Origin of the sequence: Pseudomonas sp. GV085 (assembly GCF_003050925.1) — a bacterium.
GTDB lineage: Bacteria > Pseudomonadota > Gammaproteobacteria > Pseudomonadales > Pseudomonadaceae > Aquipseudomonas.
Genome location: NZ_QAOV01000010.1, coordinates 56282 through 113952, shown reverse-complemented (window position 1 = coordinate 113952; position 57671 = coordinate 56282). Strand labels below are relative to the sequence as shown.

Sequence of the window (57671 nt, the reverse complement as noted above, 5' to 3'; positions counted from 1 at the left end):
TTGATGTTGACCCGGTAGCTCGACTCCAGCTCGGTGCTGGCGAACAAGTGCTGCATCAAGGCATCGTGGTCGAAGTTTTTCCGAGCCCCCGGAATGATCACGATCCGGCACGGATTTTCGTGGTCGGATTCGTCACGCAGGTCGGCAATTTGCGGCGCCTTGGACGGCTTGGCCTGCATCATCGCGGCGATCTGCTCCAGCACCTTGGCACCCGAGACTTGATGCGGCAGCGCGGTGACGATGATGTCGCCGTCTTCGATGTGATACACGGCGCGCATGCGCACCGAACCGCGACCGGTTTCGTAGATTTTCAGCAGGTCGGCGCGCGGGGTGATGATTTCCGCTTCGGTCGGGTAGTCCGGGCCCTGGATGTGTTCACAGAGCTGTTCGACCGTGGCCTTGGGCTCGTCGAGCAAGCGCACGCAGGCGGTGGCGACTTCGCGCAGGTTATGCGGCGGAACGTCGGTGGCCATGCCCACGGCAATGCCAGTGGTACCGTTGAGCAGAATGTTCGGCAGACGGGCCGGCAAGACCAGTGGCTCGTCCAGCGTGCCGTCGAAGTTCGGCCCCCAGTCCGCCGTGCCCTGGCCCAACTCACTGAGCAGCACTTCGGAATAACGCGAAAGCCGCGCTTCGGTGTAACGCATGGCGGCGAAGGACTTGGGATCATCCGGCGCACCCCAGTTGCCCTGGCCGTCGACCAGCGTGTAGCGATAGCTGAACGGCTGGGCCATCAGCACCATGGCTTCGTAGCAGGCCGAATCGCCGTGAGGGTGGAACTTACCGAGCACATCACCGACGGTACGCGCCGACTTCTTGTGCTTGGAATCGGCGTCCAGCCCCAACTCGCTCATCGCATAAATAATGCGGCGCTGTACCGGTTTCAGGCCGTCGCCGATATGCGGCAAGGCACGGTCCATGATCACGTACATGGAGTAGTTGAGGTAGGCATTTTCGGTGAAGTCAGCCAGCGAGCGGCGTTCTACACCGTCCAGGCTGAGATCAAGGGAGTCGCTCATGCGGGCCTCATCGGTTCGTTGTCTGGCGCAGCAGCATGGTGCCACCGCGCTGGGTAAATTCAAGTCTGTTCAGTGCGCTCATGCCGAGCAACACCTGATCGCCATGCAGCCCCGGGGCCACCAGTGCGCGTACGTCACGCAGCACGATGTCGCCCAGTTGCAGGCGTTCGATACGGGTGCGATAGCCCTGGCTCAGGCCATTGGCCGTGCTCAGGGTCACGCCAAATCCTTCTTCGAGCTTCAAGCGCCTGGCCAGGTCCGCCGGAACCGACACATCGGTCGCCCCGGTGTCGAGCATGAAGTCCACCGGCTGGCCGTTGATCTGGCCGCTGGCGACGAAATGCCCCTGCACATTGCTCACCAGTTTCACCTCGATGAAACCTTCACCCTGCTCCGAGCTGACCACCACATTCGGATTTTGCTGACGCGCTTCCCACTGGCCGAAAAAACGCGTGGCCAGAAACAGCGCCGCACACCAGGCCAGCACCATGAATACCCGGCCTATGCGCTGCCCCGGGCTTTGTTGTCTCATGGCTTGGCACTCCAGCCACCTTCCGGTGCAGCGAAGCGCCAGACCACCGGACGGACTTCGCCATCGGCGCGCGCGCCGAAGTTATTGTCGACACCGATCCAGGCGCCATCGGCATCCACGATCAACGCCTCTTCCAACCCGTAGTCCTGTGGATAACGACGGTTTGGTTGTAACAACTCGGCGGCGTACGACCAGCAGCGCTCGACCTTGGCCGTCTGCGGATCCCGGCGGCAGATCTGGTAGGCGTTGCGTTCAAGGGTGAACAGCTTGCCGTTGAATAGCGACAGGTCAGAAAAATCCCGCAGTACAGCTTTGGCGTCAGGAAATTGCTCGGGCTGCATTTCCACGCCCGCCTCGCTCAGCAGCACGCAGCCACCGTCGCAATCCCACAACGTCTGCTTGCGTTTGATCATCAGCAATCCGCGGCCTTGACGCTCGGCGGCGAACCACATCTGATCACCCGCCGGATTGACCGCCAGCCCTTCGAGCAACGCATTGAACTGCAATAGCAGGCCTCTGGCCCGTGCCTCGCGAACCAGCATCGGCGAAATTTTCAGCCAGGCGGCAGGTCCCGCTGGCGGCACTTGCAAGACAGCGGCATGGCCTTCGCTGACGATGTAGCGATTGCCGGCGCTGTCGCAGGTGATGCTTTCAAAGTCCAGATCGCCGCCACGCACGAACGAAGCCCCCCAGACGCGAGACTTCAGCCCCCAGGGCAAACCGCTGTCAGGCACCGGCGGTACGTCGATGTGCACCGTTTGTGCCTGCCAGGCAGATTCGCGGGTATCCAGGCGGTAGATCTGATTATCGTCGCGGTCGGAAACCGCCCACAGATCATTGCCGCACTGCGCCAGCCCGGACAGGTTGCCGCCGCGCATGCCGTCGACGACATGTTCGGACAACAGGCGCAGCTGTGGCGCCGGCTCGGCGGATACCGTGATCGACGTCAGCAACCCACAGGCCAGGGCAAAGCCCAGACGCATCAGCCCAGCACCTCGGCCAGGTTGCCCTTGGACTCCAGCCAGGTCTTGCGGTCGCCGGCGCGTTTCTTCGCCAGCAGCATGTCCATCATTTCCGAGGTCGCCTCGAAATCTTCCAGGGTCAACTGCACCAGACGCCGGGTGTTCGGGTCCATGGTGGTCTCACGCAGCTGCGGCGGGTTCATTTCACCCAGGCCCTTGAATCGGGTGACCTGCGGCTTGCCGCGCTTCTTCTCGGCCACCAGACGATCGAGGATGCCATCGCGTTCGGCTTCATCGAGGGCGTAGTAGATCTCTTTGCCCAGATCGATGCGGTACAACGGCGGCATCGCGACGTAGACGTGACCGGCATCCACCAACGGGCGGAAATGCTGGACGAACAAGGCGCACAGCAAGGTTGCGATGTGCAGACCGTCGGAGTCGGCGTCGGCGAGGATGCAGATCTTGCCATAGCGCAGTTGGCTCATGTCGGCCGCGCCCGGATCGACACCGATGGCCACCGCGATGTTGTGCACTTCCTGGCTGGCCAGCACTTCGCTGCCGTCGACTTCCCAAGTGTTGAGGATCTTGCCGCGCAACGGCAGGATCGCCTGGAACTCTTTGTCCCGCGCTTGCTTGGCCGAGCCGCCAGCGGAATCACCTTCCACCAGGAACAGTTCGGAACGCATCGGGTCCTGGCCGGCGCAGTCGGCCAGTTTGCCCGGCAGCGCCGGGCCTTGGGTAATGCGTTTGCGCTCGACCTTCTTGCTGGCCTTGAGGCGACGACCGGCGTTGTTGATCGCCAGTTCCGCCAACAGCATGCCGGTTTCCGGGTTGGCGTTGAGCCACAGGCTGAACGCATCCTTGACTACACCGGAGACGAACGCCGCCGCCTCACGGGACGACAGGCGCTCCTTGGTCTGACCGGAGAATTGCGGTTCCTGCATCTTCATCGACAGTACGAAGGCGATGCGTTCCCAGACGTCTTCCGGCGCCAGCTTCACACCACGTGGCAACAGGCTGCGGAATTCGCAGAACTCGCGCATGGCGTCGAGCAGGCCTTGACGCAAACCGTTGACGTGAGTACCGCCCTGGGCTGTCGGGATCAGGTTGACGTAGCTTTCCTGGACCGCGTCGCCACCTTCGGGCAGCCACAGCAGCGCCCAATCCACCGCTTCTTTATTACCGGCCAGGCTGCCGCAAAACGGCTCGTCCGGCAGGCGCTCGAATTCGCTGACCGCATCCACCAGGTAGGAACGCAGGCCGTCTTCGTAATGCCATTCGACTTTCTCGCCGGTGGCCTTGTCTTCAAAACTGACCAGCAGCCCCGGGCACAACACAGCCTTGGCCTTGAGCACGTGCTTGAGGCGGCTGATGGAGAATTTCGGAGAGTCGAAGTATTTCGGATCCGGCGCGAAGAACACGCTGGTGCCGGTGTTGCGCTTGCCGACAGTGCCGATGATTTCCAGCTCGGTGGCCTTGTAGCCATCCTTGAAGGTCATCTGGTATTCGTTGCCGTCACGTTTTACACGCACCCGCACTTCGGTGGACAAGGCGTTGACCACGGAAATACCCACCCCGTGCAAGCCGCCGGAGAACTGGTAGTTCTTGTTGGAAAACTTGCCACCGGCATGAAGTTTGGTGAGGATCAGCTCGACGCCCGAAACACCTTCCTCAGGGTGAATATCCACCGGCATGCCACGGCCGTCATCGCTGACTTCCAGGGAATGGTCGGCATGCAGGATCACCTGTACCGATGAGGCATGCCCGGCCAAGGCTTCGTCGACACTGTTGTCGATGACTTCCTGGGCAAGGTGGTTCGGCCGACTGGTGTCGGTGTACATGCCGGGGCGTTTGCGCACCGGGTCGAGGCCCGAGAGGACTTCGATGGCGTCTGCGTTATAAGAGCTAGCGCTGGGAGTGGCCATGGGGTCTCGTCGTCAGTCATTCATTGAAAATAAGAGCGAGATTTCACAATGCCGTGAAATCAATCGCTTGATACAAATCTGCGCCAATGCCGGCAAAGCTCAACATGGCCGGAAGCTGTGCGGCAAACCCCTGGTAACCATGGTCGCCGCCGGCCTGGATGCGCAAGGCACAAGCCCGGTAATACTGCTGGGCGAGGCGATAGTCCAGCGTTTCGTCCCCGGTCTGCAGCCATACCTGATAGCGCTGTGGATCCCGGGGCGCCGCTACTTCCAGTTCGGCCAGGGCCGTCACGTGGTCGTGGGTCATTTCCCAGGTCTCATCGGTATACAGGTTTTTCTGCGTTCCCAGAAATCCGTCGAACATCCGGTGCGGACCGACGGCAGGGTTGATCAACAGGGCTTTCAGGCCAAGGCGCTCGGCCAGGTGAGTGGCATAGTAGCCGCCGAGCGAGCTGCCGACCAGCAGTGGCCGACCGAGCTCGGAAATAGCCTGTTCCAGTTGTGCGATAGCCTGGCGTGGGTGATGGTGCAATGCTGGAACGCGCACCTGTTCGCTCAGGCCCAGGCGTTCCATCACCTCGACCAACTGACAGGCCTTCTTCGACAACGGCGAGCTGTTGAAACCGTGGACATAAAGGATCGAACCGGACATTTGAGCTCCCTGTGCGTCGGCTAAAGAGGCGGAGTTTACAGGGACCCGGGGGGTGTTGGGCCAGCATCCTTGGAAATGAACGCCACCCTGTAGGAGCTGGCTTGCCAGCGAAGGCGGACTGTCAAATAACATATATGTTGAATGTGATGCCCTCTTCGCTGGCAAGCCAGCTCCTACGGGGGAATGGGGACATCAGTAGCCGTTGGAGCCGTAATCCACAGTGAACTCAAACCCGGTGACCCGCTCCACACCGGTTTCCAGCCGCCCGTCGGGCAGCAGCCGCAACCAGCGATAGCCTGGCGCCTGTTCCCCGACCTTGAAATCCTCGCTGCCCGGCTCGAACTGGATGCAGGTCGACGGCGAGGCAATCAGACGCACGCCGTTACGTAATTGATCGATTTCCTGGTGCACATGTCCCCACAGCACGGCACGCACCTGCGGAAAACGATCCAGCACTTCAAAAAACGCCTCGGGATTACGCAGGCCGATAGGCTCCATCCATACGCAACCGATGGACACCGGGTGATGGTGGAAGCACACCAGATGATGGCGATCCGGCGCTTCGCTCAACGAGCGGGCGAGCAACTGCAACTGATCGTCCTGCAAATACCCCGGCACCGAGCCCGGCACGGCGGAATCGAGCAATGTGACCCGCCAGTTGCCGATATCCACCACCGGTTCGAGCAAGGCGCTCTGCACCGCCGCCTCGGCCATGAACTGCGGCTCATCGTGATTGCCGGGAATCCAGCGCGCCGGCGCATCGAGCTGACGCGTCATGTCGCGAAATTGCCGGTAGGATTCCAGCGTCCCGTCCTGGGACAGATCACCCGTGGCCAGGATCAAGTCAATCCGCGGCTGTTGCGCGCGCACCAGTTCGATGACCTTTTGCAGGCTGTCGCGGGTGTTCATGCCCAGCAACGCGGCGTCCGCCTCGGCAAACAGATGGCTGTCGGAGAGTTGCACCAGCAACGCCGGATCGGCGGTGGTCAATGTGGATACGCTCGGCAAGGCGTTCTCCCAGGACGTGATCACGGGGATGGGTAAGTGCCGCAATTATGCTGGGGGACGATCGAAAGGGGAAACCTGTGAACCTGACATGGTTCACAACTGCGCTTCACAACTAACGTACTACTTCGTATTCATGCCCCAGCGCCAGGCAATGGCTCAACCATTCGCCCAGAAACATGTTCAACTGGGCTTTTTCGTCCGGCTGGTGCATCGCAGCGTTCGGGTAAGGATAGATGCCACGAAAGCGTCGCGCATGTTCGGCGCTGACCACTTCGGCCATGCGCGCATCGTGATAGACCTGCACTTCCAGTTGCGGCACCGGCAGCCAGGGCAGGCTGTGTTCCTGACGCACTTGCAGGGTCGTGGTGTAAGGACAAGTCAGCAGCACTTCCAGGGCCAGCACACCCAGCATCTGGTCGCCATGGGTCACGGCGATGCGCCGCGCGGCAGGCTCGCTGCGCATGTCCGGCAGCAGTCGCATCAGGCGCGCGTAGTTCGCTTCGCAGGATGCTTGCAGCCCCACCAGGTCCACCCGATAGCGATCGCGCAGCTTGTTTACGACCATAACCCCCTCACTTCAACGCGGTTCAAAGCCAGCCATTGCAAGGCAATGATGCTCGCCGCGTTGGCAATACGTCCGTCGCGTACGGCTTGCAGGGCATCTTCGAAAGCCCAGACCGTGACGCGGATGTCTTCTGCCTCTTCCTCCAGCCCATGCAGGCCGCCAACCCCGGTACTGTCGCAACGCCCCAGATACAGATGCACGAATTCGTTGCTGCCGCCCGGCGATGGAAAGTAATTGAGCATCGGCCAGAGCGCTCCGATTTCCAGCCCAGCTTCCTCCTGCGCTTCGCGGTGAGCAACTGCTTCCGGCACTTCATCCTTGTCGATCAGACCAGCGACCAGTTCGATCAGCCACGGATTGTCGGTCTTGCCCATGGCACCGACGCGAAACTGCTCGATCAGTACCACTTCATCGCGCTGCGGGTCGTAAGGCAGCATGCAGACCGCGTCATGACGAACGAACACTTCGCGATTGATCTCGCGGCTCATGCCCCCGGCGAACAATTCGTGACGCAAGTGCACACGCTCGAGTTTGTAGAAGCCCTCGTAGCACTTTTCGCGCCGCACGATATCAACGGCGGTCGGAATGGCGTTGGTAAAATCCGTCATGACTATCCTCTTTTACTGCAAACCCTGTTCGAGGCTGCTTTTTTTCCTGGGCCTCGACTTCGCGCCATCCTAACGCGCCCGTGATGTTTGATGCAGCCCTTTCCAGTCAGCGGGATGGACGGTGAGGGCGAAACCCACTCTAATTAGCTTAGTGGCGAACTGACTGCTTTGTTGAGAGTCGAAGCCGGTAACTTTTTGCCTTCCCCTGTTTCAGAAAGGACGCACATGTCGTTTTTCAAAATCGCCTCCGTGGCCGCTATCGCCCTGACCCTGGGCGCTTGCGCGAGTCTGTTCCAGCCCAACTACCGGACGCCGCTGGAAACCACCCGCGATGCCTCCGAGCAACTCAAACCCGGTTGCAGCAACCCGGATTGCCCGCTGGTCAACATCGACACCCTGCACTTCCCGGCCGAGCCGCAATTGGACGGCATCATTGAAAAACGCCTGCTGCAAATGACCCGCACCTCGCCCGATTCCCCGGTGGCACCGACCCTGGCGGCCTATCGCGAAGAGTTTTTGCACACTGCCGGCCCACACAACAGCAGTTATCTGCAGGCGAAGGTACGTGAGCAGCATGACGGCTTGGTGATCGTCGAATTGTCCAGCTACCTGGACACCGGCGGTGACCATGGCACGCCGGGGCGAGGCTTTATCAACTACTCGCGCCAGCAGCATAAAGTGCTGACGTTGTCGGACATGCTGGTGCCAGGGCAGGAGGACGCGTTCTGGAAAGCGGCGCAAGTTGCGCACAACAGCTGGCTGATCAGCACCAAGCTCGATCAGGAACCGGAGTTCGTGAAGAGCTGGCCGTTCCAGAAAACCCGGAACGTGGCGCTGACCTACGGCGGAGTGATCCTCAAGTACGAAACCAGCAGCATCGCGCCTTACGCGCTGGGCCATGTCGAACTGAAGATCCCCTACCCTCGCCTGAACGGCATCATCAAACCCGAGCTGTTTCCCGGCCGTAACTGAAGGCCCGGTCCAGCACAAGCTGCAGCAGCCCTGCCACTACCAGTGCCGGCAGGGTGGCGCCGACATCCGGATACAGGTTGGCCAGCAAATGATAGGTGCTGACCCCGCCCAGCCAGGCGAGCAGCGCCGGCCAGCGCAATGCGGCCGAGGCCACCTGGCCGCTACGCTTGCGCAGGATGAAGTGGTCCACCAGCACCACGCCGAACAACGGCGCAAACACCGAACCGATCAGCAGCAGGAAGTTCTGGTACTGGGCCAACGGCGCCAGCAGGGCAATCAGCGTGCAGATGACGCCGATGGCCAGGGCCAGGTGCTCGACTTTGGCGCGCAACAGAATCCCGCTGGACACCGCCGCCGAGTGAATATCGGCAAAGGCATTTTCCGATTCATCCAGCAGAATCAGCAGTAGCGGAATCCCCAAGCCGGCACCGGCCAGCGCCAGCAGCAAGGCATTGACTTCACCGCTCGGCGCGAACGCCAGGGTGTAGGCCACGCCCAGGCTCATCAGCCAGAAATTACCGATAAAGAAACCGATGGCGGTGCCACCGAAGACGTTTTTCGCCCGCTTGCCGAAGCGCGAGTAGTCGGCGATCAGCGGCAACCACGACAGCGGCATGGCAATGGCGATGTCGAAACCCACAGCGAACGGCATCGAACCGTCACCGGCCTGGGCCCACAATGCGGCCAGGTCAGCCTTGGCGAACAGGTTCCAGGTCAGCCAGGCGCAGGCGGCCAGCAGCAGCCAGATACCCCATTTGCGCAGGATCTGCCGGACGAACGTCAGCGGACCACTGACCGCCAACAGGGTCGCCAGGGCGCCGAAGAACAGCGTCCAGAGCAATGGATTGGACAGCAGACTGCCTTCGCTGAACGCTTTGGCGCCCAACAGGCTGGCGGCATCGCGCATGACGATGATTTCGAACGAGCCCCAGCCGATCAGTTGCAGCAGGTTCAGCACCGCCGGCAGGCTCGCGCCTTTGGTACCGAGGCTGAGCTTGAGCGCGGCCATCGACGACAGGCCGGTGTCGCTGCCAATCACTCCGACCGCCGCCAGCAGTAGAACGCCGACCAGGGTGCCGAGAAAAATCGCCAGCAACGAACCGGACAGACCCAGGCCTGGCGCGAGCAATGCACCGGTTTGCAACACCATCAGGCCGATGCCGAGGGAGAACCACAACGAAAACAGGTCGCGGCCACCGAAGACACGTTTGTCGGTCGGCACCGCGATGTCAGGGGAATAAGTGCTGGGTTGAATGCTCAAGGGTGTTATCTCAGAGGGGCATTTGTTGTTGTGTAGATCGCTATCGCCAGCAGGCTGGCTCCCACAGGGGACATGTGAACGCCACAGATCCAATGTGGGAGCCAGCCTGCTGGCGATGGGGCCTGTGCAGGCCCCACCCTTTCAGGTCAGATCAAACTTTCTGATACAGCTGACTGCCTTCCTGCTTGAAGCGTTCAGCCTGTTCGGCCATGCCCTGGGCGACATCCACGTCGACCGCTTCGATCCGTTGGTTAGCCGCGTACTCGCGGACTTCCTGAGTGATCTTCATCGAGCAGAATTTCGGCCCGCACATCGAGCAGAAATGCGCGACCTTGGCCGAGTCCTTCGGCAGGGTTTCATCGTGATACGAGCGGGCAGTGTCCGGATCGAGGCCCAGGTTGAACTGGTCTTCCCAACGGAATTCGAAACGCGCCTTGCTCAAGGCATTGTCGCGGATCTGTGCGCCCGGGTGCCCCTTCGCCAGATCAGCGGCATGCGCGGCGATCTTGTACGTGATGATCCCGGTCTTCACGTCATCCTTGTTCGGCAGGCCCAGGTGCTCTTTCGGCGTCACGTAGCAGAGCATGGCGCAACCGAACCAGCCGATCATCGCCGCACCGATGCCGGAGGTGATGTGGTCGTAGCCCGGCGCGATGTCGGTGGTCAGCGGGCCGAGGGTGTAGAACGGTGCCTCGTCGCAGCACTCAAGCTGCTTGTCCATGTTCTCTTTGATCAACTGCATCGGCACGTGGCCCGGACCTTCGATCATGCACTGCACGTCGTGTTTCCAGGCAATCTTGGTCAGCTCGCCGAGGGTTTCCAGCTCGCCGAACTGCGCTTCGTCGTTGGCGTCGGCAATCGAGCCCGGACGCAGGCCGTCGCCCAGCGAGAAGCTGACGTCGTAGGCCTTCATGATTTCGCAGATGTCTTCGAAATGGGTATAGAGGAAGTTCTCTTTGTGGTGCGCCAGGCACCACTTGGCCATGATCGAACCGCCGCGGGAGACGATGCCGGTCACGCGCTTGGCGGTCATCGGCACGTAGCGCAACAGCACGCCAGCGTGGATGGTGAAGTAGTCGACGCCCTGCTCGGCCTGCTCGATCAGCGTGTCGCGGAACAGCTCCCAGGTCAGGTCTTCAGCGGCGCCGCCGACTTTTTCCAGGGCCTGGTAGATCGGCACGGTACCGATCGGCACCGGCGAGTTACGGATGATCCACTCGCGGGTTTCGTGGATGTGCTTGCCGGTGGACAGGTCCATGACCGTGTCCGAACCCCAGCGAATGCCCCAGGTCAGTTTCGCCACTTCTTCTTCGATGGACGAACCCAGGGCACTGTTGCCGATGTTGCCGTTGATCTTCACCAGGAAGTTACGGCCGATGATCATCGGTTCCAGTTCGGTGTGGTTGATGTTGGCCGGAATGATCGCGCGGCCGCGGGCGATTTCGTCACGGACGAATTCAGGGGTGATGATTTTCGGTACGCTGGCGCCGAAGCTATGGCCGGCGTGTTGCTGGTCCAGCAGGCCGGCGGCGCGGGCCACTTCCAGCTTCATGTTTTCGCGGATGGCGACGTATTCCATCTCGGCGGTGATGATGCCTTTGCGCGCGTAGTGCATCTGGCTGACGTTGGCACCCGGCTTGGCGCGGCGCGGGTTGTTGACGTGGGCGAAACGCAGTTTGGTCAGCTCCGGATCGGCAAGGCGCTCCTGGCCGAAGTTGGAGCTCAAGCCGGACAGACGTTCGGTGTCGCCACGGGATTCGATCCACGGCGAACGCACGTCGGCCAAGCCTTTGCGCACGTCGATGATGACATTGGGGTCGGTGTAGGGGCCCGAGGTGTCGTACACCACTACCGGCGCGTTGATTTCGCCGCCGAAGTCGGTCGGGGTCACGTCCAGGCTGATTTCGCGCATCGGCACGAGGATGTCCGGGCGAGTGCCCTGGACATAAATTTTTTGCGAGCGGGTAAACGGCTGAACCGATTGCTGATCGACCTTGGCCGAGTCACTCAGATTGGTTGCGATTTTTGATTTTGTAGTCATCACGGGCTCTCCAGACACACATCCAGGCAGTGGATTTTTTGTCGGAGCGAACCTGTAAACGAATGGGCGCACGGATGCTGGAAAACCAGCTGTGCTGTGCTCAATGCTCGAGGGGTGTTCGATTGTCGAACAACATCCCGGACGAAGCACAAGAGGACTCGCCGGGTGACGAGAAATCTTGTTCCCTACGCAGGCGCTAACCTGATCAGGTTCAACGGGATCCGAAATTATTCGATCTCAGCCTCATAGCAAGGCACCCCGACAAGAACCCGACCAGTCTAGACACAACTGGCAAAGAACGCCAACCCCGCGGCAAACACCATGATGAATGGCGTTATTACACGCAGTATCAGGATTGTTGCCGCCCCAATGCACAACTACACTCGCTACGCTGAGCCGGCATTGACGCTGTCAAAGCAGGGCCTTAGCCTTGGTGCTCAAATTACCTTCGTAATATCAATTCTAGGGATCGTCTATGCTGCGCAAACTCTCACTGGCCCTTGCCGTGTCTTGTGCGTCCAACGGAATGGCCTGGGCAGCAGATGCGCCCTTATCGAACAAGACGGACCTGGTCAGCGTTTATCAGGAAGCCGTCAACAACAACGCCGATCTGGCGGCTGCCATCGCCCAATATGGCGCGCAGAAGGAAGTCGTACCCCAGGCCCGCGCCGGGCTGCTGCCGAACCTCTCGGCCGGCGCGAATATTTCCGAGGTGCGTACGGATCTCGATCAGCCGTCCGCCACGCTCAACCGCGACGCTCATTCTTACCAGGCCACTTTGGCGCAGCCGCTGTTCCGGGCTGATCGCTGGTTCCAGTTCCAGGCCGCCAAGGAAGTCAACGAACAGGCCGCCCTGCAACTCTCGGCGACCGAGCAAAACCTGATCCTGCAAACCGCCGACAGCTATTTCAACGTGCTGCGCACCCAGGACAACCTGGCCTCGACCAAGGCTGAAGAAGCGGCGTTCAAACGCCAGCTCGATCAATCCAACGAGCGTTTCGATGTCGGTCTCTCGGACAAGACCGACGTATTGAACTCACAAGCCAGCTACGACACCGCACGTGCCAACCGGATCGTTGCGCAGCGCCAGGTGGACGACGCCTTTGAAGCATTGATCACCCTGACCAACCGTCAGTACAACTCGATCTGGGGCATCAGCCATAACTTGCCGATCCTGCCGCCAATACCGAACGACGCCAAGGCCTGGGTCGAAACGGCGGGCAGGCAGAACCTCAATCTGTTGGCCAGCAACTATGCCGTCAGCGCCGCCGAGCAAACCCTCAAGCAGCGCAAGTCCGGGCACTTGCCAACGGTTGATGCGATAGCCAAGTACGAGAAAGGCGACAACGACGCATTGGGCTTCAGCAACCCGAACAACCAGGCCGTGCCGTTCGGTGGCAACGCCGAGCAAACGACCGTTGGCCTGCAACTGAACATCCCGATCTACAGTGGTGGCTTGATCAACTCCCAAGTGCGTCAATCGTATGCACAGCTGGACCAGACCGAGCAGCAACGCGAATCCCTGCGCCGCAGCATCGTGGAAAACACCCGCGACCTGCACCGCGCGGTGAACACCGATGTCGAGCAGGTACAGGCGCGCAAGCAATCGATCATTTCCAACCAGAGCGCGGTGGAAGCGACTGAAATCGGCTATCAGGTGGGTACGCGAAACATCGTCGACGTGCTGGATGCGCAGCGCCAGCTCTACACCTCGGTGCGCGACTACAACAACACCCGCTACGACTACATCCTCGACAACCTGCGCTTGAAGCAACAGGCCGGCACGTTGAATCCGGGGGATCTGCAAACCCTGGCACGCTGGCTCAATCCGAACTACAACCCGGACAAGGATTTCCTGCCACCGGATCTGGCCAAGGCTGCGGCTGAGCAATTGAAAGCGCGACCGGAGCAGTAAAAGCAAAAGCTTCGCGAGCAGGCTCGCTCCCACAGTGTTTCGAGTGTGGGAGCGAGCCTGCTCGCGAATGAATACAACTCGGTCTAACGCTCGATCAACCGCCCCAACCCGTCCAGCAACCGCTGCAACGCACCTTGATTAGTGCGCATCACGTTCAACCCGGCCTCTGCCATGCGCTGCGCATCTCGCGGCAGTTCGAACAGCCGCTGCACCGCCACCGCCAGCCCTTCGGCATCCTCCACTTCCTGCAACGCCCCGGCACTGCGCAACTGCGCGGCGATTTCGAGGAAGTTGAAAAGATGCGGCCCGCTCAATACCGGCTTAGCGAGGGCCGCCGGCTCCAGCAGGTTATGCCCGCCGTTGGGTACCAGGCTGCCACCGACGAATGCACTGTCCGCCAGGGCATAGAGAAACAGCAACTCGCCCATGGTGTCGCCCAGCAGCACTGAAGTATTCGCGCCGACCGCATCGCCGCTGGAACGCCGGACCGTGGCAAACCCTTGTTGCAGGCACAACCCGTACACCGAATTGAAGCGCTCCGGATGACGCGGTACCAGAATCAGCAAGGCATCGGGATGAGTGGCCAGCAACTGACGATGGGCCGCCAGCACCACCTCGTCTTCGCCGTCATGGGTACTGGCCGCGATCCACACCGGCCGTTCCAGCGCCTGCCATTGCCCGCGCAATTGGCTGGCGCGCTCCAGCAGTTGCGGGTCGATGGTCAGGTCGAACTTGATCGAGCCCGTGACCTGGACTGTTTCGGTCCGGGCGCCCAGGTTACGCAAGCGTTGCGCCTCGGCTTCGGTCTGCACTGCGAACAGGCTCATCTCCGCCAGCATCGGCTGGGTCAGCGTGGGAAACCGGCCATAGCCCTTGGCCGAACGCTCGGACAGCCGCGCATTGGCCAGCGCCACGGGGATCCCGCGTTTGGCACACTGATGGATATGGTTGGGCCACAGTTCGGTTTCCATGATCACCGCCAGTTTCGGCTGGACCCGATCGAGGAAGCGCCGGGCGGCGCACGGCAAATCGTAAGGCAGATAGCAGTGCTGGATGCGCGGCTCATTGGCGAACAGTGCCAGGATCCGTTCCGACCCGGTCGGCGTCATGCAGGTAACGGTGATCGGCAGATTCGGATAACGCGCCAGCAAGGCGCGGATCATTGGCGCAGCCGCAATGCTTTCGCCCACCGACACGGCGTGCACCCAGATGCCGCCCGGTTTCATCGTCGGCATCGCGAAGGAAAAGCGCTCGCCGATGCGCTTGGCATACGCCGGCGCCTTGCGCGCGCGCAGCCACAGCCGAATCGCTACCAATGGCAGCCCCAGATAAAACAGCGCGGTGTAGAGAGTTCTATTCATGGCGGCGGAGTTTATCGGCTTTTTTCGCCAATCGTCTGCAAGTGCACGGCAAAACGTTCGGCGAGCCAGCGCGCCGCAGGACCGAGCGGCTCATCCCGACGCCATACCAGTTCCACCACCAGGGCCGGCGGGGTCCATTCGCTGACCAGTTCGACCATCTGATTCTGATAAGTCGGGTACTGCACTACGTGGCGTGGCAACCAGGCCCAGCCGAGGCCACGCACCAGCCATTCGGCCATCACATAGAAACTGTCGGCGCGCCAGACTTGCGGGCTGGCGGGATCACTGCCGGGGTAAATGCTCGACGCCGTGGACATCAGCAACTGCCGATGTTGCGCCAATTGTTGGCTATCCACTGCGCCTTTACGCGCCAACGGATGATCCTTGCCGCACACCGTGACCATTTCCACGCTGCCCAGCACCCGCCGTTCAAGTGCCTCGGGAATCTGATCGTGAAAGAACAGCAGCCCCAGATCGGCGCGCCGCTCCACCAGCTTGCGCGCGACATCGCCTTGGGCGGCGCTGGTCAGTTGCACTTCAAGGCTGGGGAATTTTTCCGCCAGGGCCTCGAAGCTTTCGATGATCGGCTGATACGGCATCGCTTCATCCTGCGCCACACGCAGTCGCGCTTCCTGCCCGCGCATCATCGCCAGCGCCCGGCCGTTGAGCCGTTCGCACTGGCGCAACACCTCCCGTGCTTCGTCCAGCAAAGCGGTACCGGCTTCAGTGAGCTTCGGTTGACGCCCGCTGCTACGGTCGAACAGGCTGACACCCAGGTCTTCTTCCAGCAGCGCTATCGAACTGCTGACCGCCGACTGCGCCTTGCGCTGATCCCGCGCCACGGCAGAAAACGAACGCTGCTCCGCTACGCTGACAAACAACCGCAACTGCTCCAGATTCCATTGCATGCTCATGGCTCAACCCATCTTCTAAACAGATAGGTAATGACTTTACCGCATCTGGCGAATCACTAGAATGCCGACCTCAGAGAGCAACACTTCACACGAGGATTGACCCATGACCGCTTACTACTACCTGGCCATTGCCATCTGCGCCGAAGTGATTGCCACTGTTTCGATGAAAGCCGTCAAGGGCCTCAGCACCCCGCTGCCGCTGGTGCTGGTCATCCTCGGCTACGGCATTGCCTTCTGGATGCTGACCCTGGTGGTGCGCAGCGTTCCGGTGGGTGTGGCGTACGCTGTGTGGGCCGGCATGGGGATCGTGATGGTCAGCGTCGCGGCGCTGTTTATCTACGGGCAGAAGCTGGACGTGCCGGCGATGCTGGGGATGGCGTTGATTGTGCTGGGTGTTGTGGTCATCCAGCTCTTCTCCAAGTCGGCCGGCCACTAAGTCCGAAGCACATTTCACTGTGGGAGCGAGCCAGCTCGCGAAAGCGGTGTATTAGTCGACATTGATATCGACTGATGCGGCCCCATCGCGAGCAGGCTCGCTCCCACAGGTTTTGTGCTCACGTCTTGATCCAGTAAATCCCCTCCACTTCGAGTCTGTATACTGCGCCCTCGTCTTGAACACAGAGGTCGCCGAATGCCATCCGTTATTTCCACCGACGTTCTGATTGTCGGCGCTGGTGTCGCCGGCCTCTGGCTGAATGCACGCCTGCGCCGCCAGGGTTTTTCGACCGTGCTGGTGGAAAGTGCCAGCCTCGGTGGCGGGCAGAGCGTGAAGTCCCAGGGCATCATCCACGGCGGCGCCAAATACGCGCTGCATGGCGCCCTGACCGGCGCCTCGGAAGCCATCGCCGACATGCCGCGCCGCTGGCGCGAAGCCCTGGCCGGTGACGGCGAGCTGGATCTGTCCGGCGTGCGCCTGCTGTCCGAAGCTCATTACCTCTGGTCCCCCGGCACCCTCGCCGGCAACCTCACCAGTTTCTTTGCCAGCAAGGCCGTGCGCGGTCGCGTCGATCAGGTCAAGGGCGAGCAATTGCCGCCGGCCCTGCAGGACAAGCGCTTCAAGGGCAAGGTCTATCGCCTGGCGGAACTGGTGGTCGACGTGCCGAGCCTGATCCAGCGCCTGGCCGACCTGGCCGGAGATGGCTTGCTCGCAGGGCAAAAGATCGAGCCGCTGCTGGAAGGCGGCGTGCTGGTCGGCCTGAAGGTGGACGAGCGCGAGATCCGTGCCCAACGCATCGTCCTGAGCGCCGGTGCCGGGACGGCGGCATTGCTTGAAGCGCTGGGCCTGAGCCAGCCCGCCATGCAGCGCCGCCCGTTGCACATGATCATCGCCAAGGGGCCGAGCCTCAAACCGCTTTACGCCCATTGCCTGGGTGGCGGCACCAAACCGCGCATCACCGTGACCACGCACCCGGCGGCGGATGGCCAATGGGTCTGGTACCTGGGCGGCGATATCGCGGAATCCGAAGGTGTGGCCCGTGAGCCCGCCGAGCAGATCGCCACCGCACAGAAAGAACTCGGCCAGTTGCTGCCGTGGATCGACTTGAGCACGGTCCGTTGGGCCACCCTGCGTGTGGATCGCGCCGAACCCCTGCAATCCGGCCTGACCCGCCCCGACAATGCGTTTCTCGCAGAAGAAGGCCGACTGCTGGTGGGCTGGCCGACCAAGCTCGCCCTGGCGCCGGACTTCGCCGATCGCGTGATCGCCAGCCTGACCCGCGACGGTATCCAGCCAAGCCACCTGGCAGCATTGCCTGAGCTGCCGAAGCCGCCGATGGGCGTACCTGCCTGGGAGCAACTGCTGCCATGAGCCAACCGACCCTGCACGACCTGCATCGCCCGCTGGGCAGTACCGGCCTGGTGGTTTCACCCTTGGGCCTGGGCACGGTGAAACTGGGCCGCGACCAAGGGGTGAAGTATCCCAACGGCTTCCGGATTCCCGATGACGTTGAAGCTCGCATGCTGCTCAAACTCGCCCGCGACCTGGGCATCAACCTGATCGACACCGCCCCGGCCTATGGTCGCAGCGAAGAACGCCTCGGCCCGTTGCTGCGCGGTCAGCGTCAGGATTGGGTGATTGTCAGCAAGGTCGGTGAAGAGTTTGCCGACGGCCAGTCCCTTCACGATTTCAGCGCCGCACACACTCGAATGTCGGTGGAACGCAGCCTGCAACGTCTTGAAACGGACTTCATCGACCTGGTGCTGGTGCACTCCGATGGTAACGACCTGGCGATCCTCAATGACTGCGAAGTCTACGAGACCCTTGCCGCGCTCAAGGCCGAAGGCAAGATTCGCGGTTTCGGCTTTTCCGGCAAAACCGTCGACGGTGGCCTGAAGGCACTGGAGCAAGGCGACTGCGCGATGGTCACCTACAATCTGAACGAACAAAACGAGAAGGCCGTGATTGACTATGCTGCTGCACACGGCAAAGCCATTCTGGTCAAGAAAGCCCTCGCCAGTGGTCATGTCTGCCTGAGTCCGGGCGTAGATCCGGTGCGCGCCAGTTTCGAATTGTTGTTTGAACATCCGGGTGTTGCCAGTGCTATTGTCGGGACCATCAATCCGCTGCACCTCGCCCACAATGTCGCGACCGTTGCCCAGGTCCTACGTAGCCACTGACGCCGCCCACGCGGCCTTAAGCAGGAGCCGACATGTCGCGTACGCTCATCAGAAAGAACCCGAGCAACTTCAAGACCCTGCCGTTATTCGTCGAAGCGACGCCCGAAGGCCTGGCTTATCAGAGCGTCGGCAGGCCGCTGAACTTCGCCCAGACCCTGCAACGTCGTCGTCCGGTGACGGTCGGCGACAGCGAACGGTTTGCTCTGGAACTGGCCAATCTCGGGGTTTCGGTGCGCCTGACCCTGCATTGGCAGAATCGCGATTATTGGGTGCTGGTGCGCCAACGCCGGCAGGACCGTGGCGATGTGGTGCTCAAGCTGATCTCCGGATACGTGCCGGCTCATGAGCTGAACCTGCCCTTGCACACGGCGATCCAGGAAATTGCCGAAGAATGCCTGCTGGAGACTCCGGAAGGCTGGCTCGGTGGGCGGTTCAATGACACCTGGCTGCCGACGCCCTACTCGGCCGCCCTGCATTACCGTGAAGCCCTGCCATTTCGCTTGTCGCCACTGTCCGGCTCGGCGCGGCCGGTACGCTGCGCCAACCTGATGCTGATAGAGCGCCCGCGGGCTTACGTGCATTTGCCAACGGCGTCACTGCAGTTGATTTACGACTTGCGCCTGGACGTTCCCAAGGAAGCCAAATCCCTGAGCCTGCTCCATGTCGATGAAAGACTGGAAGGCGATCAACTCGTCGCCCGCCTCGACCGCAAGCGCCCCGATCTGTACTTGATGCCCTTGCAGGATGGTCACCCGTTGGCTGAGCTCTACACCTTGAAAAAGGATCAACTGTACCCGGCCAGCACGCGCGGCCTGTACCTGGCCGAGAGTTTTGCCCGACAGGAAGGCTGGTTGGTGCGCGATGAGCGGATTCGCTGGAAGGACTGGGTGAGACAGCAGGGTTTGACCCCTCCGGGGAAGGATTCGGGGTTGGCGCTGTTACGCGGTAAGGCCAAGCAACTGCTGAAGAAGATCGTGCCGAGAAAAAAGGTCAGCTCTTAAACGTAAAAGATCGCAGCCTGCGGCAGCTCCTACGTTGGAACGCGTGTTCCTGTAGGAGCTGCCGCAGGCTGCGATCTTTTGATTTTACGATCCCCGGGCTACAGGAAAAGATCGCAGGCTACGCCAGCTCCTACGACTTGCGGATCTTCTCGACAATCGCGGTGGTCGAGCTGTTTTCCACCAGCCCCAGCACTTTCACGGTGCCGCCGTAGGCCGTCACGATGTCCGCGCCGACCACCTGGTCGACCCCGTAGTCACCACCCTTGACCAGCACATCCGGCTTGACCGCGCTCAGCAGGTTTTCCGGAGTGCCTTCCGGGAAACTGATGACCCAGTCCACCGCCCCCAGACCGGCCAGCACCGCCATGCGCCGGTCGACACTGTTGATCGGACGGCCCGGCCCTTTCAGGCGGCTGACCGATGCATCGTCGTTTACCGCAACGATCAAACGATCGCCCTGGGCCCGCGCCTGTTCGAGGTAGGTCACATGACCGGCGTGCAGAATATCGAAGCAACCGTTGGTGAACACGATCCGCTCTTTGTGCGCGCGGGCATCGTCGACCGCCAGCAACAGTTGCTCAAGACCTAGCACACCGCGCTCGGAACCTTCCTCGCGCTGGATCGCACGACGCAGTTCCGGCGCACTGATGGCCGCCGTACCGAGTTTGCCGACCACGATACCGGCCGCCAGATTGGCCAGAGCCACCGCGTGAGGCAGCTCTTCGCCAGCGGCAATCGCGGCCGCCAGGGTGGAAATCACCGTATCGCCAGCACCGGTCACGTCGAACACTTCACGGGCCCGGGCCGGCAAGTGCAGCGCCGGATGATCCGGACGCAGCAAGGTCATGCCGTGCTCGCCACGGGTCACCAACAAAGCACCGAGGTCCAGGTCGTGCATCAGCTGCGCGCCCTTGCTCACCAATTCGTGCTCATCGGCGCAACCACCGACGATGGTTTCGAATTCGTTGAGATTCGGCGTGATCAGGCTCGCACCGCGGTAGATCGAGAAATCCTTGCCCTTGGGATCAGCCAGCACCGGAATGCCACGGGCACGGGCGGCCTGGATCAGCGCCTGATGGTTTTTCAGCGCACCTTTGCCGTAGTCGGACAGCACCAGCACCTTGATGCCTTCGAGCAACTCATCGACCTGCGCGACCAGCGCCAGCGCATCAGTGGCGAAAGGTTCTTCGAAGTCGATACGCAGCAATTGCTGGTGACGGCTCATGACCCGCAGCTTGACGATGGTCGGCTGGTGCGCGATGCGCTGGAAGGTGGCCCGCACGCCAGCGCCCTTGAGGCTGTTGACCAGGCTGTTGGCGGCTTCATCGTCGCCGGTGACACCGACCAGCGAGGCCGGAGCCCCCAGGGCGGCAATGTTCAAGGCAACGTTGGCAGCGCCGCCCGGACGGTCCTCGATGTGATCGACCTTGACCACCGGCACCGGCGCCTCAGGAGAAATCCGTGAGGTACCACCATGCCAGTAACGGTCGAGCATGACATCGCCGACTACCAAGACAGGGGCTTGATCGAATCGCGGCATGGACAACTTCATGGTGCAACCCACATACAAAATGAACAGGGGCGCGATATTAGCACAGGGTTGGCGTCGGCTTGTGTGGTGGCTGCAAGCGGATGATTCGCGGGGCTTTCTTGCTCATTTTTTGAGCAGCAGATCCGCCAGACGACGACACGTATCGCTCATCCCCATCGCTTGCGCATCGATTTCGCACTCGGCATGCAGCGGCGCCTCGTAGGGACTGTCTATAGCGGTGAAGTCCTTGATCGGGCAAGAAGCGTAAAGGTCTGGATACAAATCACCAGACGCGTTGCACGTCAGGTGTGCGAAAGGGCGAGCCAGGCTCGCCCTTTCGGGGTCAGGCGATGTCTTCGGCCGGGGCGTCGAGGCCCATCGCGTTGAGGCGCGAGTAGTAGCCGTTTTGCGCCAGCAGTTGCTCATGGGTGCCGCGCTCGACGATTTTCCCCTGATCCATGACCAGGATCAGGTCGGCCTTCTCGATCGTCGACAGGCGATGAGCGATCACCAGCGTGGTGCGACCTTTCATGACCTGATCCAGGGCGGCCTGAATATGCCGCTCGGACTCGGTATCGAGTGCCGAGGTCGCCTCATCGAGAATCAGCAGCGGAGCATTCTTCAACAGCGCCCGGGCAATCGCCAGGCGCTGGCGCTGACCACCGGACAGCAGCACGCCGTTTTCCCCGACCTGGGTATCCAGGCCTTCAGGCAACTGAGCAATGAAGTCCATTGCATAGGCATCCTTGGCCGCCTTTTCAATGTCTTCACGGGGTGCGCCAGCCAGGTCGCCATAGGCGATGTTGTTGGCCACGGTATCGCTGAACAGTGTCACGTGCTGAGTCACCTGGGCGATATGCCGACGCAGGTTCAACAGCTTGTACTGCTCCACTTCGACGCCATCGATGAGGATTTCGCCCTTGTCGTGGTGATAGAAACGCGGAATCAGATTGGCCAGGGTCGACTTGCCGCTGCCCGAACGTCCCACCAACGCCACCATTTGCCCGGGCTCGACCGAGAAACTGATGTCATTGAGCACCTGACGCTCGGTATCAGGGTAGGTGAAGCTGAGGTTGCGCACGTCCAGGCGACCGCTGACGGCATCGCGCTCGACGGTGCCGGTATCGACTTCAGGCTCGACATCCAGTTGCTCGAAGATACTTTCAGCGCCGGCCACCCCCTTCTGGATGGTCGAGCTGACTTCGGACAACTGGCGAATCGGCTTGGGCAGCAGGCCGGCCAGGGTGATGTAGGCCACCATGTCGCCGGCTGACGCATCGCCACGCAGGAACAGCACCAGGAACATCAGCACGGCCATGGCGGTATAGATCACCAATTGCAGCAGCGGCGTGTAGATGGCGCCGGTGCGGGTCATGCGCAATTGCTTGTCAGTGTTGCCCTGGCTGGCGTCGAAGAAGCGTTTCTCTTCATAGGCTTCACCACCGAAGCTGCGCACCACGCGATAACCCTGGATGGTTTCGGACGCCACATGCGTCACGTCTCCCATGGCCAGCTGGATTTTCTTGCTCTGCTTGCGGAATTTCTTGCTGGCGGTGCGCACCATGATGGCGATCAGCGGCAGGATGGCGACCATGACCAGCGTCAGGCGCCAGTTCATGAACAACAGCGAGGCAAACAGGAAGATCACCGTCATGCCTTCACGAATTACGACCTTGATTGCATCCGTTGCCGCCCCCGTGACCATGGTCACGTTGAAGGTGATACGTGAAATCAGGTGTCCCGAGTTATGCTTGTCGAAATACCGGTTTGGCAACACCAGCAGGTTGTTGAATAACTGCACCCGCAAGTCATGGACCAGGCCCAGGGAAACCTTGGCCAGGAAGTAGTTGCCCAGGTACGACCCCAATCCCTGCCACGCAGCGATCAGGATGATCAACAACGGCACCGCCTGCAGCAGTTGCAGATCCCGCAGGTAGGGCACGCTTGGAAACAGCGCCGCTTCTGGGTTGGACAGACCGTCGACGAAGTACTTGAGGATGTAGCCCAGCATTGGCTGCGTCGAAGCGAAAATCAGAAAACCGACGATGCTGATCAGGAACAGGCTGATGTACGGCCGGACATAGCCGAGCAGACGGAAGTAGATTTTCAAGCTCGATGGGCTTGCACTAAGACTGGAGTCGGTCATATCACGCGAATGTCGATAAAAAGGACGCTGACTTTAGCACAGCTTCCCCAGGGTTCTGGCAATCGCATACAGTCTGTGTATTGTGGCGCGTCAAATACCCACCAGATGTCCCTGCCTTGGTACGCTCGCTCAATTCAGGAATAAGTTATTCAGCATGCAATCAAACGCTTTGAACAGCACGTCCAATAGAATCTTCGATTTCATTTGTTTGTGGATCCTTCCGCTCGGTTATTTATTGCTGCTTTGTGCGCTGTTTTTCCTGCCTGGGCGCAGTGTGCATCACAAGCTTTACTATGGCCTGTTCAGTATTCCGGCACTGATTGCGCTGTGCCTGCGTCCGCGGTTCAGCAAAGAACTGCTGCGCGAACCGATCGTCATTGCAGCCCTGCTGTTTGTGGCGTGGGCACTGCTCAGTCTGCGCTGGGGACCGGGCGGCGACATCGACTTCGGTCAGTTCAAACCCCCATTGCACACCCTGTTTCTGTTCGTCGGCTGCTACCTGCTGGTGCGCTATCGCAGCGAAATCATTCAGCCCCTGCTGTTCTGCGCCGCGATCGTGGCGCTGGTCGCCACTGTCTACAACCTGTACAGGTTCGGCCTGATCTACCAACCGGAAATGCGCCTGATCGGAGTAGGTGCGTTCGACAACCCACTGCTCAGCTCCCACGTTTTCGGTTTTTTCTGTACCTACTGGCTGAGCCTGAGCATGACCTGCAAGCGACACCAGGTACTTTGGTTGAGCATACCGGCGATGGCGATCATGTTCGCCGCCGTCCTGGCCACCGGCTCAAGGACTCCACTGGTTGCACTGACGCTGGCCGCGCTGTGGCTGAGTTACATCTGCTGGAATCGACAGTCGGTCTTCATGCTTGGTTCCATGGTCATCGCCGAAACGGCGACTTTCGCGTTGTTTGCGGACAAGATCTTCGAAAGAGGCAGTTCCTTCCGTATCGAACTCTGGCAAATGGCCCTGGACAGGATCGCTGAACACCCATGGATCGGGCACGGCTACAACGCTGGACTGAGCCTGGACCCCGGCGCCGGCTCCCCCCTTCAGGAGCCTCATAGCTTCGCCCTGGGCGTGCTCTACTACGTCGGCATTATCGGTCTGCTGCCATGGCTGTTCTTCATTGTGTGGAGCTTCATCAGCAGCCGGCGCCATCGCGTGCAACCGCTGTTCATCATTGCCTCGACCTGGCTGGCCTTCGGTATCGGTGCGGGGCTGACCGAAGGTGGCGGGATTATCTCTCGCCCCAAGGAGCACTGGTTCCTGCTGTGGATCCCGTTGGCACTGATTGCCGCATTGAGCATCAATCAACGGGCCAGGCGCCTGCTGGACAGACCGATCAAGACCGCGACGCCAAGCGCCCTGCAACAGCTGACGGCCGATGCCCTGATCATCGAAGAAGATGGTTTGGGCCCCAAAGTCCTGCGCCTGACCGATGGCAGCTTTCTCAAGCTGTTCCGCCGTCGCCGCTGGTACACCTCGGGCAGTTTCACGCCCTACTCCGATCGTTTTGCCGTCAACAGCGTGCAACTGCGCAGCATGGGCATCCCGACACCGCACATCCTCGACCTTTACCGGTTCGAAGACGGCAGCACCGCTGTGCACTACTCTCCCTTGCCGGGCAACACGCTGCGCCAGATCCTGCAAGGCATCACCGCCCCGGCTGTGCGCCAGGCACTGGTGGAGCGCTTCGGCAAATTCATGGCCCAACTGCATCAGCAAGGGGTCTATTTCCGCTCCCTGCACTTGGGCAATGTGCTGGTGCTGGAGGACGGCGAGTTCGGCCTGATCGACCTGGCCGACCTGCGGATTTACCCTTCATCGTTGAGCCCTTCGCTGCGTCGGCGCAATCTGCGCCACATGCAGCGCTACGCATCAGATCGGCACTGGCTGTTCGAGGATCACTTCGAAGCGCTGCTTCAGGGATACGCTGCGGTGGCTTCGAAAGCCGACGTGGATAATTTGCACAGGCACGTGCTGGCCGGGAGTCCTCCGGCCCAGGCTCACCGATGATAGAAACCAACCCGCTTATCGCGATGACGGCCTACCTGCTCGCCATCGCGACTGCTGCGCTACTGTTGCGCAGCGTGCCGAGACTCACCCGACAGCTGGAGCATCGCGGCGAAAGCCGCTTTGCCGGCATCGACGGCTTACGCGGGTATCTGGCCTTCGGCGTGTTCGTCCATCACTCGATCATTACCTGGATCTTTCTGCAAACCGGCGTGACCGATTTTCCGCCGAGCAACTTCTACTCGCAGCTCGGCCAGGGCAGCGTCGCCCTCTTTTTCATGATCACCGGCTTTCTGTTCTGGGACCGCTTGCTCACCCACGGGCGGCAACACGACTGGCTGGCATTTGCGGTATCTCGGCTGTTTCGCCTCTACCCGCTCTACCTGCCGCTGATGTTGGCCGTGTTTGTCTGTGTGTTCTATTTGCAGGACTGGGAACTCAAGGATTCCGCCACCCAACTCATTGGCCAGACCCTGGCCTGGCTGTTCTTCGACCGGCCAGACGTCAACCAGTACCACCAGACCGGCATGCTGATCTCCAACGTCACCTGGACGCTGGGGTACGAGGTGTTTTTCTACCTTGCCCTGCCACTGGCCGCCATGGTGTTCATTTATCGCGGAGGCTGGATGCAGACGGTGCTGTGCCTGATCGGCATCTACACCCTTTATCAGGTGGTCGGATGGGAGCACTCGCTGAAGAAGCACTTCCTGACCAGTTTCCTCGGCGGCATCGCTGCGGCGTACTGGGTTCGCCGTCCACAATGGGTCGCCTGGAGCCTGTCTCCGCTGGCGGGCATCATCGCCCTGCTCGCATTGGCGATCGCCTTTACGGTGTTCAACCGGGCATTCAACCTGGGAGCGCTGCTGCTGCTTTCACTGTTCTTTGTGATCGTGGCGTCCGGCAACACCTTGTTCGGCGCCCTGAGACCACGCAGCATTCGCTGGCTGGGGGAAATCAGCTACAGCACGTATTTGCTGCACGGTTTCGTGCTCTGGGTACTGGTGCAGCGACTGCCGCCGCTATTGCATCTTGACGCCCGGCAAGCCTGGGTTTTCCTGCCGTTGCTGGCTGTGTGCAGTTGCCTGCTGATCATCATCAGCAGCCTGACTTACCTGTACATCGAAAAGCCCGGTATCAATGCCGGCAAGAAAACCCTGCACTGGTTGCGCCAGAACAGGAAGCCGAGGAAAGAGTTTTTAGAGGAGACGGCTCAACAACGTTGAGCAATCGTCGCGGCATATCGCCACCCAACATCCCGCCCCGCTCCCCTTGAGTCCAGCCCGGGGCTCAGTCTTTCTCCAGCCGCGAGAAGTACATCCGCCCCAGCCCGCGCCAGGTTTTCTTGTTCCAGGCCTTGAACGGAATCTGCGCCAGCAGCTCCCGCGCCAGCTTGCGATCACGGTTGGCGGTCTTGAGGAACATGGAGTTGAGAAATTTGTAGCGCACTTCGTCATACAGCGGGTGATCGCTGAAGAGTGCGTAGGTGCGCAGGATGCTGTCGATCATGAAGCGGTGGTTCTTGTAGGAGTTGGTGGCGTGCTTGCGATAGCGCGCCATCAACACATTCAGACCATCGATAAAGTAACCGGCATGGGTCACCTTCAGCTCAATCAGCAAGTCTTCCAGGCGAATGGTCGGGTCGAATCCGCCCACCTTCTCCAGCGCTTCGCGACGGATCATCAGGGTGGGTGCCGGAGGATAGGGCTTGCGCTCCAGGAACATGTCGTCGAAGTCCAGGCGACGGAACGGTACATCCCGGCGCTGGCGCTTCTCGGGGTAGAGATTGCCATCGGCATCGATCAACTCGATGTTACCGGCGCAAATGCCGACCTCGGGTTTGCCATCCATATGCGCGACCTGGGTGGCGATTCGCTCCGGCAACATGATGTCATCCGAACCGAACGGCACGATCAGGCTGCCCTTGGCCCGGGCAATAGCACCATTGAGGGTGTTGGTCAGCCCCTGGTTTTCCTGCACCCGGAAATCGAAACCATGGATGACCTGCAACGCCTTGATCCGCTTGACGCTGTCATCTTTCGAGCCATCGTCGACCACCAGCAACTCGATGTTCTGATAGGTCTGGTTGAGGACGCTGAGAATGCTTTCCTCGATGTAAGGGGCATGGTTATACGACGCGATGATGACCGTGACGATGGGTTGCGCGTCGTTCATGGCTGTTCCTTGCGGGCCTGTTCCAGGCCGGAGTCGATCAGATTGAGGTATTCGCGACGGAACTCCTCGATGTCATGGTGTTGCTGCAGATAACGGAAGGCCTGCTCACCCTTGGCCTTGAGCTCGTTATCCGACAGCCCGAGGTAGGTGTCCAGCGCCGCCTGCAACGTCGGCACATCCTTCGGCGTAATCGCCAGGCCACCGGCCCCCTCGATGAGCGGCAACATGGCCGGCACGTTCGAGGCAATCACCGGCAAATGCCCACTCATGCCTTCAAGCAGCGCCAGCCCGAGACCTTCGGCCAGGGAAGGCATGGTCCAGATATCGAAAGCGCGAATGTACTGCAGGGCAATTTCCTTGAACCCCAGCAAATGGGCGCGACCGCTGAGACCGAGGCGGTCGATTTCCGCCGCCAGGCGCGACTCTTCGCGGCCGGCACCGATGATCGCCAGTTGGGTATTCGGGTATTTGTCCTTGAGTGCCGCGAAGGCCTGCAGCAAATAGATATGGCCCTTGACCGGCACCAGTCGCCCCAACGCACCGATCAGCCGCACCGACGGATCAATGCCCAACATTTCTCGGGCCTTTTCACGACTGTGTTGCAGACCTTCGGCTTGCTCGATGTCGATGGCATTGGTGATGGCGTAGGTATTCTGGTCGGTGAAGCCGCAGTCACAGTCCAGCAGATACTGTTTCACCGCAGGCGACACGCCAACGAAGCGCCAGTGACGATCGATCAGGCGCTGGGTCTGGCGGCGCCGGTAAAAACGGTCGTACTCGCCAAAGCCGTGGGAAATGCCGATGCACAAAGGCACTTTCAGCCAGCGGTTGAGCGCCAGCATCATGTTCACCGGCTTGAAGCGGTTGCAGATCACCACATCGAATTTTTCCCGACGGCAGAACTTGTATAGCTGCCACATGGCCCGCAGGCGCATGCCCTTGAGGGACTTGTCGGAAAACTCGAAGTACACCGAACGGTCGGCTCGGCTCACCGCTTCGCCCGGCCCGGGTTTGCCGCGCAAAAACGCGGCAGTCACTTCATAGCGCTCACTGGGCAGGGCCTTGACGATTTGCTCCGCGAGGTCGGCGAAATCATGGGCTTTGACGTTGTAGTCAGGCTGCAGTTGCAGGACCTTTGACCGCTGACTCATAACTCTCCCCGCTGAGAAACATTGCCTGGTGTGTGCTTGAGGGACCACAAAAGCTCGTGGCGCCGGACGGCCTTGCGAAAGAATTCGTTCTGGCCATAGGTTGGCGGCAAGCGGCCGGCCAACAACCGTTGGATCAACCGACGCAAGCGACGCTTGAACGGCATCGCCGGCTGCAGGTCGTGCATCATGCCCAACGCCATGGCTTTGTCTCGCTGTTGTTCCAGCGGTATTGGCAGGCAATAAGGCTGCATCGGTTGGGCCGGTTCGAAGGCCGGCGGCAAGGCGATGCCATCACCGGTATCACCCATCGGCCAGCGGTCGTTGTCGTGCAGGTGGTTGGCGTAGCCCAATAGCGTGGTCGGTTGCCAGTCCAGGCCTTGCAAGGCTTCGAGGACTGCCGCCTGGGCGCAGATATGATCGGGGTGCGGATCCAGGGTCGGATGCGGCAGGACGATGACCTCGGGCCGGGCCCGCAGCAACAACTCTCGTAGATCCGCCAGCAGGTTGTTCCAGGTCGGCGCGCCATCGACATCGCCGGGCAGTGCGAAAGGATTCAGCCGGCGGAACAGACGGATGTCGCTCATATCCGCTTCCCGCGATCCCGCCGCCACCGCAGGCGCAGCCTGCATGCTCGGCAACTGTAGACAGAAGTAACCCAGTTGTACGCAGTGAGCCTCGGGCACACCGGCCCAACGTGGCACGGCAATGCTGTCCCAGGTGCGCAGGCGGCCTTTCAAGCGGGCCGCATCGACCTTGTTCAGGCCCATCTGCCGATAGTGTTCGGCTTCGATTTCACCGGCGGTCAGCGTGACGATCCAGGTTTCGTCGGCCTGGCTGTACAAACCGTAGGCTGCCAATTCGGCGTCATCGGCGTGAGGGGCGATGACCATCACCCGCTGACGCCGGTAATCCGGATGCTCGAACGCCCACAGCACGGGCTCACCAAACACGCGACAGAAGCGCCCGCGCAAGCGCAGGTCACCACGCGACAGCGCCTGTGCCTGACCACTGAGATTGAGGTAACGCAGGCCGTTTACGCCCCGTTCGAAGGTTTGTCGATCAGGGTTTTCGCCACCCGCCAACTCCACCACCGGATCGATAAAACGCCCCAGCCAGGTGCTCTTTACCCGCAGGGCCAACACCAGCGTCGCGTCGTCGACCAGCATCACGCCCTCGTCCAGCCGCAAGTGTTCACCGCTCAGGTGCACCTTGGGCTGTGGCGTGTACGGGGGAAAGCTGTACTGGTAATCGTCTTTCGCTGAGTAGAACAGATGGTCGGCAAACCAGGCTTCGTGGGCAATCCAGCCCAGAACCGCCAGCACCAGCGGCAACCACCAGGCCACCGCCACACCCATGACGATCAACAGCACCAGCGCAATCAACAGGCCGATACGTTTATTGCGCCGGTGGCGCTTGAGCAGTTGCTGTTTGCGGCTTATGGCTTGGCTCATACGGTGAAGACCGGCACAGGGTTGCACCAGCGATCCTTGTATTCACGGTCGGCGCGACCGAAGGAAAAGCGCAACGGTTTGTCCTGCGCCCGGGCATGCTCCCAGGCGCTTTGCGTATTGAGAAAACTCAGCACACTGCCAGGGCTGAACTCGCGAGTCTCGGGATCGACTCCGCCGTTGATGTACTCGACGCTGATCCACTGCGAGGTTTCGACGCGGTACACCAGTTGAATCGCAATCGGCGCATCGTTGAGGAAAATCACCGAACCGATCAACAACTCGCGCAGCAACTCGATGACCTCGGCCATGCGTTCGGCACCCGTCGCCGGGAAGCCCCAGCGGCGCTGGAACAGGTCGCAATAAATCGCCGCCAGATCGATGCTGGAAAACTCGGACACCGGCCGCACCACGCCACCGGCCTCTTCCAGCAAACGCAATTCGCGGCGCTGGTTATAGCGAAATTTTTTCGACAGCTCTTCGGGGGTACGGGCCATGGCCAGTTGTTCGGCTTGCAACCTGATGCCAGTGAAACGGCCTTCGTTCAGCGCCGACAGATACCGCGCGCGATGGCGCAAAGGCGCCTGGGTATCGGCAGCGGCGGGCAGGATGATCTCGGCGTTGCCAAGGTCGAACAAGCCCTTTTTGCCGCGACGCTTGAGCACGTCCTTGGACAAGGCCAGGTCGCGCCCCCAGGTCGGGATCGCCGCCTTGACCTCGTCACCCTGGACCCAGGCCAGGTAACGCACCGGAATCTCGGCCAGTTTCGCCAGCCGCTCGACCACCATCGGATGAGTTGCGACGCTGCCGCCATAACGCTGCCAGGTTTCGGCGTAAGTCGAGGCGTCGACTACCGCCCAGCCACGCTCGCGCCAGCCTTGAAATCGGTTGAGCATCAGCCCCTCTGTGCCAGTTCGGTAACGTGCGGCAAATGCCAGAAAGCATCGCGTACCGCGCAATCGGAGAAGCGTTCGTGCAAGCGCTCGAGCATCAACTCGGCACACTGTCGGCGTTGCTGATCATCCATGCCAGCCAGATGTTGCAGCCCTTGGGCCAGACGCTCGGCATCACCCAACGGGAACAGGATGCCCACGCTTTCGACCACTTCTTTCGCTCCGCCGCACGCCGTTGCGAGCAAAGGTACACCAGCGGCCATGGCCTCCAGCAGCACCATGCCGAACGGTTCGTGATCAGAGCTCAGGGCAAACACATCGAAGGCCCGGAAGTAGTTGCGCGCATCCGGTACCTGACCGAGAAACAGCACCCGGTCACCGATACCCAGCTCCCGGGCTTGAGCCTTGAGGTTTTCCTCCAGACGCCCCTTACCGAGAATCACCAACTGGCTGTTGGCCGGCAACCCCGGCAACGCCTCGGCGAAACCCTGCAACAGCGTGGCCTGGTCCTTGTCGGGATGCAGCCGTCCGACGTTGCCGATGATCCACGCATCCGCCGCCAAACCGAGGGTTTCCCGGGCCTCGCGAGCCGACACCTGGGTCGCCTGCAAGGTGTCCACGTCGATACGGTTGTACAAGGTCTGGATCCGCGAAGCCGGCCACTTCGGCAGGCATTGGCGCATGTCGTCGCGCACCGCGTCGGACACACCGAGCAGACTCAGACGCTTGCGAAAGATATGCGCGAACAGTTTGCGGCTGCCACGCTTGTAATCGTCAAAAGCGTGATGCACGCCAATCACCGGCAACGACGTACCGAGCAAGGCGATATAGATCGGCTTGAAGCGATGAGCGATGCAGAAACTGAAGTTGCGCGACGCGGCGATCTTGCGCAGATCGCCGATGGCGCCCAGCTTCAGGCCGCGAATGGCCTTGGAGCTGTACTCCATGAACAGCACTTCATCGCAAGCACAACCCGCGGCGACTTCGGCATCGGCAACCCCGGTGAGAAACACCGTGGTCACTCGATAACCGGTCCCCGCGAACAGGCTGGCGTACTGCCGTGCGCAGTCCAGGAACGGCCCGTCATAGCCGTGGCAGAACTGCAGCACATGGCGTTCAGCCGAACGTGTCATAGGCGTTCGCGCCCTCTTTGACCACCAGGATGTCTTCCATGATCAGATACTGTAGATCCGAACCGAAGAACATGTTCAAGGCGTCGGTCGGCGAGCAGATCATCGGTTCGCCGCGACGGTTGAGCGAGGTGTTGAGCGATACGCCGTTGCCGGTGAGCACTTCCAGCGCTTTCATCATGTCGTAGTAGCGCGGGTTGTATTCGCGCTTGAGCACCTGGGCGCGGGAAGTGCCGTCTTCGTGGACGACTTCCGGCACGCGGGTTTTCCACTCTTCAGCCACTTCGAAGGTGAAGGTCATGAACGGGGCCGGGTGATCGATCTTGATCATCTGTGGAGCGACAGTGTCGAGCATCGATGGGCAGAAAGGCCTCCAGCGCTCGCGGAACTTGATCTGGTGGTTGATCCGGTCAGCCACGCCCGCAATGCTCGGGCAACCGATGATCGAACGACCGCCCAAGGCGCGCGGACCAAACTCCATGCGGCCCTGGAACCAGGCCACCGGGTTGCCATCGACCATGATTTTGGCGATCTGCTCCGGCATGTTGTCGAGCTTGCGCCAGGTCGGCTTGTTCTCGTGACGGGCGCACGCGGCGATCACGTCTTCGTTGCTGTACGACGGGCCGAGGTAGACGTGTTCCATCTTCTCGACCGGTACGCCACGGGCGTGGGACACATAGGCTGCCGCGCCCACTGCGGTACCGGCGTCGCCGGAGGCAGGCTGAACAAACAGCTCCTTGACGTCGTCGCGAGCGATGATTTTCTGGTTGAGCTTGACGTTCAACGCACAGCCACCGGCGTAGGCCAGTTTGCCGGTTTCCTTGAGCACGTCGCCCAAGTAGTAGTCGATCATCTGCAGCGCAATTTTTTCGAACAGCGCTTGAATGCTCGCAGCGTAGTGGATGTAAGGCTCGTCGGCGATATCGCCTTCGCGCTTGGGACCCAGCCACTCGATCAGCTTCGGCGAGAAGTAGTAACCCTTGCCCTTCTCTTTGTAACGACGCAGACCGATAACGTTGGCGTAGTCGGTGTTGATCACCAGCTCGCCGTTTTCGAACGAAGCCAGGCGCGAAAAATCGTATTTGCTGGCATCGCCATACGGCGCCATGCCCATGACCTTGAACTCACCGTCAAGCATATCGAAACCGAGGAACTCGGTGATCGCGCCGTACAGGCCGCCGAGGGAGTCCGGATCGAAGAATTCCTTGATCTTGTGGATCTTGCCGTTTTGGCCGTAACCAAAGAAGGTCGTGGCGTACTCGCCTTTGCCGTCGATACCGAGGATCGCGGTTTTCTCTTTGAAACCGGAACAGTGATAAGCGCTGGAGGCGTGGGCCAGGTGGTGTTCGACCGGCTCGATCTTGATCTTCTTCGGATCAAAACCCAGTTGCTCCAGGCACCAGACGATCTTGTTGCGATAACGCTTGTAGCGACGGTTGCCCATCAGGATCGCGTCGAGTGCACGGTCCGGGGCATACCAGTAACGCTTGGCGTACTGCCAGCGGGCCTTGCCGAACAGGCTGATCGGTGCGAATGGAATCGCTACCACGTCAACGTCGGACGGCTTGATGCCAGCCTGTTCCAGGCAGAACTTCGCCGACTCGTAAGGCATGCGGTTCTTTGCATGTTTATCGCGTACGAAGCGTTCCTCTTCAGCCGCCGCGACCAGCTTGCCGTCGATGTACAGGGCTGCGGAAGGATCATGGCTAAGGGCGCCGGACAGGCCAAGAATCGTCAATGCCACAGGGGTCTAGCCTCTTTAGTCTGCATGCAGGCGCAAGCGCCTCAAAAATTAATGTGCCCTCGCAAGGGGCGAGAGACAGCTAAAGGGCGGGATTATAGCTTAAAAGCAGCGGCAAGCCTCTAGCCGCAAACGGCCAGCAACTGCAGCGGGGACCTCGCGGCATTTTTATCCGCGCGCAGGTCGCCAATAGATGGAAATATTGCCGTCCACGCTTTGCCGGTAAATCGTGTACGGCAAGACAACGGTGTCCAGCGCGCCAGACACGGCCAGGTCCACCAATACGAGCGGCACAAGGATACCCGTAGGGTCTGGCGGTGCATTCAATACGCAGAAGTCGTAAGCCAGGCCGCTGTAGATTCGCGGGATGGACTGGCAATAGGTCTTCTGCCGACGCAGCCCTTGCGCGGCCTGGGCGTCATCCTGCAGGACGGTGGCGGCGGTCCCGCAGCCCATTAGCGACACTGATAAAACACCCGTTGAAACTGCCATTTTGATCGTCACAGCCTGCCCTCCGAGAACGTCAGGCAAACTAGCATCGGGGCGATTCGGGCCACAGTTCATGACTTCCCAAGATCGCGTAGGACGGTTCACAAGAACTTGTTTGCTTTCTCGGTTGGCAGTTCCGACCTCATCGCGAGCAAGCTTGCTCCCACATTTGAACTGAGGTGTTCACAGGTTTTGTGTTCACCAACAATCCTTGTGGGAGCGAGCTTGCTCGCGAAAAGGATTCAGGCCGCGCTGGAGATGTCCTTGGGCAACCGCTGATCGATGACCTGGTAAAGGGCGCTGCCTTCAGGCCAGTTGCGCATGAACCGCGCGCGATCCCTTGCATACGCCGGGGCGAAACTGCCAAGGGAGCTGTGCTGGCACATCGAATCGAGATCGATCAGCGCCCAGCGATCCTGCTGCCAGAACAGGTTATGCCCCTTGAAGTCGCCATGGCTGATGCGTTCGCGAATCAGCTCGGCAAACAAATGATCCAGCGCCGCCAGCTCGGCTTCCGGTGCAGCACCGCTTTCAACATACGGCGCAAAACGTTCGATGATGTCCGGCCCCGCCAGATACTCGGTGATCAGGTACGCCCGGCTGCGCAGCCACAGAAAACGCGTTTCCAGCAACGCCAGCGGCTTGGGCGTGGCGATCCCGAGGAACGCCAGGCGGTTGCCTTCGCGCCACGAATGCCAGGCCCGGCTCGGGCGCCAGAAGCGTTTGAGCCAGTGGGCGAAGCCTTTGATGTTGTAGCGTTTGATCACCAGCGTGCGGCCATCCACCTCGACCTTACCGACGCTCGCCGCGCCCCCGGTCTTGTACAGATGCCCCTGATCGAGCAAGGCATCGGCATGCTCCAGCACCGGCACCATCGACGGCTCTTCCTCGCGGCGAATCGCCCGCAATCCGAAGGCCCCGCGCTGGACGCTGAACAGCGTGCACTCGCGACCGACCTTGATCAGGAAGTCCTTGAGGCGCCAGCTGCGGACCTTGTCGATCTGCTTCTGCAACACTTCCATGGGCAGGGCGTGTTCGCCGTTGCTCAGCAGGTAATACACCAGCAATTCTTCAATGAAGGGCTCAATCGACTTCGGCAACTGGGCGAAGAACACCCCGAGGTTTTCCAGGACCTTCTGCCGGGACAGCGGCTGTCCCGGCGTTTCGGAGCAAATCCCGGCGCCGTCGATCAAGTACAGGCGACCACGCTGACGCAGCAGGTTGTCCAGGTGCAGGTCCTCCTGCCACAGACCTTTGCGGTGCATCTGACCGATCGCGCCTAACGCCTCGGCCAGCACTGCCCCTTGCCCATCGAACAGAACCGGTTGCTGCTCAACCTGTTTCCAGGTATCACCAAGGCTTTCGGCGCCCTCCAGAAACTCGAACAGCAGCCAACCACCCTCGCCTTCTTTCAGGCCATCGGCCAACAGCTGCGGCGTGGTCAATCCTTGAGCGGCAAGCAAGCGCACGCCATCCAGCTCCCGCTGGAAGTGCCGCGCAGCCTTGCTGCCGACCAGCAATTTGGCCAACACCGGCCGGCCACGCCAGACGCCGGCACCGACATAACGCTGCCCCGGCAACACCCGCAAGAGGCTCAGCAGTTGCAGATCGGCAGGGCCGGCGGCATCGGCCAGCGAAACGCTCAGCGGCAATGCCGGATTGCGGCCGACGGACTTCAACTTGGATAAACGCATCAGCGTGGTCCCTTTTGGCTGCGCCGCGTCGTCAAACGCCCCAGCCAGCTGTCGATCAACGAGCTGTCCTGAGGTTGATCCAGATAGGCGGCCAGCAATTGCCGCAGTTGCGACTCGCTCCACTCGGGCGCGCGGCGCGTCAACGGTTCCAGGTCCTTGATTCGGTCACGCTGCCCATACAGCAGTGGTCGGGTCTTTTCCAGGTCGATCAATTGAGCCTGATAGCCGTTGCCGGTGGCGCGCATGAAAATGTGCTTGGGATAGAAGCACCCATGCACCTGGCGTGCAGCGTGCAGCTGCCGGGCAAGTTCGCCACTGGCCTTGAGGATTTCCGAGTGCTGCTCAGGGCTCAATTCAGCCCAGCGCTGCAACAGCGAGTCGAGGTCGTCCCAGCCGTCCAGGGCACGGGTCATCAGGATCGCGCGGACTTCTCCATCGACCTTGCGCTCCCCGTAGAACACCGCTTCCAGTGCCGGTATGCCCATTTTCCGGTAACGGGAGATGTTGCGAAACTCGCGAGCGAAACTCGGCTCGCCAAACGGAGCGCGCAACGTGCGGGTCAGATAGTTGCTTTGGCGCTTGAGGTAGAAACCATGACCTTCCAGATCCAGCCGAAACACGCTGCTCCAGCCGCCGCGACCGGTGTTGGGTTCGTCCACCGCATCGAGTTGCTTGGCCCAGAGTGCTTCGAATGTGCCGAGGCCGTGGCGCTCAAGCAGTGCACGGTCTTCAGCGGCCAGAAAATCAGTCATTCGCGCCCCTCGAAAAATCTCACCACATGCCGGATGCGTTTTTTGTCCGCAGCGTTGAGCCGGGTCCGGTTGCGGTATTGCAGGTAAAAGCGCAGGCGCTGGGTCGCCGACAGTTGATACTTGGCGACCTTGTCCAGGCACGCCAGATCCTTGGTAATACGGTACTTGAGCCAGAAACCGCGCCAGAAATCGCCGTTGGGGCAATCGATCAAAAACACTCGAGCCTCATCGTCGATCAGCAGGTTGCGCCACTTCAAATCATTATGGGTGAAGCGGTGGTCGTGCATGGTCCGGGTGTATTGGGCTAGCTGACGACTGACGGTATCGACCCAGGCGCGATCCGACAATTTCGGGTCGCGTCGCTCGGCCAGTGCCGACAAGTCTTCGGTACGCGGCAGTTCCCGGGTAATCATCGCGCCGCGAGCGTAGGCCGCACCGCGCCGCTCCAGCCCCCAGGCCACCACTTCGGCAGTGGGGATGCCCCACTTGGCGAAGCGCTTGAGGTTCTGCCACTCCATCTTCACCCGAGGCTTGCCCAGGTAACGCCGCAAGCCTTTGCCAGCACCCACGTAGCGCTTGACGTAATAGTTGACGCCATTGCGCTCGACCCGGATGACCTCCGAAAGCAGATCGCTGGTCAAACGCTCGCCTTGCAGCGCAAACACAGCCTCGAGGCTGCCAAAGTCATCGGCCAGTTCGCTGTAGGCCGGTTCCAGTTTCCAACCCGACATCAGAGCGCATCCCCGTATCGCTGTTTACGCTCGTAGAGCTTGTTGGCCTTGCCATCGAGCCATGCCAGCAAAGACGCCTCTTCAATCAGGATCTGACGCAGCGGCTGCTGGAAATAGCCCTTGAGGAAACGCAGCTTGTCGCGGCGGGTCAGGCCGATGTCCAGCGCGGAAAAGTACAGGGCTGCCAGATCCTTGTTGCGCCAGCGCGAGGTGATCGCCGGGCGGGTCTGGGCGCGGTGCAGGTCGATCACCGAGAGCTTGAAGTCGTCCGAGGTCACCGGTTTGTCGGTGTGCAGCAGGAAGTGGCAGATGTAGCAGTCGCGGTGGTTGACCCCGGCGCGGTGCATCATGCCGGTCATGCGTGCGACTTCGGCAATCAGCGCGCGCTTGAGTTTTGGCTCCGGTGGCTGCTTGATCCAGTTGATACTGAAATCTTCGAGACTGACCGTGGGCGCGAGCTCCTCGGTGACGATGAACGAGTGCTGGTCGGCCGGGTTGCTGCCCTTCTCGCCATACGCGACGGCGGTCATGGTCGGCACGCCAACTTGCTGCAGGCGCTGAATGGCCTGCCACTCCTGACCGGCCCCCAATACCGGAAGCTTGGCAGTGAGCAGGTTCTTGAAAATTTCGCCCCAGCCGATGCCACGGTGGATTTTCACGAAAAATCCGTTGCCATCGACTTCCGTGCGTAAAGTCCGGCGCGCTTCCAGCTCGCGGTACACCTCGCCCTTGAGCCCCTCGACTTCGGCGAACGGGTCGCGTCCGGCCCAGAGGCTCTTGAACGGTTCAGCCAGCATCAACTTCATTTAAGCGTGCTCCGCCAGAATCACATCGGCCGCGTGCTGCGGCATGCTGTAGAGATCGGCCGTCTCAGCGTAGGCCAGACCATTGCGGCTCCAGGCCGCCCTTGCTTGAGCGTCGTTCAACATGCCGGTCAGGTACTGCGTCAGCTGTGCCTGATCGAACGGTTCGTCCAGCACCAGGCCGGCGTCGGCCTCGGCAATGTAATGGGCGTACCCGCACACCGCGCTCACCAGCACCGGCAGGCCAGCCACCAGCGCTTCGAGCAGCACGGTGCCGGTATTTTCGTTGTACGCCGGGTGGATCAACAGATCGGCCCCCAGCAGGAAACGCGGGATATCACTGCGCCCCTTGAGGAACGTGACGTTGTCGCCCAGCCCTAATGTCGCACTCTGCATCTGGAATAATTTGGGGTCATCCTGGCCAATTACAAACAGCCGGGTGCGTTTCCTCAACTCGGCAGGCAATGCCGCCAGTGCCTTGAGGCTACGGTCCACGCCCTTGGTCTTGAACCCGGAGCCAATCTGCACCAGCAGCAGTTCGTCGTCCTTGAGATCGAATTCAGCGCGGAACCCGGAGCGAATTTCATCGGCATCCGCCGGTCGGCGACGGTCCTGGGCGATACCCGGTGGCAGCAGGTGGAAACGCTCCAGCGGCGTGTCGTAATGCTTGATGAACAGCGGCTGCTGGACCTCGGAAATCATCAACACTTCAGTCTTGGCGTCCCTGGCGAACACCGCCCGCTCGTATTCGGCGAAGTGGCGATAGCGGCCCCAACGGCGATACAGCGAGTTGCGCAGGTTCTGCGCCTTGTCTTCGAAGCAGCCGTCGGCGGCGTAGTAGACGTCCAGGCCCGGCATCTTGTTGAAGCCGATCAGGCGGTCGACCGGGCGCTTGGCCAGGTCCGCCGCCATCCATTCGCTGAGCTTCTCATTGCGGCGATGGTTGAAGAACGCCTTGACCGGCGCCACCAGCACTTCGAAACCCGGCGGCACGTCACCCTCCCAGATCAGCGTGTAGACGCGAATCTGATGACCACGCTTCTGGCACTCCAGGGCGATTCGCATGAAGTCGCGCTGCAAGCCGCCGAACGGGAAATATTTGTACAGGACAAATGCCAATTGCATCAGCGCAACTCCTCAGCCATTAACAACGTGCTCAGTCGGCTGGCGACACGCTCGGGATTCAGACGCGTGAAGCACAACGGCCACTCGCGTTTCAGGTCAAATTGACGGGCATCTTCAGCCGTCGGCTGATAAGTGCATTTCTTTTGCAGGCACGGCGCACAAGGGAAGTCGCTGGCCATGTGAATCTGCACCTTGCCATAAGCGCCTGTCAGGCCCGGGTTGGTCGGGCCGAACAGCGACAACGTCGGCACATCCAGCGCGGCGGCCAGATGACCAAGACCGGTGTCGACCGCCACGCAGGCTTGCGCGCCGGCCAGCACCTTGCCGACACCCGCCAGGTTCAGTTTTGGCAGCACTTCGGCGTGCTTGAAACCCGCGGCGATACGCTCGGCCCGGGCTTTCTCCAGGGCATTGCCCCAGGGCAACTTCACCCCGACGCCAAGGTAGCCGACCCGTTCGGTCAGCTCGCGCCAGTAGGCTTCGGGCCAGTGCTTGGTGTCCCAGGTGGTGCCGTGCAAAAACACCACGTAAGGATTCTTGCGCGGCAACTCCACCAGGCGCTCGATATTCAGTCCGTAGTCGCCCAGACCTTTGGGCAAGTCATAGCCCAACGCAATGGCGAACAACTGACGCACTCGCTCCACCGCGTGCTGCCCACGGGCAACGGCCAGACGTCGATCATAAAAGCGCGCAGCAATGGGCTCGCGTGCGGAGCTTTTATCGAGGCCGGCCACTGGAGCCTTGACGTAACGGGTCAGCCAGGCGCTTTTCAGCAAGCCCTGGGCGTCTATCACCAAGTCATATTGGGTGGCGCGCACGCTTTGCTTGAAGCGCTTCCACTCGCCGCTCTTGATGGTCTGCCAGATGTTTTTGCGCCAGCGACGGATCGCCACCGGAATCACCTTGCCCACCGCCGGATGCCAGGTCGGGATCTCGGCAAAGCCTTCTTCCACCACCCAGTCGAATTTGATGCCGGGAATCGCCCGCGCCGCATCGGTCAACGCCGGTAACGCGTGAATGACGTCGCCCAGCGAAGAAGTCTTGATCAACAGAACCCGCAAGCTATTTGACCTCGACCACAGTGCCTTGCAACCGCTGCAAGGCTTCGTTCACGGCCTGCGGCATGAGCTGGCGCAGGCAGTTGTAATGACCGAAACGGCAGGTGCGATCGAAGCACGGACTGCACTCGATGCCCAGGCGTACGATTTCGACATGCTCGGCCAGCGGTGGCGTGAAACCCGGCGACGTCGAACCGTAGACCGCGACCAGCGGGCGGTTCAGCGCGGCGGCGACGTGCATCAGGCCGGAGTCGTTGGACACCACAGAATCTGCACAGGACATCAGGTCGATGGCTTCGGCCAGCGAGGTGCCGCCACTGAGGTTCACAGACTCTTCACGCAGACCGGGAATCAGCCGCGCGCGGATGTCTTCGCCCACGGCATGGTCGTTTTTCGATCCGAACAGCCAGACTTGCCAGCCTTCGCGGATCTTCGCTTCGGCAACCTTGGCGTAATGCTCGGACGGCCAGCGCTTGGACTCGCCAAACTCGGCACCAGGGCACAGGGCCAACACCGGACGGTCGAGGGTCAGGCCGAATTTGGCCAGTGCCGCCTCGCGGGTGACCGGGTCGATCTGCAGGCTCGGACGCGGATACGGCTTTGGCAGCTCAACGTCCGGCTCGAACGCCAAGGCCATGAAGCGCTCGATCATCAGCGGGTAACGATCCTTATCCAGCGTGCGCACGTCATTGAGCAGGCCATAGCGAAACTCGCCACGCCAGCCGGTGCGCTTCGGGATGCCGGCAAAGAACGGCACCAGCGCCGACTTCAGGGAATTGGGCAACAGGATCGCCTGGTCGTACTGGCCGGCCAGGGATTTGCCGATGCGCCGACGCGTCGCCAGTTCCAGCACACCGTGACCGAGCGGAAAGCTCAAGGCCTGGCGAACTTCGGGCATACGCTCAAGAATCGGCCGGCTCCACTCGGGGGCCAGCACGTCGATTTCGCATTGCGGGTGGCGTTGTTTCAGACACTGGAACAGTGTCTGCGCCATCACCATGTCACCGACCCAACTGGGCCCAACGATCAGAATTTTCATGTGGTTTCCATAAACGAACCGGGGAGGCCTACGCCTCCCCGCCTCGAAAATTCTACAGAACAACGCAAATCTACTGTAGGAGCGAGCTTGCTCGCGATGAACCCGAGAACTCCGCGGGGTGTCAGGCTCGCCGCGTTATCGTTAACGACCATCGCGAGCAAGCTCGCTCCTACAGGGGATATTGGCGTATCAAATATCCCGTTTCAGCTTAGCCCCAGCTCACGCCAGATCCGCATGACCTGCTGCCGCTCGTCTGCGAACTGGTCGCCCGGAATCACCCCGGGGTCTTTCTGCAAGGCCTGCCGGTGGGCGGCGGAACGGTACGCTTTATACGCTTCACGCAACAGGCCGGCATCTTCGACGGGCATCAGCCCTTCATGCTCCAGCTCTTCCAGAATGCGGATATTATCCGTCCAGCGCAGCAATGGCGGGTGTGTTTCGGACCACGCCAGGGCCGCGTATTGCACCATAAATTCAATATCGACGATACCTCCGGCGTCCTGCTTGATATCGAACGGCGCCGTGGCTTCGAAGGCATTTGCCCCGGTGCCGGCCGCCGTGCTCTTGCTGCCGAGGTTATCGCGCATCTTGGCGCGCATCTCGCTGACCTCCTGGCGCAGGGTCGGCAAATCACGCGTCTTGCCCAATATCGCGGCGCGGACTTTCTCGAATGCCTGGCCGACATCCTGACTGCCCACCAGCACTCGCGCCCGCACCAGCGCCTGGTGCTCCCAGGTCCAGGCTTCGTTCTCCTGATAACGGGCAAACGCCCCCAGAGAACTCACCAGCAACCCCGACGCGCCGGACGGCCGCAGACGCATGTCCACTTCATACAACTGCCCGGAGTTAGTCTGCGCCGTCAGCAAATGAATGATCCGCTGCCCCAGACGGGTGAAAAATTGTGCGCCATCGATGGGTTTGGGTCCGTCGGTTTCAGCCTGCGGATCGCCATCGTGGATGAACACCAGGTCCAGGTCCGAACCATGCCCGAGTTCCAGTCCGCCGACTTTCCCATAACCGACAATGACGAAGCCGGGATCGCACAAGGTGCCATCGGTGCGCAGCGGCGTGCCGTACTTGGCCACGGTCTGGCGCCAGGCCAGTGCCAGCACTTGTTCCAGGATCGCTTCGGCGAGCCAGGTCAGGTAATCGCTGACTTTCATCAGCGGCAGGCTGCCGGCGATTTCCGAGGCGGCCACCCGCAAGCGGTGCGCCAGCTTGAAGTGACGCAGGGCCTCCATTTGCTGCTCGAGGTCGTCCTCGGGAATGCGCGTCAGACGCTCGCGCAACTCGGCCGCCAGCTCTGGCGCCAGTGGCGGCTTGAACAAGCGGCCTTCGTTGAGCAGTTCGTCGAGCAGCAGCGGAAAACGGGTGATTTGCTCGGCGATCCACGGGCTCGCCGCGCACAGCGTCAGCAAGCGCCGTAGCGCACCGGGGTTTTCAGTCAACAGCACCAGGTACGCAGAACGACGGGCTACGGCTTCGACCAGCGGCAGCACCCGCTCCAGTACCAGGTCCGGATTGTCATGTTCCACGGCCTGTGCCAGCAAACGCGGAATAAAAGCATCGAGGCGTTCGCGCCCCAGACGCTGCATTGCCCTCAATTGTGGGCTGCTGCGCAAGCCGGCCAGGGCTTTCAAGGCTTTGGGGGCATCCTTGAAGCCACCCTCTTCCAGTTGGCGGCAAGCGGCCTCATCGTCCTGGGCCTCTTCCCACAGCGGCAACCACTCACCGCCGACCACCACTTCGCTTTCGGCGCCCTGCTCTTCGTCGGGATCGGCGATCACCTGCCCGAAGTGCCAGGCCACGCGGCCGCGCCAATACATCAATTGTTCGTGGAAGGCCGTCCAGTTGGCGAAACCCAGCATAAAGGCAATACGCGCCTGATCCTGCTCGCTATCGGGCAACATCTGCGTCTGGCGGTCGGCAATCGCCTGAATCGCGTGTTCGGTGTAACGCAGGAACTCGTAACCCTCACGCAGCTCGCCGATCACGGCCGGCGGCAGGTAACCCTGACCTTCCAGCGTGCTCAGCACCTTTAATAGCGGGCGTTGCTGCAAGCTCAGATCGCGGCCGCCGTGAATCAGCTGGAACGCCTGGGCAATGAACTCGACTTCACGAATACCGCCGGAACCGAGCTTGATGTTGTCGGCCATGCCCTTGCGTCGCACTTCCTGCTGGATCAGCTGCTTCATGGTGCGCAGCGCTTCGATGGCCGAGAAGTCCAGGTAGCGCCGGTAAACGAACGGCCGCAGCATCTCCTGCAGTTGCGCGCCGGCGACTTGATCGCCGGCCACCACCCGCGACTTGATCATCGCGTAGCGTTCCCAGTCGCGGCCCTGGTCCTGGTAATACTGTTCAAGCGCGTTGAAGCTCAGCACCAGAGCGCCGGACGAACCGTAAGGTCGCAAGCGCATGTCGACGCGAAATACAAAGCCATCGACGGTCATCGGGTCCAGGGCCTTGATCAGCCGCTGGCCCAGACGAATGAAGAACTCCTGGTTATCCAGGGCGCGTTTCACACCGACGGTTTCGCCGCCCTCGGGGTAGGCAAAAATCAGATCGATGTCCGAGGACAGGTTCAACTCCACGGCACCGAGCTTGCCCATGCCGAGAACGACCATCTGCTGCGGCTCGCCGCTTCGCCGGCCGGTCGGCACGCCGAACTGCTGGCAATGCCGCACGTACAACCATTGATAAGCCTGATCGATACTGGCATCGGCCATGTCCGAGAGGTCGCGGCAGGTCTGGATCAGGTCAGCCTGACGGGTCAGGTCGCGCCAGATGATCCGCACCTGATGGCGTGCACGCTGACGACGCAAGGCGCGAGCAAGCTGATCATCGGTCTCGGCCACGCTCACGGCAGCGGCAATCTGCGCGCACAACTCACCGGGAGCGAAGCGGCGGTCCAGTTCGCCGGACTGCACCAACGCCAGCAACATCAAAGGGTCACGAATACACTGTTCAATCACGAAATCGCTGGCGGCGGTCACGCGGGCAAATTGCGCCCAGCGTTCCGGCGTCCAGGTGGACAGCCCGTGGTCATCGTCCAGGGCAGCGACGGCAGCCCGGAACGACTGCTCGGCGCGAGTGACCAACGGCAGGAGAATGGCGGGCAGTTCGGCAAGCGAAGGGAGGCTCATGGTCTATCCTTGATCGGCGTATAACGGACTGCATGTAGTGGTTTTCGAAAACTCACTACCTGAGGGACTGTCGAACAAAAGTTAGAAATAGCTGAAATTTCTTTAGTTTTGGCAGCCAGCATCAAGCTTTTACCTTTTGTAGTTGGAAAAAGACCAACCTTAACGATTATTCTCACAACGCAGCCGGGGGCTACAAGCCGCTCATCTGTAGTTTTACTACTCGTATATACATTAGACGGGCTGAAATGCCGGAAGATTTGTAGTAAAACTACACGCCGCCGGAACAACCTGTCGGCAATCCAAGAATTCATAACGTCTGCCCACAAGGCCAGTCGCTAACTCAGGCAACCGATTCTGGTAGCCTTTCCGCCCTGGAGCAAGCCATGCAAGACCTCGATCCCGTCGAAACCCAGGAATGGCTGGACGCCCTGGAATCGGTTCTCGACAAAGAAGGCGAAGACCGTGCTCACTATCTGATGACCCGTATGGGTGAACTCGCGACCCGCAGCGGTTCGCAGTTGCCTTACGCCATCACCACGCCTTACCGCAACACGATCCCCGTTACCCACGAAGCACGCATGCCTGGCGACCTGTTCATGGAACGCCGCATTCGCTCGCTGGTACGCTGGAACGCGATGGCCATGGTAATGCGTACGAACCTGAAAGATTCCGACCTCGGCGGTCACATCTCCAGCTTCGCTTCCAGTGCAACCCTGTATGACATTGGCTTCAACTACTTCTTCCAGGCCCCGAGCGACGAACACGGCGGTGACCTGATCTACTTCCAGGGCCACACCTCGCCAGGCGTTTACGCCCGCGCGTTCATGGAAGGCCGCATCACCGAAGACCAGATGAACAACTTCCGTCAGGAAGTCGATGGTCAAGGCCTGTCGTCCTACCCGCACCCTTGGCTGATGCCTGACTTCTGGCAGTTCCCGACCGTATCCATGGGTCTGGGCCCGATCCAGGCGATCTACCAGGCACGCTTCATGAAGTACCTGGAACACCGTGGCTTCATCCAGCCGGGCAAACAGAAAGTCTGGTGCTTCCTGGGCGACGGCGAGTGCGACGAGCCGGAATCCCTGGGCGCCATCTCCCTGGCCGGCCGCGAGAAACTGGACAACCTGATCTTCGTCATCAACTGCAACCTGCAGCGCCTCGACGGCCCGGTTCGCGGCAACGGCAAGATCATCCAGGAACTCGAAGGCGTGTTCCGCGGTGCCCAGTGGAACGTGACCAAAGTCATCTGGGGCCGTTTCTGGGACCCACTGCTGGCCAAGGACGTCGACGGCATCCTGCAACGCCGCATGGACGAAGTCATCGACGGCGAGTACCAGAACTACAAAGCCAAAGACGGCGCGTTCGTGCGTGAACACTTCTTCAACACGCCTGAACTCAAGGCGATGGTCGAAGACCTGTCCGACGACGAGATCTGGAAGCTCAACCGCGGCGGCCACGACCCGTACAAGGTCTACGCGGCGTACCACGAAGCGGTCAACCACAAAGAACAACCGACCGTCATCCTGGCCAAGACCATCAAGGGTTATGGCACCGGTGCCGGCGAAGCGAAAAACACTGCGCACAACACCAAGAAGGTCGATGTCGAAAGCCTGAAGTTGTTCCGCGACCGCTTCGACATCCCGGTCAAGGACGATGAACTGGAAAACCTGCCATTCTTCAAACCGGAAGTAGGCAGCGCCGAAGCCCGTTACCTGAGCGAGCGTCGTACCGCACTGGGCGGCTTCGTACCTCAGCGTCGCGCCAAGAGCTTCAACATCCCGACGCCGCCACTGGACACCCTCAAGGCGATCCTGGACGGCTCGGGCGACCGCGAAATCTCCACCACCATGGCTTTCGTGCGGATCCTCGCGCAGCTGGTCAAGGACAAGGAAATCGGTCCGCGCATCGTGCCGATCATCCCGGACGAAGCCCGTACCTTCGGTATGGAAGGCATGTTCCGTCAATTGGGCATCTACTCCTCCGTCGGCCAGCTCTACGAGCCAGTCGATAAAGACCAGGTGATGTTCTACAAGGAAGACCAGAAGGGCCAGATCCTCGAAGAAGGCATCAACGAAGCGGGCGCCATGAGCTCCTTCATCGCTGCCGGTACTTCGTACTCCAGCCACAATCAGCCGATGCTGCCGTTCTACATCTTCTACTCGATGTTCGGCTTCCAGCGTATCGGCGACCTGGCCTGGGCCGCTGGCGACAGCCGCACCCGTGGCTTCCTGATCGGCGGCACCGCCGGCCGTACCACCCTGAACGGTGAAGGCCTGCAGCACGAAGACGGTCACAGCCACCTGCTGGCTGCCACCATCCCGAACTGCCGCACCTACGATCCAACCTACGGCTACGAGCTGGCGGTGATCATTCAGGACGGCATGAAGAAGATGACCGAAGAGCAACAGGACGTCTTCTACTACATCACCGTAATGAACGAGTCGTACCAGCAGCCAGCCATGCCGGCCGGTGCCGAAGAAGGCATCAAGAAAGGCATGTACCTGCTTGAGGAAGACACCCGCGAAGCGGCGCACCACGTTCAGCTGATGGGCTCCGGCACCATCCTGCGTGAAGTCCGTGAAGCAGCGAAGATTTTGCGTGAAGAGTTCAACGTCGGCGCCGACGTGTGGAGCGTCACCAGCTTCAACGAACTGCGTCGCGACGGCCTGGCCGTTGAACGCACCAACCGTCTGCACCCGGGCCAGAAGCCTAAGCTGAGCTATGTCGAAGAGTGCCTGAACGGCCGTAAAGGTCCGGTCATTGCGTCTACCGACTACATGAAACTGTTCGCCGAGCAGATCCGTCAGTGGGTACCGTCCAAGGAATTCAAAGTCCTGGGCACCGACGGTTTCGGCCGCAGCGACAGCCGCAAGAAACTGCGTCATTTCTTCGAAGTCGACCGTCATTTCGTGGTGTTGGCAGCCCTGGAAGCACTGGCTGACCGTGGCGACATCGAACCTAAAGTGGTGGCCGAGGCCATCGCCAAGTTCGGTATCAACCCGGAAAAACGCAACCCACTGGACTGCTGAGGAGAGATTTTGTGAGCGAACTCATTCGCGTACCTGACATCGGCAGCGGTGAAGGTGAAGTAATTGAACTGTTTGTGAAGGTCGGCGACCGTATCGAAGCCGACCAGAGCATCCTGACACTTGAGTCGGACAAGGCGAGCATGGAAGTGCCCGCGCCGAAGGCCGGTATCATCAAGAGCCTGAAAGTGAAGCTGGGCGATCGCCTGAAAGAAGGCGACGAACTGCTGGAGCTGGAAGTCGAAGGTGCCGCTGCTGCGGCTCCTGCGGCTGCCGCTGCGCCGGCGGCCAAGGCAGAAGCCAAACCGGCTGCTGCGCCTGCCGCCGCGCCTGCTCCTGCTGCGCCGGCTGCTGCCAGCGTTCAGCAAGTGCACGTGCCGGACATCGGTTCGTCGGGCAAGGCCCAGATCATCGAGATCCAGGTCAAGGTCGGCGACACCGTCGCGGCTGATCAGTCGCTGATCACCCTGGAATCGGACAAGGCGAGCATGGAAATCCCGTCGCCTGCCGCTGGCGTGGTCAAGGCCATCAGCGTCAAGCTCAACGACGAAGTCGGCACCGGCGACCTGATCCTGGATCTGGAAGTGGCGGGTGCTGCTGCACCAGCTGCTGCTCCGGCCCAGGCTGCCGCTCCGGCACCCGCCGCTGCACCTGCGGCAGCCCCGGCTGCTCCAGTGGCCGACAGCGTTCAGGACATCCACGTTCCGGACATCGGTTCTTCGGGCAAGGCCAAGATCATCGAAGTCCTGGTCAAGGCCGGCGACACCGTTGCCGCCGACCAGTCGCTGATCACCCTGGAATCCGACAAGGCAAGCATGGAAATCCCGTCGCCAGCCGCTGGCGTGGTGGAAAGCGTTTCCATCAAGCTCGATGACGAAGTCGGTACTGGCGATCTGATCCTGAAACTGAAAGTCAAAGGCGCCGCTCCAGCCGCGGCTCCGGCACCTGCCGCTGCTGCTCCGAGCGCACCTGCTCCATCTGCTCCTGCCGCCGCCGCTGCACCTGCTGCTGCCCCGGCCGCCGCTCCAGCCAAGCCGGGCGCCAAGGTTCACGCCGGCCCTGCCGTGCGTCAACTGGCCCGCGAATTCGGCGTCGAGCTGAACGCAGTGGGTGCCAGCGGGCCGCACGGTCGCATCCTGAAGGAAGACGTGCAGGTTTACGTCAAGGCCATGATGCAGAAGGCCAAGGAAGCACCAGCCGCTGCTGCTGGCGCAACCGGTGGCGCGGGCATCCCGCCGATTCCGGTCGTGGACTTCAGCCGCTTCGGTGAAATCGAAGAAGTGCCGATGACCCGCCTGATGCAGGTCGGCGCCGCCAACCTGCACCGCAGCTGGCTGAACGTGCCGCACGTGACACAATTCGACTCGGCGGATATCACCGAACTCGAAGCGTTCCGCGTTGCCCAGAAAGCCGTTGCAGAGAAGGCTGGCGTCAAGCTGACCATCCTGCCGTTGCTGCTCAAGACCTGTGCGCACCTGCTCAAGGAACTGCCGGACTTCAACAGCTCGCTGGCGCCAAGCGGCAAAGCGATCATCCGCAAGAAATACGTGAACATCGGCTTCGCCGTCGACACCCCGGATGGCCTGCTGGTACCGGTCATCAAGAACGTCGATCAGAAGAGCCTGCTGCAACTGGCGGCCGAAGCGGCTTCCCTGGCTGAAAAAGCCCGGACCAAGAAGCTCTCGTCGGACGAGATGCAAGGCGCCTGCTTCACCATTTCCAGCCTCGGCCACATTGGCGGCACCGGCTTCACGCCGATCGTCAACGCGCCGGAAGTGGCGATCCTCGGTGTTTCCAAGGCAACCATCCAGCCAGTCTGGGATGGCAAAGCCTTCCAGCCGAAACTGATGCTGCCCCTGTCGCTGTCCTACGATCACCGTGTGATCAACGGCGCCGCTGCTGCACGCTTCACCAAGCGTCTGAGCGACCTGCTGGGCGACATCCGCACCATGCTCCTGTAACACCGACCGGCCCTCCTTCACCGGAGGGCCGATCGCGTTCCACGTTTCCGAGCGCCACGCTCGTACCTCAACCCCGCCAATTTGGCGGGGCTTTTTTTGCCTGAATTTCTTGCTTAGAACGTCTTCCTACATTTGTGGCTGATATCGCCCACAACTCGAGTCCATTTCTGCCAGATATTTTTTCGGGCCAAATAACTAGCCTTGGCTGAAAGACTACTTATCACACCCGAAACAACCATCTAACCAATTCGTAAACAGCTGAATGGACTCAATCATGTTTAAACCAACTGTCGGCCCGATTATTGGCCACACCACAACTAATCACGCCCGTATTTTTTTACGCGGCAAACACAATAAAAACACCTTGGTATTTGCCGGAGTTCGTTATAGACGCTTGGGCGAAGATCACTGGTCAAAAGGCGACTTTGCGAAACTCGAACCCGAGCGCGACATGTGCGAAGTCTTTGCACTGAACAATCTGTCCGCCGACTCCGACTATGAATATCAGGCCGGGTGGTTCAGCCCGATGAGACCGGCGCACACCGTCGACACGGTGAAGGAACTGCCGCTGCAATGGCCACGGCAGGTTTATCACTTTCGTACCCGTTCCAGCCAGGCCAGTCTGCCAAGGGCCTACATTGTCGGTTCCTGTCGATACTTGCGCATGACCGCCGGCATTGCATGGGCCCCTCAATTGGGCGACAGAATCTTCGCTTCAATTTCACGCCTGGTGGAGCACGCCAGTCCTCCCGTCAGTGCGCAGGTGATGACAGGGGACCAAATCTATGTCGATGATTTGAACATCGTCGCCCCCGATCGGAAGCTCAAGGAAATCCTGCAAAAATATCGCGTGGCGTTTTCGCAGGTTAATATCGCCAGACTAATGTCCAGTCTGCCCACTTACATGATCCTTGACGACCATGAAATAGAAGACAACTGGCCCGCCAACAAGAGAAAGTCCGATGACTACTTATATGCAAACGCAATCAGGGCCTATGAGTTGTATCAGGCCAGCCATAGTCCAGCTCATGCACTCACCAATGATGGACTTATAAATAAACGACTGGACAAATACTGGTATCAATTTACTGAAGGTGATATCGAATGGTTTGTGACCGACAGTCGAACCCGACGCAATCTGTCGGCCACTGACCGCCGCATTCTCGACGCAGACCAGGAGCAGACCTTGTGCGACTGGCTGATCCACACCCCGGCGCGGGTCAAGTTCGTGGTCACCAGCGTCATGTTCTACCCTGACCAAAAACGCTCGGATGATGACGCCTGGCAAGCCTTCCCGGAACAACGGCTACGGTTGCTGGAGACCATTCGCACACACCGCATCAAGAACGTCGTGTTCATTTCCGGTGATGTTCACGGCTCGCTGACCAGTCGGCTGACCTACAGCGAGGACCCGGACTTCGAAGTCCACACCGTCGTCTCGTCACCGCTGTGCAACAGCAGAATGCTGCCCTATGCCACGGCCGCCACGTTCACCCTTGATCAACCCCTGGTCTGCACCGCCGCTGGCGACTATCGACATGAACTGACCAGCGGCGTGATCAGCCAGGATAACTTTTCACACATGGTCGTCGAGGCTCGGCGGCTTCAGGTGAATTTCCACGACCGGGAGGGCAAGCTTTTGCAGTCCATTGGCATCCCGATTCGCTGACGCGGAAACAGATCGCAGCCATTGGCAACACGTGCAAAACTGCGACTTTTCGGCGAACAGCATTACTTTTTTCCACCGACTGAAGAAATCCCGTCGCCTGCCGACATATTCTTATAGCACTTGGCCTTCATCTCTCTTGTCAGTCGGTGCCGCAATGATGCAACCTTGCCGCAGGCAACAGTAAAGAGGGCGAGAGCCCAGCGCGTTCAGCACATTCGAAGCGAGTTTCCCTCCATGAAAAGCCAACCCGATGCCGCCAGCCGTATGGTGGCCGAGGTAGTGACGCAGTTGCCTGTGCCCTCGCGGCTCGGCATGCTGCGTTTCGAACGGCTTAATGAACCCAGCTGGGCGCTGCTGTTTCTCGATCCCAATTGCGAACGCCAGTTCGGTCTGCCAGCCGTCGAGTTGTGTGCGCTGGTGGGCTCGCCCTACGCCAGCCTGATGGAACCGCAAGCGCGCTATCAACTGCACGACGCGGTCCAGCAGCAGCTGACTGAAAGCCCGCATTACCTGATCCGCTACACCCTGCACACCGCCTCGGGCTCCCTGAATCTGCTGGAACTGGGCGAAGCCTACAAACAACACAATCGTCACCTGTTGCGCGGCTACCTGTTGGTCATTGACGGCCTGTTCGAGGATGACCCGCTGCAACCGGCCCTGGATCTGGAAACCCAGAACTCGCGCCTGCAAATCGCCCTGGAACTCAATCAACGTGCCCAGCAGGAGCAATTGCTGCATCTGGACCGGGCGCGTGCCCAGCAGGACCTGATCCTGCTGCTCACCCGTCAACGCTACAGCAGCAATAATTCCTTGCTGGAAGCCGCCGAGCTGATCACCCGCAGCGCCTGCGATATTTACGAAATCGACTGCGCCAGCCTGTGGCACCTCGAAGGCTCGAGGCTGGTGCCGATCTCGGCCTATCACCGCACGAATCAGGAATACCTGCTGCCGCAACCGATCGACGTCAGCGTTTTCCCCGATTACCTCGACGCCCTGCACACCGGCCGCGCCATCGACGCACATAACGCCATGCGCGACCCGCGCACCCGGGAGATGGCCGAAAGCCTGCGCCCACGCGACGTCAACGCAATGCTTGACGCCAGCATCCGCGTCGATGGCCAGGTGGTCGGCGTTTTGTGCCTGGAGCAGACCGGCGCGACCCGCGCCTGGCAGTCGGATGAAATCGCCTTCGCCGGAGAACTGGCGGACCAGTTTGCCCAGGTCATCAGCAACCACAACCGGCGAACCGCCACCAGCGCCCTGCACCTGTTCCAGCGTGCGGTCGAACAAAGTGCCAACGCCTTTCTGCTGGTCAACTGCGACGGCGTGGTGGAATACGTCAACCCGAGCTTCACCGCGATCACCCAATATTCCACCGAAGAAGTGCACGGTCAGCGCCTGTCAGAACTACCAGCCCTGGAGAACCTCAGCGAACTGCTGTTCGACGCGCCTTCGGCGTTGGCCAAGAGCAACAGTTGGCAGGGCGAATTCAAGAGCCGCCGGAAAAACCTCGAACCCTATTGGGGCCAGTTGTCGATCTCCAAGGTATACGGCGACAACCGCGAGCTGACCCACTACATCGGCATCTACGAAGACATCACCCAGAACAAGCTCGCTCAGCAACGTATCGAGCGCCTGGCCTACACCGACAACCTGACCAATCTCGGCAACCGCCCGGCCTTCATTCGTAACCTCGATGAACGCTTCGCCCGGGACAGCGATGCGCCAATCAGCCTGTTGCTGGTGGACATCGATAACTTCAAGCGGATCAATGACAGCCTTGGCCACCAGACTGGCGACAAGCTGCTGATCAGCCTCGCCCGGCGCCTGCGCAACAGCCTGGTTCCGAGCGGCAGCCTGGCGCGATTCGCCAGTAACGAATTCGCCGTATTGCTGGACAACAGCGACCTCACGGTAGGCCAGCAAGTGGCCAACCAGTTGCTGGCGACCCTCGACAAACCGATGTTCGTCGACAACCAGTTGATCAGCGTCACCGGCTCCGTGGGCCTGGCCTGCGCGCCGCTGCACGGGCGCGACCCGCAAACCCTGATGCGCAACGCCGGGTTGGCGCTGCACAAGGCCAAGGCCAACGGCAAACACCAGGTGCAAGTGTTCACCGAAGCGCTGAACGCCGAGGCCAGCTACAAGCTGTTCGTCGAGAACAACCTGCGCCGCGCCCTGACCCAGAACGAGCTCGACGTGTTCTATCAGCCCAAGCTGTGCCTGCGCAGCGGTCGCCTGCTGGGCATGGAAGCACTGCTGCGCTGGGACCATCCGGAAAAGGGCATGATCCGTCCGGATCAGTTCATCAGCGTCGCCGAAGAAACCGGGCTGATCATTCCGATCGGCAAATGGATCGCCCGCCAGGCCTGCCGCATGAGCAAAGCGCTGACCGTCGCCGGCCTGGGCAACCTGCAAGTGGCGATCAACCTGTCGCCCAAGCAGTTTTCCGATCCGGACCTGGTGGCCTCCATTGCCAACATCCTCAAGGAAGAAGCCCTTCCAGCTCATTTACTGGAGCTGGAGCTGACCGAAGGCCTGCTGCTGGAAGCCACCGAAGACACCCACTTGCAACTCGAGCAACTCAAGCGCCTGGGCCTGACCCTGGCCATGGACGACTTCGGCACCGGTTACTCGTCGCTCAGCTACTTGAAAAAATTCCCCATCGACATCATCAAGATCGACCGAAGCTTCATCCACGAAATCCCGGACAACCAGGACGACATGGAAATCACCTCCGCGGTGATCGCCATGGCGCACAACCTGAAACTCAAGGTCGTGGCTGAAGGCATCGAAACCGCCGAGCAGTTGTCGTTTCTGCGCCGTCACCGCTGCGACGTCGGCCAGGGCTACCTGTTCGATCGTCCGATCCCGGGCAATGAGCTGATCGAAAAGCTCAAGCGCTACCCGCGAGGCCCAATCGCCTGACAGGCACAGGACCTGCGAACCTGCTCGCAAAGGGGCCATCGAAATCGCTACAAAATCCACTCCTTAGCACTTTCCTTGAGTTGCATCAAAAGACCGATTCGTTAGGCACCTTACCATTGGACATCGAACATTTTTAACGTCCTCTGGAGCCCCCATGAACAAGTCCATGCTCAGCGCTTCGCTGGTTGCCCTCGCGCTCGCAGCCCCGCTCGCCCACGCCTTCGAGGCCGGCGATATTCTCATTCGCGCTGGTGCAATCACCGTCAACCCCGAGGCTGACAGCTCCAGCGTCAAGGTTGATCAAGGCCCGCTCGCAGGTGCCGACCTGGGCGGCAAGGCAACCATGAGCAGCGACACACAACTGGGCCTGAACTTCGCCTACATGCTCACCAACCACCTGGGTATCGAGCTGCTGGCGGCCACACCGTTCGAGCATGACGTGAAACTCAAGGGCACGGCCCTGAGCGCGGCCAACGGCAAACTCGGCACCCTCAAGCAGCTGCCGCCAACCTTGAGCCTGGTGTACTACCCGCTGGATCCGAAGTCGGCCTTCCAGCCGTACGTCGGCGGCGGCATCAACTACACCTATATCTACGATGAACACGTTGGCAGCCAAGCGCAGTCCGCCGGTTTCAGCAACTTCAAGGCGGAAAACTCCTGGGGCCTGGCGTGGCAAGTCGGTGCTGACTACATGCTGACCGACAACATCATGATCAACGCCCAGGTGCGCTACATCGACATCGATACCCGCGCCACTGTCGAGAACAACTCGATTGCCCCAGGTACCCGGGCACGTGTGGACGTCGATGTAGACCCGTTCATCTACATGGTGGGTCTGGGTTACAAGTTCTAAAAAATGTTCACGTGGTGGTGAATGAGGCTTTGTGGTGATTAGACTTAAAAATGACGACGACTGCTGCGCAGTCGAACGGGGCGATGCGGCGATCCGACAAGCCCCCTCGCCACAGGGATTTCGTCCGCTTTAACGCAAATTCCGGCCACAAAAAAGGCGCCAGTCAAAGGCGCCTTTTTTGTGGCCGCAAGAATCTCAGCGCCCCAGCAACCGCGCCAACCCCACACGCATCGGTGTCTGCTCTGTGGTGCTGAAGCGTTCCAACAGGCGTCGGTTGTTCGCCCGGGAGTGACGAATGTCACCGGAGCGCGCCGGGCCGTAGCTCACCGGTGGCAACTTGCCGACCACGGCTTCCAGCGCCTCGAGCATTTGCTTGAGGGTCGTCGCCTGGTTCCAGCCAACGTTGACCGCACCGACTTCGACCCGGGGCTTCTCGATGGCCTGCACCAGCAGGTCGACCAGGTCTTCGACGTAGACAAAATCCCGGGTCTGCTCACCATCACCGAACACTGTGATCGGCAAGCCCTTCAGTGCGCGCTCGCTGAATATGCTGATCACCCCGGAGTACGGCGAGGACGGATCCTGGCGCGGACCGAAGATGTTGAAGAAGCGGAAAATCACCGGCTCCAGCCCATGCTGGCGGCGGTAGAAATCGAAATAGTGCTCACCGGCCAGTTTGTCCACTGCATACGGCGTCAGCGGCGTCTTGGGCGTGTCTTCGTCGATCGACTCACCTTCGCCATTGTTGCCATACACTGCCGCGCTGGAGGCGAACAGCACGCGTTTGACCCCGGTCTGGCGCATGGCTTCACAGACGTTCAACGTACCGATGAAGTTGCTTTGGTGCGTGCGCACGGGATCGTCCACCGAGGCCTGCACCGAAGCCACGGCGGCCAGGTGCGCCACGGCGCTGCATCCGGCCATCGCCTGGGCAACCAAGGCCGCATCGGCCACGTCGCCGACGATCAGTTCGACCCTGGGATTGTCCAGCGGCAGATTGCTGCGCTTGCCGGTGGACAGGTCATCGAGAATCCGCACCGCATGGCCCTTGGCAAGCAGGGCGTCAGTCAGGTGCGAACCAATGAAACCGGCACCGCCGGTGATCAAAACGGGGCCGTCAGCCATGGCGATAGAACCTGTCCAGTAGACCGGGAAGCGCCGCACGCCAAGCGCGCGGTTTGATCCCGAAGGTGTGCAGAATTTTTTTGCAGGCCAATACCGCGTGCTGCGGTTCTTCGGCAGCATCCGGACGCGCGGCGTGAGCCTGGGCGGTCGGGGATTCGATGGCTAGCGGATGCAAGCTGCGGGCTTCGGTCAGAATCGCCTGCCCCAGCGCCAGCGGCGTGGTCGCCTCATGCCCGGCGTAGTGGTAGGTGCCCCACAGCGGCGCGGCGCAATCGAGTTGCTTGAGCACTGAAATGATCACGCGGGCGGCATCGTCGACCGGCGTCGGATTGCCGCGCCGGTCGTCGGCCATCAGCAATTCTTCAGGTTGTTCGGCACGGGCGAGGAAGCGGCCAAGGGTGCCATCCGGGCTGTCGTCCAGCAGCCAGCCGAAACGCAACAGCACGTGTTGCGGGCAGGTGGCGCGAACGCTTTGTTCGATTCGCCACAACGCCTGACCGCGCAGGCCCAATGGCACCGGTTCGTCTTTTTCGCTGTAAGCCGTGGCACGGGAGCCGTCGAACACTCGATAGCTGGAAGGTTGCAGCAGGACGATATTGTGGTGCTGGCAAAGCTCCGCCAGACGCTCGATCGCACGCTCCTGGCTGGCCAGACGCTGTTCGCTCACCGCCTCTGCCTGAAACCAGTCGAAGTAGTAGGCAAGGTTGATCAACGCATCGGGACGGGTGTCGTCGAGCAGTTGTGTCAGGCTCGCGGCATCCCAGCCGTCTTCGGGCGGGCGGGGTGCGAGGAAACCGATGTCTTCCTCCGCACCGAGGCGAATCAGCGCCTGCCCAAGGGCATTTCCGCCGCCCAGTAACATAAGGCGCATTCGCATAGAGTCAGCAGGCCCAGTCTGATTGAAACAATGGCGTTATCGACACCGCGCCCAGGCGATGTCGTTGGTAAATGCCGGAATCGTTGCATTTTGCGGGTTTAGTGCGCAACCGTCATCCGTAAAGTGTAGATCCCTGAGTTTTGTAGTGCTGCCACTGGCCTCATCGCGAGCAAGCTCGCTCCTACAGTGGCCGGACAAACCCATTGTAGGAACGGGCTTGCCCGCGAAGAGGCCCTGAAGGCCACCAGAGATCCCGAGCGGTACTTGCATCTTGCGCCCCCCACCCGCATAACTTGCTGCATGAACCTGCCCATCCCCGCAGACAGTGCCCTGAGCGGCTTTCACCCTGCCGTCAGTGCCTGGTTCAGCCACACGTTCCCGGCGGTCACCGCCGCCCAGGCCCGGGCGTGGCCGTTGATCCGCCAGCGCCGTTCGACCCTGGTCGCCGCGCCCACCGGCTCCGGCAAAACCCTCACCGCCTTTCTCGCCGTCATCGACGATCTGGTGCACCGCGGTCTGGAAAGCCCCGAAGGCTTGCCCGACGCCACCCTGGTGGTCTACGTCTCGCCGCTCAAAGCGCTGTCCAACGACATCCAGATCAACCTGCAAAACCCGCTGGCCGGCATTACCGAACAGTTGCGCGTGATGGGCCTGCCCGAAATGCAGATCACCACTGCCGTGCGCACCGGCGATACACCGCAAAAGGACCGCTCGGCGATGCGCAAGACGGCGCCGCATATTCTGGTGACCACGCCGGAGTCCCTGTACGTGCTGCTCGGTTCCGATTCCGGTCGGCAGATGCTTGGCACGACACAAA

General features: G+C 60.7%; 46 protein-coding genes and 1 riboswitch (2 of these 47 running past the window's edge). Of the genes, 14 read left to right on the top strand and 32 right to left on the bottom strand.

What is annotated here, in order from left to right; all coding sequences use genetic code 11:
* From parC to C8K63_RS20800, 8 genes are all read right to left on the bottom strand, one after another.
* Nucleotides 1–1019 carry the 5' portion of a DNA topoisomerase IV subunit A gene (parC, locus tag C8K63_RS20840; RefSeq protein WP_108218397.1) on the bottom strand. Its footprint begins 1252 nt before the window's first position, so only the first 1019 of its 2271 coding nucleotides appear in the window; its start codon is at nt 1017–1019; its stop codon lies beyond the left edge, outside the window.
* A 7-nt stretch (nt 1020–1026) separates the two neighbouring features.
* The gene (locus C8K63_RS20835; RefSeq protein ID WP_108218396.1) at nt 1027–1551 is read right to left on the bottom strand and encodes a TIGR02281 family clan AA aspartic protease; all 525 of its coding nucleotides are present in this window, start codon (nt 1549–1551) and stop codon (nt 1027–1029) included.
* The gene (locus C8K63_RS20830) at nt 1548–2534 is read right to left on the bottom strand and encodes an esterase-like activity of phytase family protein (protein ID WP_108218395.1); all 987 of its coding nucleotides are present in this window, start codon (nt 2532–2534) and stop codon (nt 1548–1550) included. Before C8K63_RS20830 ends, C8K63_RS20835 begins: the two co-directional genes overlap by 4 nt.
* On the bottom strand, nt 2534–4438 hold the full coding sequence (gene parE / locus C8K63_RS20825; protein WP_095943188.1) for a DNA topoisomerase IV subunit B: 1905 nt from the start codon (nt 4436–4438) through the stop codon (nt 2534–2536). The genes C8K63_RS20830 and parE overlap by 1 nt, the downstream gene beginning before the upstream one ends.
* A gap of 43 nt (nt 4439–4481) precedes the next feature.
* The gene (locus C8K63_RS20820; protein WP_108218394.1) at nt 4482–5090 is read right to left on the bottom strand and encodes a YqiA/YcfP family alpha/beta fold hydrolase; all 609 of its coding nucleotides are present in this window, start codon (nt 5088–5090) and stop codon (nt 4482–4484) included.
* Nucleotides 5091–5282: 192 nt separating this feature from the next.
* Complete coding sequence (gene cpdA, locus C8K63_RS20810) at nt 5283–6098, bottom strand: 3',5'-cyclic-AMP phosphodiesterase (RefSeq protein ID WP_108218393.1); 816 nt, start codon at nt 6096–6098, stop codon at nt 5283–5285.
* Between the two features lie 112 nt (nt 6099–6210).
* On the bottom strand, nt 6211–6663 hold the full coding sequence (locus C8K63_RS20805; RefSeq protein WP_108218392.1) for a DUF1249 domain-containing protein: 453 nt from the start codon (nt 6661–6663) through the stop codon (nt 6211–6213).
* Complete coding sequence (locus C8K63_RS20800; RefSeq protein WP_108218391.1) at nt 6654–7271, bottom strand: NUDIX domain-containing protein; 618 nt, start codon at nt 7269–7271, stop codon at nt 6654–6656. The genes C8K63_RS20805 and C8K63_RS20800 overlap by 10 nt, the downstream gene beginning before the upstream one ends.
* Nucleotides 7272–7496: 225 nt before the next feature.
* Here C8K63_RS20800 and C8K63_RS20795 point away from each other — a divergent pair, with 225 nt between their 5' ends.
* The gene (locus tag C8K63_RS20795) at nt 7497–8243 is read left to right on the top strand and encodes an RsiV family protein (RefSeq protein WP_108218390.1); all 747 of its coding nucleotides are present in this window, start codon (nt 7497–7499) and stop codon (nt 8241–8243) included.
* On the opposite strand, the gene cytX is transcribed toward C8K63_RS20795, so the two are convergent.
* Entirely contained in the window at nt 8212–9504 is a 1293-nt protein-coding gene (gene cytX / locus C8K63_RS20790; protein ID WP_108218389.1) for a putative hydroxymethylpyrimidine transporter CytX, read from the bottom strand. The genes C8K63_RS20795 and cytX overlap by 32 nt on opposite strands.
* Before the next feature lie 151 nt (nt 9505–9655).
* On the bottom strand, nt 9656–11545 hold the full coding sequence (gene thiC / locus C8K63_RS20785) for a phosphomethylpyrimidine synthase ThiC (RefSeq protein WP_108218388.1): 1890 nt from the start codon (nt 11543–11545) through the stop codon (nt 9656–9658).
* Nucleotides 11546–11710: 165 nt separating this feature from the next.
* Nucleotides 11711–11816: riboswitch (TPP riboswitch) on the bottom strand.
* A 204-nt stretch (nt 11817–12020) separates the two neighbouring features.
* Between thiC and C8K63_RS20780 the strand changes: the two genes are divergently transcribed.
* The gene (locus C8K63_RS20780; protein ID WP_108218387.1) at nt 12021–13460 is read left to right on the top strand and encodes a TolC family outer membrane protein; all 1440 of its coding nucleotides are present in this window, start codon (nt 12021–12023) and stop codon (nt 13458–13460) included.
* A gap of 83 nt (nt 13461–13543) precedes the next feature.
* On the opposite strand, the gene waaA is transcribed toward C8K63_RS20780, so the two are convergent.
* Both waaA and C8K63_RS20770 read right to left on the bottom strand, forming a co-directional pair.
* Nucleotides 13544–14821, bottom strand: coding sequence for a lipid IV(A) 3-deoxy-D-manno-octulosonic acid transferase (waaA, locus tag C8K63_RS20775; RefSeq protein ID WP_108218386.1), 1278 nt, complete (start codon nt 14819–14821; stop codon nt 13544–13546).
* A gap of 11 nt (nt 14822–14832) precedes the next feature.
* Nucleotides 14833–15735, bottom strand: a complete 903-nt coding sequence (locus C8K63_RS20770) for a LysR family transcriptional regulator (protein WP_177413258.1) — start codon at nt 15733–15735, stop codon at nt 14833–14835.
* Nucleotides 15736–15838: 103 nt separating this feature from the next.
* On the opposite strand from C8K63_RS20770, the gene C8K63_RS20765 reads away from it, so the two are divergent.
* From C8K63_RS20765 to C8K63_RS20750, 4 genes are all read left to right on the top strand, one after another.
* Nucleotides 15839–16171: a multidrug efflux SMR transporter gene (locus tag C8K63_RS20765; protein WP_108218385.1), complete on the top strand. Its 333-nt coding sequence runs from the start codon at nt 15839–15841 to the stop codon at nt 16169–16171.
* A gap of 195 nt (nt 16172–16366) precedes the next feature.
* Complete coding sequence (locus tag C8K63_RS20760) at nt 16367–17542, top strand: FAD-binding oxidoreductase (protein WP_108218384.1); 1176 nt, start codon at nt 16367–16369, stop codon at nt 17540–17542.
* On the top strand, nt 17539–18351 hold the full coding sequence (locus C8K63_RS20755; protein WP_108218383.1) for an aldo/keto reductase: 813 nt from the start codon (nt 17539–17541) through the stop codon (nt 18349–18351). Before C8K63_RS20760 ends, C8K63_RS20755 begins: the two co-directional genes overlap by 4 nt.
* A 32-nt stretch (nt 18352–18383) precedes the next feature.
* Complete coding sequence (locus C8K63_RS20750) at nt 18384–19352, top strand: metal ABC transporter ATPase (RefSeq protein ID WP_108218382.1); 969 nt, start codon at nt 18384–18386, stop codon at nt 19350–19352.
* A 130-nt stretch (nt 19353–19482) separates the two neighbouring features.
* Here C8K63_RS20750 and hldE read toward each other — a convergent pair whose 3' ends face one another.
* The 3 genes from hldE to msbA form a co-directional block, all read right to left on the bottom strand.
* A complete protein-coding gene (gene hldE, locus C8K63_RS20745; RefSeq protein WP_108218500.1) occupies nt 19483–20904 on the bottom strand; it encodes a bifunctional D-glycero-beta-D-manno-heptose-7-phosphate kinase/D-glycero-beta-D-manno-heptose 1-phosphate adenylyltransferase HldE in 1422 nt (473 codons plus the stop codon).
* A gap of 102 nt (nt 20905–21006) precedes the next feature.
* A complete protein-coding gene (locus tag C8K63_RS20740; protein ID WP_223529861.1) occupies nt 21007–21165 on the bottom strand; it encodes a hypothetical protein in 159 nt (52 codons plus the stop codon).
* Nucleotides 21166–21226: 61 nt separating this feature from the next.
* Nucleotides 21227–23029: a lipid A export permease/ATP-binding protein MsbA gene (gene msbA, locus C8K63_RS20735; protein WP_108218381.1), complete on the bottom strand. Its 1803-nt coding sequence runs from the start codon at nt 23027–23029 to the stop codon at nt 21227–21229.
* Between the two features lie 154 nt (nt 23030–23183).
* Here msbA and C8K63_RS20730 point away from each other — a divergent pair, with 154 nt between their 5' ends.
* Both C8K63_RS20730 and C8K63_RS20725 read left to right on the top strand, forming a co-directional pair.
* On the top strand, nt 23184–25049 hold the full coding sequence (locus C8K63_RS20730; protein ID WP_108218380.1) for a bifunctional O-antigen ligase/aminoglycoside phosphotransferase family protein: 1866 nt from the start codon (nt 23184–23186) through the stop codon (nt 25047–25049).
* Nucleotides 25046–26269 carry an acyltransferase gene (locus C8K63_RS20725; RefSeq protein WP_108218379.1) on the top strand — a complete coding sequence of 408 codons (1224 nt, stop codon included), beginning with the start codon at nt 25046–25048 and terminating at the stop codon, nt 26267–26269. Before C8K63_RS20730 ends, C8K63_RS20725 begins: the two co-directional genes overlap by 4 nt.
* Before the next feature lie 64 nt (nt 26270–26333).
* On the opposite strand, the gene C8K63_RS20720 is transcribed toward C8K63_RS20725, so the two are convergent.
* The 15 genes from C8K63_RS20720 to glnE all read right to left on the bottom strand — a co-directional run bounded on the left by C8K63_RS20720 (nt 26334) and on the right by glnE (nt 44415).
* Nucleotides 26334–27218 (bottom strand): glycosyltransferase, encoded by an 885-nt coding sequence (locus tag C8K63_RS20720; RefSeq protein ID WP_108218378.1) that lies wholly within the window; start codon nt 27216–27218, stop codon nt 26334–26336.
* Nucleotides 27215–28369, bottom strand: coding sequence for a glycosyltransferase family 4 protein (locus C8K63_RS20715; RefSeq protein WP_108218377.1), 1155 nt, complete (start codon nt 28367–28369; stop codon nt 27215–27217). Before C8K63_RS20715 ends, C8K63_RS20720 begins: the two co-directional genes overlap by 4 nt.
* A complete protein-coding gene (locus C8K63_RS20710; protein ID WP_108218499.1) occupies nt 28366–29808 on the bottom strand; it encodes a PIG-L deacetylase family protein in 1443 nt (480 codons plus the stop codon). The genes C8K63_RS20715 and C8K63_RS20710 overlap by 4 nt, the downstream gene beginning before the upstream one ends.
* An 8-nt stretch (nt 29809–29816) precedes the next feature.
* Nucleotides 29817–30713: an antimicrobial resistance protein Mig-14 gene (locus tag C8K63_RS20705; protein ID WP_108218376.1), complete on the bottom strand. Its 897-nt coding sequence runs from the start codon at nt 30711–30713 to the stop codon at nt 29817–29819.
* Nucleotides 30713–31843, bottom strand: a complete 1131-nt coding sequence (locus C8K63_RS20700; RefSeq protein ID WP_108218375.1) for a glycosyltransferase — start codon at nt 31841–31843, stop codon at nt 30713–30715. Before C8K63_RS20700 ends, C8K63_RS20705 begins: the two co-directional genes overlap by 1 nt.
* A complete protein-coding gene (locus C8K63_RS20695; RefSeq protein WP_108218374.1) occupies nt 31827–33584 on the bottom strand; it encodes a carbamoyltransferase in 1758 nt (585 codons plus the stop codon). Before C8K63_RS20695 ends, C8K63_RS20700 begins: the two co-directional genes overlap by 17 nt.
* Nucleotides 33585–33749: 165 nt before the next feature.
* Entirely contained in the window at nt 33750–34085 is a 336-nt protein-coding gene (locus tag C8K63_RS20690; protein ID WP_108218373.1) for a YceK/YidQ family lipoprotein, read from the bottom strand.
* Nucleotides 34086–34312: 227 nt separating this feature from the next.
* On the bottom strand, nt 34313–35764 hold the full coding sequence (locus C8K63_RS20685) for a lipopolysaccharide kinase InaA family protein (RefSeq protein WP_108218372.1): 1452 nt from the start codon (nt 35762–35764) through the stop codon (nt 34313–34315).
* Nucleotides 35764–36516: a lipopolysaccharide kinase InaA family protein gene (locus C8K63_RS20680; protein ID WP_108218371.1), complete on the bottom strand. Its 753-nt coding sequence runs from the start codon at nt 36514–36516 to the stop codon at nt 35764–35766. Before C8K63_RS20680 ends, C8K63_RS20685 begins: the two co-directional genes overlap by 1 nt.
* On the bottom strand, nt 36513–37247 hold the full coding sequence (locus tag C8K63_RS20675; RefSeq protein ID WP_108218370.1) for a lipopolysaccharide kinase InaA family protein: 735 nt from the start codon (nt 37245–37247) through the stop codon (nt 36513–36515). Before C8K63_RS20675 ends, C8K63_RS20680 begins: the two co-directional genes overlap by 4 nt.
* A complete protein-coding gene (gene rfaP / locus C8K63_RS20670) occupies nt 37247–38053 on the bottom strand; it encodes a lipopolysaccharide core heptose(I) kinase RfaP (protein WP_108218369.1) in 807 nt (268 codons plus the stop codon). Before rfaP ends, C8K63_RS20675 begins: the two co-directional genes overlap by 1 nt.
* The gene (locus C8K63_RS20665; protein ID WP_108218368.1) at nt 38054–39175 is read right to left on the bottom strand and encodes a glycosyltransferase family 4 protein; all 1122 of its coding nucleotides are present in this window, start codon (nt 39173–39175) and stop codon (nt 38054–38056) included. It abuts the gene before it with no gap.
* Entirely contained in the window at nt 39175–40236 is a 1062-nt protein-coding gene (gene waaC / locus C8K63_RS20660) for a lipopolysaccharide heptosyltransferase I (protein WP_108218367.1), read from the bottom strand. The genes C8K63_RS20665 and waaC overlap by 1 nt, the downstream gene beginning before the upstream one ends.
* Nucleotide 40237: 1 nt before the next feature.
* The gene (gene waaF, locus C8K63_RS20655) at nt 40238–41272 is read right to left on the bottom strand and encodes a lipopolysaccharide heptosyltransferase II (protein ID WP_108218366.1); all 1035 of its coding nucleotides are present in this window, start codon (nt 41270–41272) and stop codon (nt 40238–40240) included.
* Between the two features lie 203 nt (nt 41273–41475).
* Nucleotides 41476–44415 carry a bifunctional [glutamate--ammonia ligase]-adenylyl-L-tyrosine phosphorylase/[glutamate--ammonia-ligase] adenylyltransferase gene (gene glnE, locus C8K63_RS20650; RefSeq protein WP_108218365.1) on the bottom strand — a complete coding sequence of 980 codons (2940 nt, stop codon included), beginning with the start codon at nt 44413–44415 and terminating at the stop codon, nt 41476–41478.
* A 383-nt stretch (nt 44416–44798) separates the two neighbouring features.
* Here glnE and aceE point away from each other — a divergent pair, with 383 nt between their 5' ends.
* The 5 genes from aceE (at nt 44799) to C8K63_RS20625 (ending at nt 54852) form a co-directional block, all read left to right on the top strand.
* Entirely contained in the window at nt 44799–47444 is a 2646-nt protein-coding gene (gene aceE / locus C8K63_RS20645; protein WP_108218364.1) for a pyruvate dehydrogenase (acetyl-transferring), homodimeric type, read from the top strand.
* A gap of 11 nt (nt 47445–47455) precedes the next feature.
* Entirely contained in the window at nt 47456–49402 is a 1947-nt protein-coding gene (gene aceF / locus C8K63_RS20640; protein WP_108218363.1) for a dihydrolipoyllysine-residue acetyltransferase, read from the top strand.
* 274 nt (nt 49403–49676) lie between these two features.
* Entirely contained in the window at nt 49677–51071 is a 1395-nt protein-coding gene (locus C8K63_RS20635; RefSeq protein WP_108218362.1) for an alkaline phosphatase D family protein, read from the top strand.
* A 234-nt stretch (nt 51072–51305) separates the two neighbouring features.
* Nucleotides 51306–53999 carry a bifunctional diguanylate cyclase/phosphodiesterase gene (locus C8K63_RS20630; protein ID WP_108218361.1) on the top strand — a complete coding sequence of 898 codons (2694 nt, stop codon included), beginning with the start codon at nt 51306–51308 and terminating at the stop codon, nt 53997–53999.
* A gap of 154 nt (nt 54000–54153) precedes the next feature.
* A complete protein-coding gene (locus C8K63_RS20625; protein WP_108218360.1) occupies nt 54154–54852 on the top strand; it encodes an OmpW family protein in 699 nt (232 codons plus the stop codon).
* A gap of 195 nt (nt 54853–55047) precedes the next feature.
* On the opposite strand, the gene C8K63_RS20620 is transcribed toward C8K63_RS20625, so the two are convergent.
* A complete protein-coding gene (locus tag C8K63_RS20620; protein ID WP_108218359.1) occupies nt 55048–55977 on the bottom strand; it encodes an NAD-dependent epimerase/dehydratase family protein in 930 nt (309 codons plus the stop codon).
* The gene (locus C8K63_RS20615; protein ID WP_108218358.1) at nt 55970–56854 is read right to left on the bottom strand and encodes a sugar nucleotide-binding protein; all 885 of its coding nucleotides are present in this window, start codon (nt 56852–56854) and stop codon (nt 55970–55972) included. The genes C8K63_RS20620 and C8K63_RS20615 overlap by 8 nt, the downstream gene beginning before the upstream one ends.
* 300 nt (nt 56855–57154) lie before the next feature.
* Between C8K63_RS20615 and C8K63_RS20610 the strand changes: the two genes are divergently transcribed.
* Nucleotides 57155–57671, top strand: the start of a protein-coding gene (locus tag C8K63_RS20610) for a DEAD/DEAH box helicase (protein WP_108218357.1). Its footprint extends 3809 nt past the window's final position; only the first 517 of its 4326 coding nucleotides appear in the window; it begins with the start codon at nt 57155–57157; its stop codon lies off the right edge, out of view.

Coding starts and splice junctions, on each gene's coding strand:
- C8K63_RS20835 (WP_108218396.1), bottom strand. CDS start 1,551: ATGAGACAACAAAGCCCGGGGCAGCGCATAGGCCGGGTATTCATGGTG.
- C8K63_RS20830 (WP_108218395.1), bottom strand. CDS start 2,534: ATGCGTCTGGGCTTTGCCCTGGCCTGTGGGTTGCTGACGTCGATCACG.
- parE (WP_095943188.1), bottom strand. CDS start 4,438: ATGGCCACTCCCAGCGCTAGCTCTTATAACGCAGACGCCATCGAAGTC.
- C8K63_RS20820 (WP_108218394.1), bottom strand. CDS start 5,090: ATGTCCGGTTCGATCCTTTATGTCCACGGTTTCAACAGCTCGCCGTTG.
- C8K63_RS20805 (WP_108218392.1), bottom strand. CDS start 6,663: ATGGTCGTAAACAAGCTGCGCGATCGCTATCGGGTGGACCTGGTGGGG.
- C8K63_RS20800 (WP_108218391.1), bottom strand. CDS start 7,271: ATGACGGATTTTACCAACGCCATTCCGACCGCCGTTGATATCGTGCGG.
- C8K63_RS20795 (WP_108218390.1), top strand. CDS start 7,497: ATGTCGTTTTTCAAAATCGCCTCCGTGGCCGCTATCGCCCTGACCCTG.
- thiC (WP_108218388.1), bottom strand. CDS start 11,545: ATGACTACAAAATCAAAAATCGCAACCAATCTGAGTGACTCGGCCAAG.
- C8K63_RS20780 (WP_108218387.1), top strand. CDS start 12,021: ATGCTGCGCAAACTCTCACTGGCCCTTGCCGTGTCTTGTGCGTCCAAC.
- waaA (WP_108218386.1), bottom strand. CDS start 14,821: ATGAATAGAACTCTCTACACCGCGCTGTTTTATCTGGGGCTGCCATTG.
- C8K63_RS20770 (WP_177413258.1), bottom strand. CDS start 15,735: ATGAGCATGCAATGGAATCTGGAGCAGTTGCGGTTGTTTGTCAGCGTA.
- C8K63_RS20765 (WP_108218385.1), top strand. CDS start 15,839: ATGACCGCTTACTACTACCTGGCCATTGCCATCTGCGCCGAAGTGATT.
- C8K63_RS20760 (WP_108218384.1), top strand. CDS start 16,367: ATGCCATCCGTTATTTCCACCGACGTTCTGATTGTCGGCGCTGGTGTC.
- C8K63_RS20755 (WP_108218383.1), top strand. CDS start 17,539: ATGAGCCAACCGACCCTGCACGACCTGCATCGCCCGCTGGGCAGTACC.
- C8K63_RS20750 (WP_108218382.1), top strand. CDS start 18,384: ATGTCGCGTACGCTCATCAGAAAGAACCCGAGCAACTTCAAGACCCTG.
- hldE (WP_108218500.1), bottom strand. CDS start 20,904: ATGAAGTTGTCCATGCCGCGATTCGATCAAGCCCCTGTCTTGGTAGTC.
- msbA (WP_108218381.1), bottom strand. CDS start 23,029: ATGACCGACTCCAGTCTTAGTGCAAGCCCATCGAGCTTGAAAATCTAC.
- C8K63_RS20730 (WP_108218380.1), top strand. CDS start 23,184: ATGCAATCAAACGCTTTGAACAGCACGTCCAATAGAATCTTCGATTTC.
- C8K63_RS20725 (WP_108218379.1), top strand. CDS start 25,046: ATGATAGAAACCAACCCGCTTATCGCGATGACGGCCTACCTGCTCGCC.
- C8K63_RS20720 (WP_108218378.1), bottom strand. CDS start 27,218: ATGAACGACGCGCAACCCATCGTCACGGTCATCATCGCGTCGTATAAC.
- C8K63_RS20715 (WP_108218377.1), bottom strand. CDS start 28,369: ATGAGTCAGCGGTCAAAGGTCCTGCAACTGCAGCCTGACTACAACGTC.
- C8K63_RS20705 (WP_108218376.1), bottom strand. CDS start 30,713: ATGCTCAACCGATTTCAAGGCTGGCGCGAGCGTGGCTGGGCGGTAGTC.
- C8K63_RS20700 (WP_108218375.1), bottom strand. CDS start 31,843: ATGACACGTTCGGCTGAACGCCATGTGCTGCAGTTCTGCCACGGCTAT.
- C8K63_RS20685 (WP_108218372.1), bottom strand. CDS start 35,764: ATGCGTTTATCCAAGTTGAAGTCCGTCGGCCGCAATCCGGCATTGCCG.
- C8K63_RS20680 (WP_108218371.1), bottom strand. CDS start 36,516: ATGACTGATTTTCTGGCCGCTGAAGACCGTGCACTGCTTGAGCGCCAC.
- C8K63_RS20675 (WP_108218370.1), bottom strand. CDS start 37,247: ATGTCGGGTTGGAAACTGGAACCGGCCTACAGCGAACTGGCCGATGAC.
- rfaP (WP_108218369.1), bottom strand. CDS start 38,053: ATGAAGTTGATGCTGGCTGAACCGTTCAAGAGCCTCTGGGCCGGACGC.
- C8K63_RS20665 (WP_108218368.1), bottom strand. CDS start 39,175: ATGCAATTGGCATTTGTCCTGTACAAATATTTCCCGTTCGGCGGCTTG.
- waaF (WP_108218366.1), bottom strand. CDS start 41,272: ATGAAAATTCTGATCGTTGGGCCCAGTTGGGTCGGTGACATGGTGATG.
- glnE (WP_108218365.1), bottom strand. CDS start 44,415: ATGAGCCTCCCTTCGCTTGCCGAACTGCCCGCCATTCTCCTGCCGTTG.
- aceE (WP_108218364.1), top strand. CDS start 44,799: ATGCAAGACCTCGATCCCGTCGAAACCCAGGAATGGCTGGACGCCCTG.
- C8K63_RS20635 (WP_108218362.1), top strand. CDS start 49,677: ATGTTTAAACCAACTGTCGGCCCGATTATTGGCCACACCACAACTAAT.
- C8K63_RS20630 (WP_108218361.1), top strand. CDS start 51,306: ATGAAAAGCCAACCCGATGCCGCCAGCCGTATGGTGGCCGAGGTAGTG.
- C8K63_RS20625 (WP_108218360.1), top strand. CDS start 54,154: ATGAACAAGTCCATGCTCAGCGCTTCGCTGGTTGCCCTCGCGCTCGCA.
- C8K63_RS20620 (WP_108218359.1), bottom strand. CDS start 55,977: ATGGCTGACGGCCCCGTTTTGATCACCGGCGGTGCCGGTTTCATTGGT.
- C8K63_RS20615 (WP_108218358.1), bottom strand. CDS start 56,854: ATGCGAATGCGCCTTATGTTACTGGGCGGCGGAAATGCCCTTGGGCAG.